Annotated in this window: 55 protein-coding genes (2 of these 55 only partly in view); 17 read left to right on the top strand and 38 right to left on the bottom strand. The window is 66.2% G+C overall.

Annotation, left to right across the window (positions count from 1 at the left end; genetic code table 11):
* From KO490_RS11695 to KO490_RS11635, 13 genes are all read right to left on the bottom strand, one after another.
* On the bottom strand, positions 1-591 hold the 5' portion of the coding sequence (locus tag KO490_RS11695; protein ID WP_216019580.1) for an HAD family phosphatase. Its footprint begins 69 nt before the window's first position; the window shows 591 of its 660 coding nt (coding positions 1-591); it begins with the start codon at positions 589-591; its stop codon lies beyond the left edge, outside the window.
* Between the two features lie 4 nt (positions 592-595).
* Positions 596-2,068 carry a mannitol dehydrogenase family protein gene (locus KO490_RS11690; protein WP_216019579.1) on the bottom strand — a complete coding sequence of 491 codons (1,473 nt, stop codon included), beginning with the start codon at positions 2,066-2,068 and terminating at the stop codon, positions 596-598.
* On the bottom strand, positions 2,065-3,063 hold the full coding sequence (locus tag KO490_RS11685) for an ABC transporter ATP-binding protein (protein WP_216019578.1): 999 nt from the start codon (positions 3,061-3,063) through the stop codon (positions 2,065-2,067). The genes KO490_RS11690 and KO490_RS11685 overlap by 4 nt, the downstream gene beginning before the upstream one ends.
* A 12-nt stretch (positions 3,064-3,075) precedes the next feature.
* On the bottom strand, positions 3,076-3,900 hold the full coding sequence (locus KO490_RS11680; protein ID WP_216019577.1) for a carbohydrate ABC transporter permease: 825 nt from the start codon (positions 3,898-3,900) through the stop codon (positions 3,076-3,078).
* A 10-nt stretch (positions 3,901-3,910) separates the two neighbouring features.
* Entirely contained in the window at positions 3,911-4,780 is an 870-nt protein-coding gene (locus tag KO490_RS11675) for a carbohydrate ABC transporter permease (protein WP_216019576.1), read from the bottom strand.
* 81 nt (positions 4,781-4,861) lie between these two features.
* Positions 4,862-6,178 (bottom strand): sugar ABC transporter substrate-binding protein, encoded by a 1,317-nt coding sequence (locus tag KO490_RS11670; RefSeq protein WP_216019575.1) that lies wholly within the window; start codon positions 6,176-6,178, stop codon positions 4,862-4,864.
* Between the two features lie 143 nt (positions 6,179-6,321).
* Complete coding sequence (locus KO490_RS11665; RefSeq protein ID WP_216019574.1) at positions 6,322-7,323, bottom strand: YeiH family protein; 1,002 nt, start codon at positions 7,321-7,323, stop codon at positions 6,322-6,324.
* A gap of 97 nt (positions 7,324-7,420) precedes the next feature.
* The gene (gene dctP / locus KO490_RS11660) at positions 7,421-8,479 is read right to left on the bottom strand and encodes a TRAP transporter substrate-binding protein DctP (RefSeq protein ID WP_216019573.1); all 1,059 of its coding nucleotides are present in this window, start codon (positions 8,477-8,479) and stop codon (positions 7,421-7,423) included.
* 29 nt (positions 8,480-8,508) lie between these two features.
* Positions 8,509-9,798: a TRAP transporter large permease gene (locus KO490_RS11655; protein WP_216019572.1), complete on the bottom strand. Its 1,290-nt coding sequence runs from the start codon at positions 9,796-9,798 to the stop codon at positions 8,509-8,511.
* Positions 9,798-10,394, bottom strand: coding sequence for a TRAP transporter small permease (locus KO490_RS11650; protein ID WP_216019571.1), 597 nt, complete (start codon positions 10,392-10,394; stop codon positions 9,798-9,800). The genes KO490_RS11655 and KO490_RS11650 overlap by 1 nt, the downstream gene beginning before the upstream one ends.
* Positions 10,395-10,456: 62 nt before the next feature.
* Positions 10,457-10,960: a flavin reductase family protein gene (locus tag KO490_RS11645; protein ID WP_216019570.1), complete on the bottom strand. Its 504-nt coding sequence runs from the start codon at positions 10,958-10,960 to the stop codon at positions 10,457-10,459.
* On the bottom strand, positions 10,957-11,847 hold the full coding sequence (locus tag KO490_RS11640; RefSeq protein WP_216019569.1) for an aldo/keto reductase family oxidoreductase: 891 nt from the start codon (positions 11,845-11,847) through the stop codon (positions 10,957-10,959). The genes KO490_RS11645 and KO490_RS11640 overlap by 4 nt, the downstream gene beginning before the upstream one ends.
* Positions 11,848-11,849: 2 nt before the next feature.
* Entirely contained in the window at positions 11,850-13,004 is a 1,155-nt protein-coding gene (locus tag KO490_RS11635) for an LLM class flavin-dependent oxidoreductase (protein ID WP_216019568.1), read from the bottom strand.
* A 144-nt stretch (positions 13,005-13,148) separates the two neighbouring features.
* Here KO490_RS11635 and KO490_RS11630 point away from each other — a divergent pair, with 144 nt between their 5' ends.
* The 6 genes from KO490_RS11630 to KO490_RS11605 all read left to right on the top strand — a co-directional run bounded on the left by KO490_RS11630 (position 13,149) and on the right by KO490_RS11605 (position 18,787).
* The gene (locus tag KO490_RS11630) at positions 13,149-13,820 is read left to right on the top strand and encodes a GntR family transcriptional regulator (protein ID WP_371822309.1); all 672 of its coding nucleotides are present in this window, start codon (positions 13,149-13,151) and stop codon (positions 13,818-13,820) included.
* A gap of 10 nt (positions 13,821-13,830) precedes the next feature.
* Positions 13,831-14,967: a Gfo/Idh/MocA family protein gene (locus KO490_RS11625; protein ID WP_216019566.1), complete on the top strand. Its 1,137-nt coding sequence runs from the start codon at positions 13,831-13,833 to the stop codon at positions 14,965-14,967.
* Positions 14,968-15,064: 97 nt separating this feature from the next.
* Positions 15,065-15,463 (top strand): hypothetical protein, encoded by a 399-nt coding sequence (locus KO490_RS11620; protein WP_216019565.1) that lies wholly within the window; start codon positions 15,065-15,067, stop codon positions 15,461-15,463.
* 318 nt (positions 15,464-15,781) lie between these two features.
* Positions 15,782-16,765, top strand: a complete 984-nt coding sequence (locus KO490_RS11615; RefSeq protein ID WP_216019564.1) for an ABC transporter substrate-binding protein — start codon at positions 15,782-15,784, stop codon at positions 16,763-16,765.
* A gap of 80 nt (positions 16,766-16,845) precedes the next feature.
* Positions 16,846-17,730 carry a proline/glycine betaine ABC transporter permease gene (locus KO490_RS11610; RefSeq protein ID WP_216019563.1) on the top strand — a complete coding sequence of 295 codons (885 nt, stop codon included), beginning with the start codon at positions 16,846-16,848 and terminating at the stop codon, positions 17,728-17,730.
* On the top strand, positions 17,723-18,787 hold the full coding sequence (locus KO490_RS11605; protein ID WP_216019562.1) for a glycine betaine/L-proline ABC transporter ATP-binding protein: 1,065 nt from the start codon (positions 17,723-17,725) through the stop codon (positions 18,785-18,787). Before KO490_RS11610 ends, KO490_RS11605 begins: the two co-directional genes overlap by 8 nt.
* A gap of 57 nt (positions 18,788-18,844) precedes the next feature.
* Here the strand turns inward: KO490_RS11605 and KO490_RS11600 are convergent, their stop codons facing one another.
* The 8 genes from KO490_RS11600 to KO490_RS11565 form a co-directional block, all read right to left on the bottom strand.
* On the bottom strand, positions 18,845-19,315 hold the full coding sequence (locus tag KO490_RS11600; RefSeq protein WP_216019561.1) for a RidA family protein: 471 nt from the start codon (positions 19,313-19,315) through the stop codon (positions 18,845-18,847).
* Positions 19,312-20,496, bottom strand: coding sequence for an amidase (locus KO490_RS11595; protein ID WP_216019560.1), 1,185 nt, complete (start codon positions 20,494-20,496; stop codon positions 19,312-19,314). The genes KO490_RS11600 and KO490_RS11595 overlap by 4 nt, the downstream gene beginning before the upstream one ends.
* A gap of 3 nt (positions 20,497-20,499) precedes the next feature.
* Positions 20,500-21,480, bottom strand: a complete 981-nt coding sequence (locus KO490_RS11590) for an ABC transporter ATP-binding protein (RefSeq protein ID WP_216019559.1) — start codon at positions 21,478-21,480, stop codon at positions 20,500-20,502.
* A complete protein-coding gene (locus KO490_RS11585) occupies positions 21,477-22,508 on the bottom strand; it encodes an ABC transporter ATP-binding protein (protein ID WP_216019558.1) in 1,032 nt (343 codons plus the stop codon). The genes KO490_RS11590 and KO490_RS11585 overlap by 4 nt, the downstream gene beginning before the upstream one ends.
* On the bottom strand, positions 22,495-23,385 hold the full coding sequence (locus tag KO490_RS11580) for an ABC transporter permease (RefSeq protein ID WP_216019557.1): 891 nt from the start codon (positions 23,383-23,385) through the stop codon (positions 22,495-22,497). The genes KO490_RS11585 and KO490_RS11580 overlap by 14 nt, the downstream gene beginning before the upstream one ends.
* A gap of 3 nt (positions 23,386-23,388) precedes the next feature.
* On the bottom strand, positions 23,389-24,342 hold the full coding sequence (locus KO490_RS11575) for an ABC transporter permease (protein ID WP_216019556.1): 954 nt from the start codon (positions 24,340-24,342) through the stop codon (positions 23,389-23,391).
* Between the two features lie 54 nt (positions 24,343-24,396).
* Positions 24,397-26,001: an ABC transporter substrate-binding protein gene (locus KO490_RS11570; RefSeq protein ID WP_252727142.1), complete on the bottom strand. Its 1,605-nt coding sequence runs from the start codon at positions 25,999-26,001 to the stop codon at positions 24,397-24,399.
* A gap of 166 nt (positions 26,002-26,167) precedes the next feature.
* On the bottom strand, positions 26,168-26,812 hold the full coding sequence (locus tag KO490_RS11565) for an aspartate/glutamate racemase family protein (protein WP_216019555.1): 645 nt from the start codon (positions 26,810-26,812) through the stop codon (positions 26,168-26,170).
* A 357-nt stretch (positions 26,813-27,169) separates the two neighbouring features.
* Here KO490_RS11565 and KO490_RS11560 point away from each other — a divergent pair, with 357 nt between their 5' ends.
* The 5 genes from KO490_RS11560 to KO490_RS11540 all read left to right on the top strand — a co-directional run bounded on the left by KO490_RS11560 (position 27,170) and on the right by KO490_RS11540 (position 33,222).
* Complete coding sequence (locus KO490_RS11560; protein ID WP_216019554.1) at positions 27,170-27,823, top strand: peroxiredoxin; 654 nt, start codon at positions 27,170-27,172, stop codon at positions 27,821-27,823.
* Positions 27,824-27,895: 72 nt separating this feature from the next.
* A complete protein-coding gene (gene cysI / locus KO490_RS11555; RefSeq protein ID WP_216019553.1) occupies positions 27,896-29,611 on the top strand; it encodes an assimilatory sulfite reductase (NADPH) hemoprotein subunit in 1,716 nt (571 codons plus the stop codon).
* Positions 29,612-29,640: 29 nt separating this feature from the next.
* Positions 29,641-30,366 (top strand): phosphoadenylyl-sulfate reductase, encoded by a 726-nt coding sequence (locus KO490_RS11550; RefSeq protein WP_216019552.1) that lies wholly within the window; start codon positions 29,641-29,643, stop codon positions 30,364-30,366.
* Positions 30,367-30,413: 47 nt separating this feature from the next.
* Positions 30,414-32,225 carry an assimilatory sulfite reductase (NADPH) flavoprotein subunit gene (locus KO490_RS11545; protein WP_303462975.1) on the top strand — a complete coding sequence of 604 codons (1,812 nt, stop codon included), beginning with the start codon at positions 30,414-30,416 and terminating at the stop codon, positions 32,223-32,225.
* Between the two features lie 94 nt (positions 32,226-32,319).
* Positions 32,320-33,222, top strand: a complete 903-nt coding sequence (locus KO490_RS11540; protein WP_216019551.1) for a LysR family transcriptional regulator — start codon at positions 32,320-32,322, stop codon at positions 33,220-33,222.
* A 39-nt stretch (positions 33,223-33,261) separates the two neighbouring features.
* Here the strand turns inward: KO490_RS11540 and KO490_RS11535 are convergent, their stop codons facing one another.
* The 5 genes from KO490_RS11535 to KO490_RS11515 are packed head-to-tail and all read right to left on the bottom strand — an operon-like array spanning position 33,262 to position 38,241.
* Positions 33,262-33,762 carry a TRAP transporter small permease gene (locus KO490_RS11535; protein WP_252727141.1) on the bottom strand — a complete coding sequence of 167 codons (501 nt, stop codon included), beginning with the start codon at positions 33,760-33,762 and terminating at the stop codon, positions 33,262-33,264.
* 4 nt (positions 33,763-33,766) lie between these two features.
* On the bottom strand, positions 33,767-34,798 hold the full coding sequence (locus tag KO490_RS11530) for a TRAP transporter substrate-binding protein (protein WP_216019550.1): 1,032 nt from the start codon (positions 34,796-34,798) through the stop codon (positions 33,767-33,769).
* Between the two features lie 31 nt (positions 34,799-34,829).
* Positions 34,830-36,125: a TRAP transporter large permease gene (locus KO490_RS11525; RefSeq protein WP_216019549.1), complete on the bottom strand. Its 1,296-nt coding sequence runs from the start codon at positions 36,123-36,125 to the stop codon at positions 34,830-34,832.
* Complete coding sequence (locus KO490_RS11520; RefSeq protein ID WP_216019548.1) at positions 36,122-37,024, bottom strand: hydroxymethylglutaryl-CoA lyase; 903 nt, start codon at positions 37,022-37,024, stop codon at positions 36,122-36,124. Before KO490_RS11520 ends, KO490_RS11525 begins: the two co-directional genes overlap by 4 nt.
* Complete coding sequence (locus KO490_RS11515) at positions 37,024-38,241, bottom strand: CaiB/BaiF CoA-transferase family protein (RefSeq protein ID WP_216019547.1); 1,218 nt, start codon at positions 38,239-38,241, stop codon at positions 37,024-37,026. The genes KO490_RS11520 and KO490_RS11515 overlap by 1 nt, the downstream gene beginning before the upstream one ends.
* Before the next feature lie 128 nt (positions 38,242-38,369).
* On the opposite strand from KO490_RS11515, the gene KO490_RS11510 reads away from it, so the two are divergent.
* Positions 38,370-39,035 (top strand): GntR family transcriptional regulator, encoded by a 666-nt coding sequence (locus KO490_RS11510; RefSeq protein ID WP_216019546.1) that lies wholly within the window; start codon positions 38,370-38,372, stop codon positions 39,033-39,035.
* Between the two features lie 9 nt (positions 39,036-39,044).
* Here KO490_RS11510 and KO490_RS11505 read toward each other — a convergent pair whose 3' ends face one another.
* On the bottom strand, positions 39,045-40,001 hold the full coding sequence (locus tag KO490_RS11505; RefSeq protein WP_216019545.1) for a 2-hydroxyacid dehydrogenase: 957 nt from the start codon (positions 39,999-40,001) through the stop codon (positions 39,045-39,047).
* Between the two features lie 222 nt (positions 40,002-40,223).
* On the opposite strand from KO490_RS11505, the gene KO490_RS11500 reads away from it, so the two are divergent.
* The 4 genes from KO490_RS11500 (at position 40,224) to KO490_RS11485 (ending at position 43,655) form a co-directional block, all read left to right on the top strand.
* Positions 40,224-41,327, top strand: coding sequence for a zinc-binding dehydrogenase (locus tag KO490_RS11500; RefSeq protein ID WP_252727140.1), 1,104 nt, complete (start codon positions 40,224-40,226; stop codon positions 41,325-41,327).
* Positions 41,328-41,489: 162 nt separating this feature from the next.
* Positions 41,490-42,290: a DUF4394 domain-containing protein gene (locus tag KO490_RS11495; protein WP_216019544.1), complete on the top strand. Its 801-nt coding sequence runs from the start codon at positions 41,490-41,492 to the stop codon at positions 42,288-42,290.
* Positions 42,291-42,501: 211 nt separating this feature from the next.
* Positions 42,502-42,951 (top strand): sigma-70 family RNA polymerase sigma factor, encoded by a 450-nt coding sequence (locus KO490_RS11490; protein ID WP_216019625.1) that lies wholly within the window; start codon positions 42,502-42,504, stop codon positions 42,949-42,951.
* The gene (locus tag KO490_RS11485) at positions 42,948-43,655 is read left to right on the top strand and encodes an anti-sigma factor domain-containing protein (protein ID WP_216019543.1); all 708 of its coding nucleotides are present in this window, start codon (positions 42,948-42,950) and stop codon (positions 43,653-43,655) included. The genes KO490_RS11490 and KO490_RS11485 overlap by 4 nt, the downstream gene beginning before the upstream one ends.
* Positions 43,656-43,662: 7 nt before the next feature.
* On the opposite strand, the gene KO490_RS11480 is transcribed toward KO490_RS11485, so the two are convergent.
* From KO490_RS11480 to gmk, 11 genes are all read right to left on the bottom strand, one after another.
* Positions 43,663-44,070, bottom strand: a complete 408-nt coding sequence (locus tag KO490_RS11480; RefSeq protein ID WP_216019542.1) for a DUF2141 domain-containing protein — start codon at positions 44,068-44,070, stop codon at positions 43,663-43,665.
* A gap of 144 nt (positions 44,071-44,214) precedes the next feature.
* Entirely contained in the window at positions 44,215-46,389 is a 2,175-nt protein-coding gene (gene katG / locus KO490_RS11475) for a catalase/peroxidase HPI (RefSeq protein ID WP_216019541.1), read from the bottom strand.
* A 267-nt stretch (positions 46,390-46,656) separates the two neighbouring features.
* Positions 46,657-46,980, bottom strand: a complete 324-nt coding sequence (locus tag KO490_RS11470; RefSeq protein ID WP_216019540.1) for a 2Fe-2S iron-sulfur cluster-binding protein — start codon at positions 46,978-46,980, stop codon at positions 46,657-46,659.
* Between the two features lie 85 nt (positions 46,981-47,065).
* Complete coding sequence (locus KO490_RS11465; protein WP_252727154.1) at positions 47,066-48,424, bottom strand: DegQ family serine endoprotease; 1,359 nt, start codon at positions 48,422-48,424, stop codon at positions 47,066-47,068.
* A gap of 380 nt (positions 48,425-48,804) precedes the next feature.
* Positions 48,805-50,016, bottom strand: coding sequence for a protease modulator HflC (gene hflC, locus KO490_RS11460; RefSeq protein ID WP_216019538.1), 1,212 nt, complete (start codon positions 50,014-50,016; stop codon positions 48,805-48,807).
* Entirely contained in the window at positions 50,016-51,239 is a 1,224-nt protein-coding gene (hflK, locus tag KO490_RS11455; RefSeq protein ID WP_216019537.1) for an FtsH protease activity modulator HflK, read from the bottom strand. Before hflK ends, hflC begins: the two co-directional genes overlap by 1 nt.
* 94 nt (positions 51,240-51,333) lie before the next feature.
* Positions 51,334-52,713 (bottom strand): glutathione-disulfide reductase, encoded by a 1,380-nt coding sequence (gene gorA, locus KO490_RS11450; protein ID WP_216019536.1) that lies wholly within the window; start codon positions 52,711-52,713, stop codon positions 51,334-51,336.
* A gap of 1 nt (position 52,714) precedes the next feature.
* The gene (gene rpiA, locus KO490_RS11445) at positions 52,715-53,470 is read right to left on the bottom strand and encodes a ribose-5-phosphate isomerase RpiA (RefSeq protein ID WP_216019535.1); all 756 of its coding nucleotides are present in this window, start codon (positions 53,468-53,470) and stop codon (positions 52,715-52,717) included.
* A 61-nt stretch (positions 53,471-53,531) separates the two neighbouring features.
* Entirely contained in the window at positions 53,532-54,644 is a 1,113-nt protein-coding gene (locus KO490_RS11440; protein WP_252727139.1) for a cell wall metabolism sensor histidine kinase WalK, read from the bottom strand.
* A complete protein-coding gene (locus tag KO490_RS11435) occupies positions 54,641-55,159 on the bottom strand; it encodes a gamma carbonic anhydrase family protein (RefSeq protein ID WP_216019534.1) in 519 nt (172 codons plus the stop codon). Before KO490_RS11435 ends, KO490_RS11440 begins: the two co-directional genes overlap by 4 nt.
* Positions 55,156-55,788 (bottom strand): guanylate kinase, encoded by a 633-nt coding sequence (gene gmk, locus KO490_RS11430; protein WP_216019623.1) that lies wholly within the window; start codon positions 55,786-55,788, stop codon positions 55,156-55,158. Before gmk ends, KO490_RS11435 begins: the two co-directional genes overlap by 4 nt.
* A gap of 250 nt (positions 55,789-56,038) precedes the next feature.
* Here gmk and KO490_RS11425 point away from each other — a divergent pair, with 250 nt between their 5' ends.
* Positions 56,039-56,394, top strand: partial view of a PAS domain-containing protein gene (locus KO490_RS11425; RefSeq protein ID WP_216019533.1) — the start only. The gene runs 367 nt beyond the window's last position; only the first 356 of its 723 coding nucleotides appear in the window; its start codon is at positions 56,039-56,041; its stop codon lies off the right edge, out of view.

The raw sequence follows: 56,394 nt of genomic DNA, 5'->3' as shown, positions 1-56,394 counted from the left end.
CGCAAGACGCGTGGCAAGACGCGCGGGCGCGGCATGGCTGCCACCAAGGAAGCCGATGACGCGCATCCCGGCCGCATGGGCCGCCCGGACACCCGCCGGACTGTCTTCGAGGACGGTGCAATCGCCCGGCGCGACGCCCAGCCGCTGCGCGGCCATCAGGAACAGGTCGGGCGCGGGCTTGCCGTTGCGCACCTGCACCGCGGAATAGACGTGATCGCCGAAAAGCGGCTTCAGCCCCGTCACGCTCAGCGACAGGCGCAACCTGTCGGGCGCGCTGGACGAGGCGACCGCGATCGGCAGGTTCAGCCCCCCGATCGCATCGGCAATGCCCGGCACCGGCTGCAGGTCGCGCCGGAACCGGCAGGCAAGATCGTCCTGGAACCGTGCAACATGCGGCGTCAGATCGACGCCGTGCTCCTCGAACGCGGCATCCAGGATCTTCTGGAAGCTCTGCCCGAGGAAGCTGTCGTAGATGCGCGACGCGTCGATGGGCAGGCCGAGCCGTTCCATCATCGTCACGATCTCCTCGACCGCAAGGGGCTCGCTGTCCACAAGCACCCCGTCGCAGTCGAAGATCACGGCATCGGTCACGAGATCACCCTTCGATATAGGTCCGCAGCGTCGCCTCGGCCCCCTGTTCCCACAGCATCCCCAGCCATTTCGCGAAGGGCTCGATCAGGCGCGGATCGGTGCCGGTATCGCCGTAGATATCGGCCATGGCCAGCCATTGCGCAGGATCGTGACGGGCCTCCTGGGCTACGCGGGTCAGGCGGTCCCAGGACGGATCGTTGGGCGCGATGACCGCACCGCCATCCGTGGTTCCCGCGCAGTAGCGGCACCACAGCGCGCATTCCAGCGCCAGGCCGTCCACCGGCAGATCCCGGGCCAGCCGGTCGCGGATCGTCGGGATGATGAATTTCGGCTGACGGTTCGACCCGTCGAGGCACAGCCTGCGCACCGTGTCGGCGATCTTGGGGTTCGCGCAGCGTTCCTTGACCTTGGCGAAATAGGCCGACAGATCGGTTTCGGGCACCGGCGGCACGACCGGGATCACCTCGGAGGTCTCGACCTTTTCCAGGAAGTCGGACACCAGCGGCTCCTGCATCGCCTCGTGGACATACTGGATGTCCAGAAGCCCCGCCGCATAGGCCAGGATCGCATGGCCGCCGTTCAGGATGCGGATCTTCATCATCTCGTAGGGGGTGACGTCGGGCACGAACTGCACGCCCACCTTCTCCAGCGCGGGGCGACCGGCGGGGAAGTTGTCCTCGAGCACCCACTGGATGAAATCCTCGGCGAAGACGGGGGTTTCGTCCGCGATGCCGAATTCGCTGCGGATCATCGCCCGTTCGCGGTCGCTGGTCGCGGGGGTGATGCGGTCCACCATGCCGTTCGGGAAGGCCACGTTGGCGGCGATCCATTCGGCCAGTTCGGGGTCCGACAGGCGCGCGGTCTCGATCACGGCCTCGCGGGTGACGACGCCGTTATGGGGAATGTTGTCGCAGCACATCACGGTGAAGGGCTGACGCCCGTCGCGGCGGCGTGCGGCAAGGCCCGCCACCAGCATCCCGAAGACCGTGCGCGGCACATCGGGGTTGTTGCCGTCATGCACGATGGCCGGGTGGGTCACATCGAAATGCCCGGTATTGGCATCGATGAAGTAACCGCCCTCGGTGATGGTCAGGCTGGCGATGCGGATGGCCGGATCGGCCAGCTTGGCGATGATGGCCTGCGCGTCGGCGGCCGGCAGGTGGTCGGTCATCGCGCCGATGACGCGCGCCTCGGCGGTGTCGGCCGTCTGTTCGACGACGGTGAACAGGCAATCCTGTGCCAGAAGCACTTCGCGCATGCGGGCATCGGTGGGCATGACGCCCGCACCGACGATGGCGAAGTCATGCCCCTCGCCCGTGTTCATCAGCTGGTCCAGATAGACCGCCTGATGCGCACGGTGAAAGTTCCCCAGGCCGAAATGCAGGATGCCACCTGTCAGTTCGCTGCGGTCGTATTGCGGCACTGCCGCGTTGATCTGCGACAAGTTCGCGTCGCAAAGTCGGATCGGGTCGTTCATATTGCCAGCCCTTCGGCGTCGAAGCGGTAGATGCGGCCTTCCTCGGGGGTCAGCCAGACTCGGTCGCCGTGCCGCGCGGCGAATTCGCCCTCGGCACGTGCGATGATATGGGTCCCGTCATCCAGATCGACATGGAGGAAGGTATCGGAACCCAGATGCTCGGCCACGCCGACGGTGCCCGCGAAGGCCCCTTCGGTCAGCGACATGCGGAAATGTTCGGGACGCACGCCGATGGCATGGGCGCCATGGCCGGCCGCGGCCTTGCCTTCCAGGAAGTTCATGTTCGGGCTGCCGATGAAGCCCGCGACGAACCGGTTGGCGGGGCTGCGATACAGCTCCAGCGGGCTGCCGACCTGCTCGACCCGGCCCGCGCGCAGCACGACGATCTTGTCGGCCATGGTCATGGCCTCGACCTGGTCGTGCGTCACGTAGATCATCGTGGTCGCCAGCTTCTTGTGCAGCTCGCTGATCTCGACCCGCATGCCGACGCGCAGCGCCGCATCCAGGTTCGACAGCGGTTCGTCGAAAAGGAAGGCCGAAGGTTCGCGGACGATGGCACGGCCGATGGCCACGCGCTGACGCTGGCCACCCGACAGCTGACCCGGCTTGCGGTCCAGATAGTCGGTGAGGTTCAGGATCTTCGCCGCATGTTCGACGCGCCGGTTCTGTTCATCCTGGTCCATCCGCGACATCTTCAGCGGGAAGGTGATGTTCTTGCGCACCGACATGTGCGGATAGAGCGCGTAGCTCTGGAACACCATGGCAAGGCCGCGACGCGCCGGGGCGTGTTCGGTGACGTCCTGCCCGTCGATCATGATCTGACCGCCGCTGACATCCTCGAGCCCCGCGATCAGGCGCAGAAGCGTGGACTTGCCGCAGCCCGAGGGGCCGACGAAGACGACGAACTCGCCGTCCTGGATGTCCAGGTCCACGCCCGGGATGACTTCGATATCGCCGAATGCCTTGCGGACATTGCGAAGGGTAATGCTGCCCATCAGGTTTCCCCCTTATTTCACCGCGCCGAAGGTCAGGCCGCGGACAAGTTGTTTCTGGCTGAACCAGCCCATGATCAGGATCGGCGCGATGGCCATGGTCGAGGCGGCGGAAAGCTTGGCCCAGAACAGACCCTGAGGACTGGAGAAGGATGCGATGAAGGCCGAAAGCGGCGCAGCATTCGTGGTGGTCAGCTGAATGGTCCAGAACGCCTCGTTCCAGGCCAGGATCACGTTCAGCAGCAGGGTGGACGCGATGCCCGGAATGGCCATCGGCGTCAGGACGTGCACGATCTCGTCGCGCAGGTTCGCCCCGTCCATCCGCGCGGCCTCCAGGATCTCGCCCGGGATCTCGCGGAAGTAGGTGTAGAGCATCCAGATCACGATCGGCAGGTTCATCAGCATCAGGATGATGACCAGGCCGGTGCGGGTATCCATCAGCCCCGTGCGCAGGAAGATCAGGTAGATCGGGACCAGCACGGCGACCGCGGGCATCATCTTGGTGGACAGCATCCACATCAGGATGTCCTTGGTCCGCTTGGTGGGCGAGAACGCCATGGCCCAGGCGGCCGGGATGGCCACGATCAGCGCGAGGATGGTCGAGCCGATCGCCAGGATGACCGAGTTGATGAAGGGCCGGATATAGTCGTTCTGCGTCTGCACCTCGCGATAGCTTTCCAGCGTCAGCGACGGGATCAGGTCGAAGCCGGCGATGGCCTCCTGCTCGGTCTTGAAGCTGGTGATCACGGTATACAGGATCGGGAAGAAGATGATCAGGGCGACCACCCATGCAGCGACGGTATAGGCGATCCGGGTGCGTGTCTTGACTGCGCGTGCCATGGGATGCTCCTCAGTCCAGGTTGCGGCCGACGGCGCGCATCAGGAAGATCGCGACGAAATTGGCAAGGATGACGGCGATGATGCCCCCGGCGGCTGCGCCACCGATGTCGAAGTTCAGACGGGCCGCGCGATAGATCAGGTAGGTCAGGTTCGTCGAGGCATTGCCCGGACCGCCATTCGTCGTCACCAGGATCTCGGCATAGATGCCCAGAAGGAAGATCGTCTGGATCAGGATGACCACCGTCATGGCACGCGACAGGTGCGGCAGCGTCAGGTGGATGAAGCGCGACACGGGGCCTGCGCCGTCCATCTCGGCCGCTTCCATCTGTTCGCCGTCCAGCGACTGCAGCGCGGTCAGCAGGATCAGCGTCGCGAAGGGCAGCCACTGCCAGGCCACGATGATGATGATCGAGGTCAGCGGATATTGCGCGAACCAGTCGATCGGCGCCTGCCCGAAGAACTTGGCAAGATCCGCGAAGACGCCGTAGCTGGGATGCATGATCATGTTCTTCCAGATCAACGCGGCCACGGGCGGCATCACGAAGAAGGGCGAGATGATCAGGATGCGGACGATCCCCTGCCCGAAGATCGGCTTGTCGATCAGCATCGCGATGGCCGTTCCCAGCACCACGGTGATCGTCAGCACGCCCAGCACGAGGACCAGGGTGTTCCTGACCGCGTCGAAGAAGGCGGGATCGGTATAGAAGTAGCTGTAGTTGAACCAGCCGGCCCAGCTGGTGCCGGCGGGGTTCAGCAGGTTGTAGTTGAGGAAAGAGTAATACAGCGTCATCGCCAGCGGCACGAGCATCCAGATCAGAAGCAGGATGATGGCCGGGGCGCGCATCAGCCGCGCAAGGCTCTGGGTCTGGCGGGTAGCCATGGCGAGGGTCCTTCGGGTTCAGGCGAATGGTCGTATCGCGCCGCCCCCGGAGGAGAGGGGGCGGCGCGGCGTCGCGCAAGCTTACTTGATATAGCCTGCGCGCGTCATTTCGCGGGTCACGTTGGACTGCGCCGCGTTCAGTGCGTCATCCGCCGACATCTGGCCTGCCAGCGCCGCCGAGAAGGTCTGCCCGACCGCCGTGCCGATGCCCTGGAATTCGGGGATCGCGACGAACTGGCCACCGGTATAGGGGATGTCCTGGACCGAGGATTTCTGCGTGTTTGCAGCATTCATCGATTTCAGGGTCATCTCGGCGAAGGGTGCCGCTTCCTGGTACTCGGCGTTCTCATAGAGCGAGGTGCGCGTGCCCGGAGGTGCCGCGCGCCAGCCCTGTGCCTCGGCGATCGAGGCGGTATAGTCCTTGCTGGTCGCCCAGGCGACGAACTTCTGCGCGGCCTCGGGCTGCTGGCTGGATGCCGGGATCGCCAGCGACCATGCCCAGAGCCAGTTGCCGTGGTTGTCCACGCCTTCCTTGTTCGGGAACTGCGCGAAGCCCACGCTGTCGGCAACGGTCGAATCGTCGGGGTCGGTCACGAAGCCCGCGGCGACGGTGGCATCGATCCACATGCCGCACTTGCCCTGCTGGAACAGCGACAGGTTCTCGTTGAAGCCGTTCGAAGACGCGCCCGGAGGACCGTAATTGTTCATCAGGTCCAGATAGTCGGTCAGCGCGGCCTTCCATTCCTCGCTGTCGAACTGGGGCTGCCAGTCGGTGTCGAACCAGCGCGCGCCATAGCTGTTGGCCATGGCCGTCAGCATGGCCATGTTCTCGCCCCAGCCCGGCTTGCCGCGCAGGCAGATGCCATAGATCTCGGCGTCTTTGTCGGTCATCGCCTCGGCGGCGGCCCGGATGTCGGCCCAGGTCGGGCTCTCGGGCATCTCGACGCCGGCGGCTTCCACCAGGTCGGTGCGATACATCACCATCGCGCTTTCGCCATAGAACGGCGCGGCATAGAGCGTGCCGTCGACCGACAGCGCCTCGCGCACGGCGGGCAGCAGGTCGTCAACGTCGTATTCCTCGGGCATCTCCAGCGGGGCAAGCCAGTTCTGCTTCGCCCAGATCGGAACCTCGTAGGTGCCGATGGTCAGCACGTCATACTGCCCGCCATTGGTGGCGATGTCGGTCGTGACGCGCTCGCGCAGGATGTTCTCCTCCAGCGTGACCCATTCCAGTTCGATATCCGGGTTCGCCTCGGTGAAGGGCGCGGTCATCTGCTGCATGCGGATCATGTCGCCGTTGTTCACGGTCGCGATGGTCAGCGTCTCGGCCATAACGGGTGCGGCAAGCGCAGTCATGGCGCTGGCGCCCATCAGGACGCGCAAGGTCTTTCCGGTCATTTGAGTCCTCCCTGTGTCGGCATTGCTTTTGCTAAACCGATGGGCAAATGCTCACATACTCGGGATCGCTTGTCAAGAAATGCGAAGGGCCCCGCACGCGAAAGCGGCGGAGCCCTTGTTAAGGCGGCAGATTTTTCTGTCGCTTACGCGATCCCCAGGGCCAGCGCCGACAGGATCAGGACCGCAAGCCCCGCCGTCTGCAGAACCAGAAGCATGATGGCCGAGGCCCCCACATCGGCCAGTCGCGCAAGCGAGGTCTTCATGCCGACCGCGGCCACGGCCGCCACCAGCAGCGCCCGCGACAGCGACGATGCGACATCCGTGACCGGCGCCGGCACCACATGCGCGGAATTCAGCGCGGCAAGAACAAGAAAGCCCAGCACGAAGGCCGGCAGCAGCGGCGGACGCCTGCCCGTGGATTGCGGGTTCGCCCGACGCAGGGCCAGCGCCGCGATCAGCACGACCGGTGCCAGCATGGTGACGCGGATCAGCTTGACGACCGTGGCGATGTCGCCGGTCTCGTCCGATACGGAATATCCGGCCCCGACCACCTGCGCCACGTCATGGATGGTGGCGCCCAGGAACAGACCCGTCAGTTCCTCGTTCAGACCGATGGCGCCCGCCAGGATCGGATAGACGATCATCGCCAGCGTCGACAGCGCGGTGACGGTGATCACGGTGAATGACAGGTCGCGTTCGGCAGTGTCGCGCGGCGGTAGGACGGACGCGATGGCCATGGCCGCCGACGCGCCGCAGATCGCGACCGATCCGCCCGTCAGCAGCCCGAAGGCGCGGTCGCGGCCAAGGCGGGGCACCAGCGCGACCGAGATCAGGATCACCGCCGCGATCGAGACCGCGATCAGCGCGACGAAGCCCCACCCGATATCGCGCACCATGTCGAGCGACACGCGCAGGCCCAGCAGCGCCACGCCCGTGCGCAGCAGCGCCCTGGCCGCAAAATCGATGCCCAGCTTCGTGCGGGTATCCTCGGTCAGGAAATGGAAGGGCATGCCCAGCAGGATCGCCATCAGCATGACCGGGGCGCCGTAATGGTCCGACAGGAATTGCGCGGCCATCGCCAGGATGACGGCCAGCCCGAGGCCGGGCACGAGCGGACGGGCTCGCGCGGTGAAATCTGCGATCATCTGTGCTGTCCCTCGTGAAGGCAGGGCCCCTGCCCCGCGGGCCGGACCTCCTTGTCGGTGAAAGGGGGCCGCGCGGGCCCCCTTCCGGTCGCGATCCTTACTGGATGTCGCGGGCGCGTTCCTCGGTCAGCTCCTGCTCGGCCTCCTCGACCGCGGCGCGGAAGCTGGCCAGGATCTCCTCGCCGCCATCCACGTTGCCGGTGAACCACTCGTAGACGGGCTGCGCGGCCTCCTTGAAGGCGGCCTTCTGCTCGGGCGTCGGCACATAGACCTCGCCGCCCGAGGCCGCGAAGGCCTCGTAGGCCGCAATGGACTTGCGCTTGGGAGATTCGAACGTCGCCTGCTGCAGATGCGAGAAGCCGTCCACGACGATGGTCCGCATCTCCTCGGGCATCTCCTGGAACTTCTGGTTCGACATCCACCACATGGCGCCCATATAGGCGTGACCGTCCAGCGTCAGGTATTTCAGGCCCGCCTCGGGGAACTTCATCGACATGATGTCGGTGATCCCGTTCGCGGTCCCTTCGACCACGTTGGTCTGCAACGAGGTGAACAGCTCGGGCCACGGGATCGGCGTGGGCGACGCGCCGAGCGCACGCACCAGTTCCTGCGGCAGGTCCGACACCACCGTGCGCATCTTCAGGCCCGCGATATCCTCGGGGGTCTCTATCGTGCGTTCGGTATTGGCGAAGTTGCGCCATCCGCCGGTGTTGCCGATCGTCATCAGGCGCAGCGTGTCGCCCGAATCCTCCAGCGCCATGTCGCGCAGCTGGCGCGGGAAATCGCCCGTCAGCACGCGTTCGGCCACGCGGTCATCGGCCATGATGTAGGGCAGATCCAGCACCTGCACATAGGGGAACAGCCCCGATGCACCGTCCGAGGTCGAGATGTAGACGTCGATCGAGCCGTCGGCCACGCCCTGCAGGCATTCGGCCCCGTTCGAGCAGAGCTGGGTGCCCATGTAGATCTCGACCTCGATCGCGCCGTTCGAGGCGGCCTCGACATAGGACTTGAAGACCTGCAGGCCGTCGTAATCCTCGTCGGATTCGTTCGAGTTGGCGACGGCGCGGATCGTATAGTCGGCGGCCATGGCGGGCATTGCGAATGCCGTCATGGCCAGCGTGGCGGCAAGGGTCAGCTTCTTGGTTCCAGGCATGAGTTTCCTCCCTGTCAGGCTCTGGTCGTTCAGTTTGCGAATCCCGTCAGACGCGGGATCGTCATCGAGATTGCCGGGAAATATGTGATCAGGAAAATGACCAGAATTTCAACGGCAAGGAACGGCAGGATCGCACGAGAGATCGTGGTCACCCTCTCGCCCGACACGGCCGAGGCGACGAACAGCACCAGCCCCATTGGCGGTGTCGCCAGCCCCACGGTCAGGTTGACGCACATGATGATGGCGAAATGCACGCTGTCCACCCCCATGCCGGTGAAGACCGGGCCCAGGATCGGCGCCAGGATGATGATCGCCGGCCCGGCATCGAGGAACATGCCCACGATGAACAGCAGCAGGTTGATCAGGAACAGTAGCATCAGCGGATTGTCGGTCAGCGTCAGGATGAACTCGGCCATCATCTGCGGCGTATGGGACAGCGACACGACCGTCTTGAACGACATCGCCGCCCCCACCAGCAGCAGCACCACCGCCGAGGTCAGGCCCGCACGGCCCAGCACGTCGGGCAGTTCCTTCACGCCCATGGTCCGCAGCACGAAGATGCTGATGAACATCGCATAGACGGCGGCAACGGCTGCGGCCTCGGTCGGGGTGAAGACGCCCAGAAGGATGCCGCCCAGAATGATCACCGGCGTCATCAGCGGGAAGAAGGCCTTGAGGCTCGCCTGCCCGCGTTCGCCCCAGCTGTAGCGCTTGGATGCGACGGGGAAATCGTACTTGTCGGCCATCAGCTTGACGACCAGCATCAGGCCCAGGCCCACCAGGGCCCCCGGCACGATGCCTGCCAGGAACAGCGCCGCCACGCTTTCGCCCATGACATAGGCATAGATGATCATGATGCCCGAAGGCGGAATGATCGGACCGATGACCGAGCTTGCGGCCGTGATCGCCGCGGCAAAGCGGCGGGTATAGCCCTGCTTCTCCATCGCGGGGATCAGCATCGACCCGAGCGCCGATGTATCGGCCACCGCCGACCCCGACAGGCCCGCGAACAGCATCGAGGACAGGATGTTCACATGCGCAAGCCCGCCGCGGAAATGCCCCATCAGCGCCTGGGCGAATTCGACCAGCCGCGTGGTGATCCCGCCGCGGTTCATCAGCTCGCCCGCCAGCATGAAGAAGGGGATCGCCATCAGCGGAAAGCTGTCCATCCCGTTATAGAGGTTGCGATAGAGCAGCGTCAGATCACGTTCCTGCCCGTTCATCCACAGCAGAAGACCGGGCGCGGCAAGCATGCCGAAGAAGACCGGCAGGCCGATCAGCAGGAACAGAAGGAAAAGCGGAAGAAACCAGACAAGCATCAATCGACCCCCTGGATGCCGGTCTCGGCGTCGGAATCTGGAAGAAGCGAAACGTCATGCCCCATCAGGGCGGCGATGTTGCGCAGGATAAGCTCGACCGCGACCGAGATCAGCAGCACCAGCCCCACGGGCAGCGATGCCATCATCCAGGACCGCGGAATGCGATACCATTCGCTGAAATCGAGGCTGAGCGGCAGATAGAGCGAGGCGGAGGCGAAGCGACCGCCGAGGCCCGTCATCTCTTTCCAGCCGATCTGAAGTGCCACGACCAGCACGACCAGCGACACCAGCAGCAGGCACAGGTTCAGCACCCGCGCCAGCACGGCGGGCAGCATGGTGGGCAGGATGTCGATGGCCACGAAGCCCCCGCGACGCATCGCGGTGGGCGCCATCAGCCCGGTCATCCACAGCATGCAGAAACGCGCGGCCTCGTCCGGCCATGCAAGGGCGCTGCCCAGCACGTATCGGCAGAAGACCTGCAGGATGGTGACGGCCACCATCACCGCGACCGCGGTGATGCCCACGGCGCGGCCGGCCTTCAGCACGCGCTCGTTGATCCACGACAAGGGCCGGATCACGCCATCGATGCGGATCATGTAAGATCCCCCTCCCATTTTACTTCACAAGGCCCGACCGCTCCTCAACGGCTGGGCGCGGGTCAATCGTCGATGACCCTTGCGACCTTGCCCCCGAAGAAGGCCAGCGGCGCGCCGCTGCGGATCGTCGCCCGCAGGACCTCGCCCAGGACGATCGTGTGATCGCCCGCCTCGTGCAACGCATAGCGACGGCAGTCGAAACGCGCCAGACAGTCGTCCAGCACGGGCACGCCATCGTCATTGGCCTCCAGGACCGCATCGATCATGGCGCGGCGGTCCTTGGCGATCGCCATGGCCAGATCGATCTGGTCGGCGGCCAGGACGTGGATCGCGAAATGCTCGGCGCCCGCGAAATCGTCGTGGCGCGCGCTGGATTTCGCGGGCGACCACATGACCAGCGGCGGCTCCATCGAGATCGAGCTGAAGCTGTTGGCGGTGATCGCGGCGCAGCCCTCGGCGCCGCAGGCCGTGACGACGGTCACGCCCGTCGCAAAACGCCCGAAGGCGTCGCGAAGGTCGCGACCGTTATCGCCAGTCGGAACGAAGCTGCGATGCGTTTGGGTCATGCCACCTCGCGACCCAGTGCGGCCTCGTAGAGGCGGAACCACTCCACGCGGCTCAGATCGACCTTCAGCGCGTCCGAGATGCGCAGAATGCGGTTCAGCGAATTGGTGCCCATCACCGGCAGGATGCGCGCCGGGTGGCGCAGCAGGAAGGCCACGGCCACCGCTGCACGATCCACGCCGTGATCGGCCGCGATCGCGTCCATCACCTGCGCGACGGGGCCGTCGCCGGTCATCAGGCTGCCGCCGCCCAGGGGCGACCATGCCATGACCGCATCGTCGCGGCGCTGGTGGAAGGCCAGATCGCCATCGGTGAAGGGCGAGATCGCCGCAAGCGAGATCTCGATCTGGTTCGTGGCCAGCTTCGTCTCCATCGCGGATTGCAGCAGCTCGACATCCCAGGGGCGGAAGTTCGACACGCCCACGGCACGGACCTTGCCCGATGCGACCAGCGCGTCCAGCGCGGCGCCGGTCTCGCGGTGGTCCATCAGCGGATCGGGGCGGTGGATCAGCAGCAGGTCGACCCGGTCGGTCGCCATGTCGCGCAGCGAGGTCTCGACCGCGCGGTCGATATAGGCCTTCGAGGTGTCGTAATGCTTGCAGGCTGCGTCCGAGTTGCGACCGATCGGCGCGACGATGTCGCATTTCGTCACGATCTCGATCTTGTCGCGCAGGGACGGATCCTCGCGCAGCGCCGCGCCCAGGATCGCCTCGGCGCCGTAATTGCCATAGATGTCGGCCTGGTCCATCGTCGTGATGCCCTGCGCAAGGCAGGCCTCGATCTTGGCCCGGACATGCCTGGTCGAGGTATCGGCATCGTCGCCGATCCGCCACATGCCATAGACCAGTCGCGACAGTTCCAGGTCGTCGTTCAGCTTCGCGCGTTTCATGTTCAGCGCCTTTCACCCGCGCCGAGCGGGGTATTGGGTGTGGTGTCGGGCACGCGGCCCCACACGCGGTTCAGTTGGCAGGTGTTCATCTGCGGCAGCACGCGGCTGCCGAAATGCTCTGCCTCGTCGATATGCGGATATCCCGACAGGATGAAGGCACGGATGCCCATCCTGCGCAATTCCTCCAGCTTTGTCAGCACCTGGTCGGTCGATCCGACGATGGCCGCACCGCAGCCCGAACGCGCCCGGCCCACGCCGGTCCACAGGTTCGGTTCGATATAGCCTTCCAGATCGGCCAGTTCCCGGTTGCGGGCCTGGCGGCTGACGCCGAGCGAGCCCGCGTCCAGCGCGCGTTCGCGGATCAGGCGTCCCTGGTCGTCATCCAGCTTGCTGACCAGTTCGCGCGCGTATTCCTTGGCCTCGGCCTCGGTGTCGCGGACGATCACATGGGCGCGGAAGCCGTAATCCAGCGTGCGGCCGTGCTTTTCCGCCGCGGCATGGGCGGCCTTCATGCGGTCCGCGATATCCTCGGTCTTCTCGGGCCACATCAGGTAGACGTCGCAATGCTGGCCGCACAGGTCCAGCGCATCGGGGCTGTAGCCGCCGAAATACAGCATCGGGCCGTTCGTCTGATAGGGGCGCGCCGGATCGGTGTTCACGTCCGAGAAGTCGTAGACCTCGCCCTTGTAGGTGATGGTGTCCTGGGTCCATGCCTGCTTCAGGATCTCGACCACCTCGCGAGAGCGCTGATAGCGGAAGGGGCTCGGCTCCTTCTGGCCCGGGAAATCGCTGCTGATGATGTTCACCGTCAGGCGACCCTGCAGCATGTGGTCCAGCGTCGCGATGGTGCGGGCCAGCATGATGGGCTGCATCTCGCCGCAGCGGACGGCCGCCAGCATGTTGATGGCGTTCGTGATGGGCGCGCAGCCCGCAACGAAGCTCAGCGTGTCCTGCCCCACCTGGTAGGATGACGGGCACAGGATGTTGCCGAAGCCCTGGGCCTCGGCGGTCTTCACGATGTCCGAGCAATGCGCCCAGGACGACCGCAGGTCGTTCTCGGGCACGCCCAGATGCCGGTAATCGTCCGAGCAGAGCGCCGAGAACCACGCGACCTCGACCGCTTCCAGATCGGCGGATGTGACAGGTACGACGGACATGAACTCCCTCCCGAGTCGCCTTCGAATTCCTCTTTTGTTACCCATGTCCTTGATGTAGATCAATGGTGCATCAATTCGATGGACCAGATTTTGACCGACGCCCCGGAAACCCGCCAGCAGCGCAGCGACGCCTTGCCGATCTACATGCAGATCAGCGAGTTGATGATTCGCGACCTTGCTGCCGGGCGCCTGCTGGACGGGCAGAAACTGCCGCCGGAACGCGAACTTGCCCGCGCCCACGGCACCACGGTCCGGACGCTGCGCAAGGCGCTGACGGTGCTGGAACAGCAGGGCCTGATCGAGCGTCGGCACGGGTCGGGCAATTACGTCCGGGCGGGCGAAAGGGTCGAATCGGTCTATTCGATGTTCCGGCTGGAACATGCGCGGGGCGGCGGCGGGCTGCCCATGGCGCAGGTCCTGTCGGTCGACTGGATGCCCAAGGATGCGGATCAGCCCGAATGGGGCGCATCCGATCACGGCACCCGGTTCAGGCGGCTGCGCTTTCTGGACCGGACCATGATCGCGGTCGAGGAGATCTGGCTGGACGGGGCCGTGGGCCGCATCCAGCGAGAGGCGGTGCAGGATTCCCTGTACCTGACCTACAAGAAGTCGCTGAAGCTGTGGATCACGCGGGCAGAGGACCGCGTGGGAATCGGACGGGTGCCGGACTGGACCCCGCCCGAATTCACGCTGACCCCCGGCACCGTCACCGCCTATGTCGAGCGGTTGTCCTGGGGTCAGACGACCACCGCGGTCGAGTTTTCACGCACCTGGTACGACACCGAAAGGGCGCTGTATGTCCAGCGCCTCATCTGAGGAGGAGAAGATGACAACCGATACGCTTTTCAAGCCGGTTGTACGCACCGTGACCTACGGGATCATCGGATGCGGCATGATGGGACAGGAGCATCTGCGCAACATCGCGCTGCTGCAGGGAACCCGCGTGGGCACGATCTACGAGCCCGACCCCCTGATGCGCGCCGAGGCCGCGCGCATCGCCCCCGAGGCCCGCATGGTGGATTCGCTGGACGAACTGCTGGCGGATGACGATCTGGACTGCCTGCTGATCGCCAGCCCGAACTATCGCCATGTCGAGCAGCTGCAGGCGATCGCCGCCCGCAAGGCCCTGCCCGTCCTGGTCGAGAAGCCGCTGTTCACCGATCCCGAACATGCGCAGGCCGTGGCCGATTTCGCCCGCACCTATCCGGCGCCGGTCTGGGTGGCGATGGAATATCGCTACATGCCCCCCGTCGCGCGCATGCTGGAACAGGCCGAGACCGCGACCGGCGGCATCCGCATGCTGACCATCCGCGAACATCGTTTCCCCTTCCTGCGCAAGGTCGGCGACTGGAACCGGTTCAACCGCTATACCGGCGGCACCTTCGTCGAGAAATGCTGCCACTTCTTCGACCTGATGCGGCTTGCGCTGAAATCCGACCCGGTGCGCGTGATGGCCATGGGCGGCCAGGCGCAGAACCACCAGGACGAGGCCTACGAGGGCCGGGTTCCCGACATCTTCGACCACGGCTATGTCATCGTCGAATTCGCCAGTGGCATGCGCGCCATGCTGGAACTGTGCATGTTCGCCGAAGGCGCCCGCTGGCAGGAGGAGATCAGCGCCGTCGGTCATCGCGGCAAGATCGAGGCCCTGGTCCCCGGACCCGGCCGCTTCTGGCCCGAGCATCTGGGCGCCCCGCCCGTCGCGCAGGTCATCGTGTCCCCGCGCGAACCCAAGGGCCCCGAAGTGACCGAGATCCCCGTCGATCCGACGCTGCTCGAAGCCGGCGATCACAACGGCTCGACCTTCTATCAGCATCAGCGCTTCCTCGAGATGGTGCGCGGCGAACGTGACGCGCCCGAAGTCGGGATCGAGGATGGTCGTTGGGCGGTGCTGATGGGCATGGCGGCGCAGCGCTCGATGATCGAGGGTCGCGCGGTGGATCTGTCGGAATTCGGCGCCTGACCCAAACCGGCGGACAGCTGCCCGTCGCGTACTGGTGATGCGACGGGCGGCGGCTCTCGCGTTATGTCTGCATTCGAAGACCACGAAGGATGGCGACATGACACCGCTGAGAATACTTACCACCGCAGCCCTGCTGACGGCATCGGCCGTCCCCGCCCTGGCCGAGCGCGGCTATGGCAACGATCAAGGCCGCGACCATGATCGCGGTCGTGCCGAACAGCGCGGCCATGACACGGACCGCCGTCATTCCGACGCCTGCCCGCCGGGACTTGCGAAGAAGTCGCCCTCCTGCGTGCCGCCCGGGCAGGCCAAGAAGGAATGGCGCCGGGGCGAGAACCTGCGCATCCAGGATTACCGCCGCATCGACGATCCCCGCCGCTACCGGCTCGAGGCGCGGCCGGGCTGGGAATATTACCGCGACGGCGATCGCGCCTATCGCGTGGATCGGGACACGCGGCGCATCCTCGCGGTGCTGAACCTGATCGAGGCATTCTGAACCACACCCCGCTTCACCGCCCCGACATGGCGCGCCGCACCCGCGGCGCGCCTTTTGTTCATCCGATTCTCGCACATGGGTCGCTTATTGGCTGCCCGGTCGCCCGCAATCACGGCGACGAGATGCTTAGGTGATCAAAATTTGTGAAACAGGGCAACCATTTAGGCGGTTCCGGCGTTCGCCATGTGACAAAACCTGACCGCTTCTCTATCATTCATTCACACTTGCGTATCCGAAGTCGCATTCAAGCGGCCGCGTTCGGGGCGTGTGCGCGCCCCGGACTACTGACAAGTCACACTGGGAGTGCACATGAATCCGATGAAACCCACCCTGGCCGTTCTTGGCCTGATGATGACTGCTCCGGCAGCCTTTGCCCAAGACTGCGGTGATATCACCATCGCCGAGATGAACTGGGCCTCGGCCGGCCTCGCCGCATGGGTGGACAAGATCATCCTCGAGGAAGGTTACGACTGCGACGTGGCCATGGTCACCGGCGATACGGTCCCGACCTTCACTTCGATGAACGAAAAAGGCGAACCCGACATCGCGCCCGAATTGTGGGTGAACGCGGTCAAGGTTCCGCTGGATGCCGCCGTCGAGGAAGGCCGCATCACCGTCGCATCGCAAATCCTGTCGGATGGCGGGGTCGAGGGCTTCTGGATCCCCACCGCCATCGCCGAGGCGAACGACATCACCACGATCGAGGACGCGCTGGCGCATCCCGAACTGTTCCCCGGCGCCGAGGACAGCAGCAAGGGCGCCTTCTTCAACTGCCCTTCCGGCTGGGCATGCCAGATCATCACCGAGAACCAGTTCATCGCGCTCGGCGCCGAGGAAAAGGGCTTCGAGCTGATCGACAGCGGCTCGGCCGCAGGCCTGGACGGCTCGATCGCGCGGGCCTTCAACCGCGAGGAAGGCTGGCTCGGCTACTACTGGGCGCCGACGGCGATCCTGGGTCAGTACGACATGACCAAGCTGGACCTTGGCGTCGAGCATGACAAGGAATCCTGGGACAACTGCACGGTCGTGAACAATTGCCCCGACCCGCAGCTGAACGAATGGCCCAGCTCGGACGTGTTCACCGCGGTGACGACCGAGTTCGCCGAGAACAACCCCGTCACGATGGAATACCTGGGCAAGCGCGCCTGGACCAACGAGACGGTGAACGAACTGCTGGCATGGATGGGTGACAACCAGGCCACCAACGAGGACGGCGCCTACTACTTCCTCGAGAACTATGCCGATATCTGGAAGGCCTGGCTTTCGGAAGACGTGGCCGCACAGGTCGAAGACGCCCTGTGATCGGATGTGCGAAGGGCGGGCGCGTCATGGCGCGCCCGCCCGTCACGGCCTTTCCCTCCCCCTGAGGAAGAAGAAGAAAAATGGACCTCATCGAATTTCCTGCCATGGGCCGGAGCGACCTGCGCGAGCTGCGCATCGCCATCGACGGCGCCTTCCGCGAATTCACGCGCGCCTATGGCGAGACCCTCGAAAACATCTTCCATCCCATCCAGATCCTGCTGGTCTTCATCGAGAACCTGCTGATCGACAGCCCGTGGATCCTGGTCCTCGCCGCGCTGGCCGGGCTGGTCTGGGCACTGGGCCGCAGCCTCAAGATCGTCGCGGGCACCGTGCTTGCGCTGCTGGCCATCGGTTATTTCGGCATGTGGGAAGACACGATGCGCACCATCGCGATGGTCGCCGTCTGCACCCTGATCGCCGTCGTGATCGGCATCCCCACGGGCATCCTGATGGCGCGGTCCGATCGCTCGAACGCGACGATCACGCCCATCCTCGACATGATGCAGACGATGCCCAGCTTCGTCTATCTGATCCCGGTCGTCATGATCTTCGGCCTGGGCAAGGTGCCCGGCGTGATCGCGGTCGTCATCTATGCCGTGCCCCCCATCATCCGCCTCACCAATCTCGGCATCCGCCAGGTTCCGGCCGACGTGCTGGAAGCGGCCGAGGCCTTTGGTTCCAGCGCGCGCCAGAAGCTGATGGACGTGCAGTTGCCGCTGGCGCTGCCGACCATCATGGCGGGCGTCAACCAGACCATCATGATGAGCCTTGCAATGGTCGTCGTCGCCTCGATGATCGGCGTGCGCGGCCTGGGCCAGCCGGTCCTGCAGGCGATCAACAACCAATATTTCACCCTGGGCGTGATGAACGGTCTGGCCATCGTCGCTATCGCCATCATCTTCGACCGTGCGACGCAGGCCTATGGCAAGCGGCTGCAGAAGCACCTGGAGGCCGTTCATGGCTGAGGCGATTCACGACATCGAGATCCGCAACCTCTACAAGATCTTCGGTCCGAACGCCGCGGCCTATGTCGACAGCGTGAAGAACGGGATGACCAAGGAAGAGCTGAAGGCCAAGCACAACCACGTGCTGGGGCTGGACGACATCAACCTGACCATCCCCGCGGGCAAGATCCAGGTCGTGATGGGCCTGTCGGGTTCGGGGAAATCCACCCTGATCCGGCACATCAACCGCCTGATCGATCCCACCGCGGGCGAGCTGCTGTTCGAGGGCAAGGACGTTGTCAAGATGTCCGAGTCCGAGCTGCGCGAGTTCCGCCGCCAGAAGACCGGCATGGTGTTCCAGAAATTCGCGCTGTTCCCGCACCGGACCGTGCTGGAGAATACCACCTACGGCCTGTCGATCCGGGGCGTGTCGCGCCGCGAGGCGGATGAACGCGCCCGTCGCTGGATCAGCCGCGTGGGCCTTGACGGGTTCGAGGAAAGCTATCCCAACCAGCTGTCGGGCGGGATGCAGCAGCGCGTGGGCCTGGCCCGCGCCCTGACCAACGACGCCGAGATCCTGTTGATGGACGAGGCGTTCTCGGCGCTGGACCCGCTGATCCGGACCGACATGCAATCGGTGCTTCTGGACCTGCAGTCGGAACTGAAGAAGACCATCGTCTTCATCACCCACGACCTGGACGAGGCGCTGCGCCTGGGCGAACGCATCGCCATCCTGCGCGACGGCAGGATCATCCAGCAGGGCACCGGCGAACAGATCGTCCTGCGCCCCAAGGACGACTATATCGCCAGCTTCGTGCGCGACGTGCGCCGTGGGCATGTCATCACGGTGCGCACGATCATGCGCAAGGGCGCGCAGGCGGAATCGCCGGTGACCCTGCCCGCCACGACCCTGCTCGAGGAAGCGGCCCGCGCCATGACCAATGCCGAGGTGTCGCGCGCCAATATCGTCAATCGCGACGGGCAGCATATCGGCATGATCACCCTGTCGAAATGCGTGGCCGAGATGATCGCGCCCGACGATACCGAAGAAGTCGACCCGGAAACCGAGGTCGCCTGAAAATGTCGAAGGGCGCGGGATCACCGCGCCCTTCTTCGTTCCGCCTGTTCGAGATCGTCAGTCCTTCAGCTCGACGATGGCCTCCACCTCGACCAGGGCATTGGCCGGCAGCGACGACACGTTGACCGCCGTCCGGGCATGCTGGCCCGCATCCCCCCACAGATCGATGAACAGCTGCGATGCCCCGTTCACGATGAACGGCCCGTCGCCATAGCCTGCGGGCGCCGAGACGAAGCCCCCCACGCGCACCACCTGCGACACGCGCGACAGCGAACCCGCGACCTCCTTGATCGACCACAGCAGGTTCAGCGCGCACATGCGCGCCGCCGTCTGCCCCTCGGCGATGTCCGAGCCCCAGCCGACAGGTCCGAAGTACAGCGGCTCACCTTCCCATTCGCAGATCTGCCCCGACAGATAGAGCAGCTTGCCGCTGATCTTGCCGGGCAGGAACAGGGCCCGTGCAGGTGCGGTCGTGGGCAGCGCCAGGCCCATCTCGTGCAGTTTCGCTTCGATCGGACAATCGGTCATGCATCAACCCTCCCCTCGGTTTCGTGCATCCGGCAGGCCAACGCGACCAGCGAACGGTCGGATCCGCGCGGACCGATCAGCGACAACCCGAAGGGTGCGCCCTCGATCCGGCCCGCGGGAAAGACCACCTGCGGCAGTCCCGCCATGCCGGCAAGGCACAGCACGCGCTGCGCCTCATGGCGGTAAGTGTCGAATACCTGTTCAGGGGCGTCCAGCCGGAAGGGGATGTCATGCGTGGCGGGTGCGATCATGACGCCGTCCTGCCCCAGGATGCCCGCCAGATGAGCAGCGAAGGCGGCACGCCCCGCGCGGGCGGTGGCCATCTGCGCCGCGGTCATCGCCTCGGCCCCGGCGGCGCGTCCGTCGATGCCGCGGACCAGCGGCATTCCCGATGACCGGATATAGGGCAGGATCGCCTCCTTGCAGTCGGCCATCATCGCCCCAAGGAAGGTCTCGTAGGCCGCCTGCACGCCATCAGGATAGGCCGCGATCGCCTGTGGATCGAAGTGTCCCGCGAACGCGTCAAGGATCGCGCGGGCCGGGGGTGACAGCTCGTCCGCCATGTCGGTCGGGAACAGATGGCGGGGCGCCCTTATCGGGGCGGTGTCGGCATCCGTCAGCGCATTGACCGCGCGCATCAGCGTCGCACCGTCGCGGGCGAAGACGCCGCAGGTGTCGAAGCTGGGCGCAAGATCCATCGCCCCCGCCAGCGACACGCGGCCATGGGTCGGACGCAGCCCCCAGATGCCGCAGAAGCTGGCCGGGGCGCGAACCGATCCGCCGGTATCCGAACCGATGGCGATATCGGCAAGCCCCGCCGCGACGGCTACCGCCGACCCGGACGAGGAACCGCCCGGGATCCTGTCGGGTGCGGCAGGGTTCACCGGCGTGCCGAAATGGGCATTCATCCCGTACATGGACCAGGCCAGCTCATCCGTATGGGTCTTGCCGACGAAACGCGCGCCCGCATCCAGCAACCGCTGGACCGATGGCGCCGTGGCATCCGCCATCGGGCTGGCCGCCAGCCGCGTGGGGCAGCCGCATCCTGTCCGGTATCCGGCAAGGTCGAAGATGTCCTTGACCGCAAGGGTCAGCCCGGCCAGCGGACCGTCGGGCGCATTCGGCACCGCGACGGGGGGATAGGGCATGAAGGCGCGGTATGGGTCGTTCTGCAACAGCATTCCTTACTCCGCCGCTATGGTTTCGCCGGCGCGCAGGCAGGCGACGCGCCGCCGCGGTCCGGGCGTCCTGACGGGCGGCAGCTCGGCCCGGCAGGCGGGCAGCGCCAGCGGACAGCGCGGCGCGAACGAACAGGCATCGGGACGCGTCTCCAACGATGGCGGCGCGCCGGGGATCGCATCCAGCCGCGTGCCCTTGGCCACGTCGTGAAGGTTCGCGGCCAGCAGCCCCTGGGTATAGGGATGCTGGGGGTCGGCGATGACCTCGCGGGTCGTGCCTTCTTCGATGATCTGGCCCGCATACATGACCGCGATCCGTTCGGATATCTCGACCGCGACGCCGATGTCATGGGTCACGAAGATCACGGCCATCCCGAATTCGCGCTGCAATTCGCGCAGCAGCAGCAGGATCTGGATCTGCACGGTCGCATCCAGCGCGGTGGTGGGCTCGTCCGCCAGCAGCAGCCGGGGGCGGCAGGCCAGTGCCAGCGCGATCATCACGCGCTGACGCATCCCGCCCGACAATTCGTGGGGATAGTTCTTCAGCCGCCGTTCGGGCGACGGGATGCGCACCCGGGTCAGCATGTCCAGCGCGGTGGCCATGGCCTCGGACTTGGACACGCCCTTGTGGCGCATCACCGCTTCGGCGATCTGATCGCCCACGGTATAGACCGGGTCCAGCGCCAGCGCGGGTTCCTGGAACACCATGGACACGTCGCCCCCGCGATAGGACCGCAGCCGCTTGCCCGACAGGGTCATGATGTCGGTCCCGTCGAAGGAGATGCTGCCGTCCAGCCCCGTCCGCTTTTCGGGCAGCAGGCGCAGCAGGGTCTTCAGCGTGACGCTCTTGCCCGAACCGCTCTCGCCCAGAAGGGCCAGGGTTTCGCCGGGCATCAGCTTCAGCGACAGGTCGTTGATCGCGTGGACGGTGCGCTTGCCCTTGAAGCGGACGTTCAGGTTGTCGATCTGCAGGATCGGATCGCTCATGCGGGGGCCTCCTCGACGGCCTTCGGGTGCCCCGAGGCGGGGTCGTGCAGGTGACAGGCCACCCAATGCGGCGATCCCTGCGCCATCCGGCCCAGGACCGGATGCTTGCGCTTGCAGACCTCCGAGGCCATCGGGCAGCGGGTGTGGAAACGACAGCCCGAAGGCGGGTCGATCGGGTTCGGCGGATCGCCCGACAGGGGCGGCTTGGTCGTGCGGTTGTCGGGATCCATCGACGGCATCGCCGAGAACAGCGACCGCGTATAGGGATGGGCCGGCGTTTCCCAGATGTTGTCCACGGGCGCGACCTCGACCACTTCGCCCAGATACATCACGAGGATCCGGTCCGAGATGTAGCGCACGACGTTCAGGTCGTGGCTGATGAAGATGTAGGTCAGCCCGAATTCCTCGCGCAGATCGGCCAGCAGGTTCAGGACCTGCGCCTCGACCGACTTGTCCAGCGCGCTGACGGCCTCGTCCAGGACGACGACCTTGGGCGACATGGCCAGCGCGCGGGCGATGTTGACCCGCTGGCGCTGACCGCCCGACAATTCGTGGGGATAGCGTCCGCCGAAGCGGTCGGGGTCCAGCCCCACACGCGCCATCAGGCGATGCGCCCGCCCCTGCGGATCGTCCAGCCCCTGCACGCGCGCCCCGAAGGCCACGCTGTCGGCGATGGTCATGCGCGGGTTCAGGGACGCATAGCTGTCCTGAAACACCATCTGGATGTCGCGGCGCAGGGCCTTCAGCGACAGGTCCGGGCCCAGGCGCTGCCCGTCCAGCACGATGTCGCCATCGTCCATCTGGGTCAGGCCGATCAGCAGCTTGGCGGTCGTGGACTTGCCGCAGCCGGATTCGCCGACGATGCCCAGGGTCTCGCCCGCGGCGACCTCGAAGCTGACGCCGTCGACGGCCTGCACCACGGCCTGCTGACGCCCCAGGATGCCGCCACGGATCGGAAAGTGCTTCTTGAGTTCCCGCACGCTCAGCAGCGGGGCCTTGGTTCGGGTCGGCATGTCAGTCGCGGACATTCATTGCACTCCTCAGGCCGTCGCTCAGCAGGTTGAGGCAGAGCGAGGTGGCGAAGATCATCACACCGGGCAGCGCCGCCAGCCACGGATCGACATAGATTGCGGCCCGCAGCGTGTTCAGCATCAGGCCCCATTCGGGTTCGGGCGGACGCACGCCGATGCCCAGGAAGGACAGCCCCGCCGCCAGGATCATGCAGACCGAGGTCAGCGAGGTCGCATAGACGAAGATCGGCGACAGCACGTTGCCGATGACATGGACGCGGATCACCGTCAGCGCCCCTGCCCCCGAAGCCCGCGCTGCGTCGATGTAATCGAGGCTGCGCACCCCCGAGGTCACGGCCTCGGCAACGCGGGTCACGGGCGGGATGAAGACGATGGTCAGCGACACGAGGCTGTTCGTGATCCCCGCCCCAAGCGCCCCGGAAATGGCGATTGCCAGCAGGACCGAGGGGAAGGCGAAGAACACGTCCACCACCCGCATGATGATGGTGTTGGTCATCCCGCCGACATAGCCCGCGGCAATGCCCAGTGCGCTGCCGATGAAGAAGGCGAAGACCACCGGCATCAGGCCGATGAACAGCGTCAGCCTGCCGCCATAGATCAGACGGGCCAGCATGTCGCGGCCCTGTTCGTCGGTCCCTAGGATGTGCCCCTCGGTGCCGATGGGTTTCAGGCGGGCGATCATCGACCCGCGATAGGGGTCGGCAAGGCCCAGCCAGGGGGCGAAGACCGCCGACAGGATCAGCAGCGCGATCACGATCAGGCAGGCCATCGCCACCTTGTCGCCTGCCAGCCTGCGAATGACGCCCGACCAGTAGCCCTGCGGCTTGGGCGCCGCTTCGGCTTGCGGATGCAGTTCCGCTTCGACCTGCGCCATGGCTCAGCTCCTCTTGATGCGGGGGTCGATGGCGGCCTGCGCCACGTCGACGATCAGGTTCATGGCCACGAAGAACATCGCGAGGATGAGGATCGTGCCCTGCAGCAGCGGAAGGTCGCGCTGGAAGATCGCGTTCGACAGAAGGAAGCCCGATCCGGGCCAGTTGAAGACGGTCTCGATCAGGATCGACCCGCCCAGCAGATAGCCCAGCTGAAGCCCCATGACCGACAGCGCGGTGGCCGCGGCGTTGCGCGCGACATGGCGCAGCACGTCGCCCCTGCTCATGCCCTTGGCATAGAGCGCCTGGACGAAATCCATCGACAGGATGTCGCCCGCCAGTGCGCGCACGGTGCGGGCGACGATGCCGATGGGCACCACGGCCAGCGTCACGGCGGGCAGGATCAGGTGGCGGATATGCGTCCAGTCCCAGTGCCAGTCCTGCGACCCGCCCGGCCCCGCGCCCATCGACGGCAGCCAGCCCAGGTTGACCGAGAAGATGATGACCAGGACGATCCCCAGCCAGTAGTTCGGGACCGACACCCCGGCGATCGAGATGGCCGTGACCGCGCGATCCATGATCGTGTCGCGGAAGTAGCCGGCCAGGAAGCCCAGGAAGGTGCCGATGGGAAATGCGATGATCGCGGCCGAGAAGGCCAGCAGGAGCGAATTGCCGACCGCGCCGAAGACCTCGCCCGCGACGGGGCGGCCGGTGGCGATGGAACGGCCCATGTCACCCTGCAGCAGATTGGCGATCCAGATGAGGTATTGCACGGGGACGGGCTTGTCCAAACCGTAGGCTGCGCGCATCGCGGCCTGTTGTTCTGCGGTGGCATCCACCGGCATGATCGCGGTCAACGGATCGCCCGGAGCGATCTGGACCAGCATGAAACACACCACCGAGACGCCGAAGGCGACCGGCAGCACGAGGATGAGGCGTCTTAGGAAATAGCTGAGCACTTGTGCGTTCCTGGCTGAGGGCGGCACCCCGCAAGGGGCGCCGCCGGTTTCAGCTCACTCCTCGATCGTGATCGACGAGAAGTCCTGGTACCAGTTCTGGGCCTGGACGAAGCCCTTGACCTTGGGTGCCATGGCGCGCGGCGCGACATCGTGGGTCACCATCAGGAACAGCGCGTCGTTCACGTATTTCTCGTGAGTGCGCTGCAGCACCTTCACCTGCTCCTCGGGGTCGAAGGTCGTCTTGATCTCCTCGAACAGGGCCTGCATCTCGTCGTCGCAGTAATGGCCCCAGTTGGTGCCGTTCGGTGCGATCAGGTTGCAGTCCAGGTGACGGATCAGACCGGTGAACGGATCCTGGATGAAATAGGTGAAGTTGATCGACTGCGACCCTTCGACCGAAGGATCCTCGGCGCCGGCGCGCCACAGGTTGATCATCTGGTTCCATTCCACGACCATGAACTCGACATCGATCCATGCCTCGGCCAGCGATTGCTGGATGTATTCGTTCATCGGCAGCGGCAGCATCTGACCCGACCCCGAAGGAGAGATTAGCGCCTTGACCGACAGGCGGTTGTCGGGGCCGTAACCCGCCTCGGTCATCAGGGCCTGCGCGGCCTCCAGATCGTAGGTCGGCTTGAAGTCAGGCTCGCCGAACCATGCCGAGCCCGGCGGCAGGAAGCCCTCGGCCGGGATCATCAGCCCGCCCAGAAGCGCGCCCATGCCTTCACGGTCGATGGCAAGGTTCGCGGCCTTGCGGACGCGGATGTCGTTCCAGGGGGAACCCTCAAGGCGCGACAGGTGCCAGGTCCAGTTGTGCGGATAGGCGTTCGACGAGATGACGAAGCCGTTCGATTCCATCGCCGGGATGGTGTCGGGCGCGGGGGCCTCGATCCAGTCCACCTGGCCCGACAGCAGCGCCGCAGAGCGCGCGTTCGGTTCGGGCAGCGGGATCAGGACGATCTTGTCCAGTTCCGGCACGCGCTCGGCATCCCAGTAATCGGGGTTCGGGACCAGCTCGGCGCGCTCGCGCGGCACGAAGGCCTCCAGCTTCCACGGACCCGTGCCCGAGGGGCTGGCCGCGACCTTTTCCCAGTCCTTGTCCATCGCCTCCCAGTTGGCGCGGGACGAGATCATGATCCAGGCCAGCTGATAGGGCAGCGTGGCATCGGGTTCCTTGGTCACGATCTCCAGCGTGTGATCGTCCACGGCGGTATAGCTGGCGATGGCCGGGATGCGCGACTTGCCCTGCGCGGATTGGCGCGGGTCGTATTGTTCGGAATTCTCGTCCAGCAGCTTGTCGATGTTCCAGACGACGTCCTCGGCGGTGAAGTCGCTGCCGTCGTGGAACTTGACGCCCTCGCGCAGCTTCAGGGTCCACTTGGTCGTGTCCTCGGGATCGACCGACCATTCCGTCGCAAGGCCCGGCACCAGCTCCGAGGGCTTGTCCGCGCTGGACAGGTCCCAGTTGATCAGCGCGTCATAGACGGTATAGCCCATGAAGCGCATCCCCTCGCCGCCCTGGTCGGTCTGACCGGTGGTCAGCGGGATGTCTGCGGCAGTCATGCCGATGCGGAGCGTACCCTCGGCCATCGCGCCGTGGGCGCCCATGAAGGCCACCGACAGCGCCAGTGCGGAAAGCGTCTTACGGAAGTTCAGCAACGTGGATCTCCTTGTTTCGGACCTTCCCGGCCCGGCATGGGTTCCACGGCATGTTTCCCGGCAGCGCCGCCCGGCGCATCCTCAAGCGCCACGAAACAGGGCAGGTTTTCCGGAATGCGCGATCTGCAAGCAAACTGTATACAGTTTGCCCCGCATTGCCGCAGGCTCAGTGCGGCCGGGCGTCGATTTGTGCCTGCATATCAATGGCCGCGGCGGTGACCGGGTCGATCAGGGGCACCCCTTCGCCGATCATCCGGCCAAGCCCCGCCAGCGGCCCGCCCCCGATGCAGACGGCCTGTGCACCCGCGTCCATCGCCATGCGCACCGCGCGGGCCAGCGTCGCGACCAGCCGGTCCGGATCGGACATCAGCGCCAGCGGATCGGCGTCGCCCGCCACGAAGGTTCCCACGAAGCGGTCACCATGGCCCAGGGCCGCCGCGCGCGCGTCGATGGCCGCGGCCAGATCGGGCGTCGTGGTGGCGACCCCGAAACGTCCGTGGCGGGCAGCCGCGACAAAGCTTGCCTTCGCAAGACCCGTCACCGGCACCGTCAGCCGCGATGCCAGCGCATCCGCCCCCGGATCGCCGTATGCCGACACGATCACCCCGTCGATCCCCGTCAGGCGCGCGCCGATCTCCTCGACCTCGGCCGCGGCGGCCTTCAGGTGGTGGGCGGTCACGATCATCCGCGGCGACCGGGTGGCGGTATGCCCCTTGATCAGCAGGCCCGGCACGGCGGTTCGTGCCAGCGCGACCATGCGCAGCGTCGTGTCAGGGTTCGAGTTCGGATTGATCAGCGCGACCTTCGGCATCTTCGCGTTCCTCTGTTGCGTGATCCTTCCAAGACCCCGCGGGCGCAGGCATGGCAAGCCCGCAGACGGCCCCCGCGCATGCGGCAATGCGGCATCGCCATCGATTCCGGCAGCCACCGGAAGTTTCTCCCCCCTGCCCGCCGGATGGGCAGCATGCGAAAAACAACATCCCCCCAAGCGACGCTTCGCGCGAACGTGCGTTCTGCGGGTGGAACGCGAAGGCCAAGCCTTTCCTTTTCTTCCCGCGCCCCCGTTGCGCAGGCGCAGCACGATCCGATCTATAGCGCAGCAAGAAGATTTCCGTCGTGCATGGCGCACGGCAGACAGACAGCAGACAGGTCAAGAAGGAACCGCAACATGGCACTTCGTCTGAACGACACCATCCCGAACCTTACCGTCGCCACCGACCAGGGAACCTTCGCCCTTCACGACTGGATCGGCGACAGCTGGGCCATCCTGTTCAGCCACCCCAAGGACTTCACCCCCGTCTGCACGACCGAGTTCAGCGCCGTCGCCCGTCTGGCCGACGAATGGGACAAGCGCGGCACCAAGGTGATCGGCGTTTCCGTCGACGGCGTCGAGGACCACAAGAAGTGGAAGGGCGACATCGAGAGCTATGGCGGCGCGAATGCCGGCTTCCCGATCATCGCCGACGAGGGGCTGGAAGTGTCGAAGGCCTTCGACATGCTGCCCGCCGAGGCCTATCTGCCCGATGGCCGCACCCCGGCCGACAGCGCGACCGTGCGTTCGGTCTTCATCATCGGCCCGGACAAGAAGCTGAAGTTGTCCATGACCTATCCGATGACGGTCGGCCGCAACTTCGCGGAAATCGTGCGCGCGCTGGACGGGCTGCAGACCTCGACCAGCCAGGGCGTGGCCACCCCTGCCGATTGGCAGCTGGGTCAGGATGTCATCATCCCGGCATCCGTCAGCGACGAGGACGCGACCGCCAGGTTCGGCCAGTTCGACAAGGTCCTTCCCTATCTGCGCAAGGCCAAGCTGCCTGCGTGATCCCCATGTCCGGGCGGCGCATCCCGCCGCCCGGTCCGCCCTTCCACAGCCCGTGCAAAGAAGCCGATAGCCATGCTGGACAATACCGCGAAGCCGAACCTGATCGTCGAGGGCAAGCTTGCCGATAACGAGCGTCTGAAGCGCGAGAGCGATTTCCTGCGCGGCACGATCACCGAGGATCTGCAGGACCGCATCACCGGCGGCTTCACTGCCGACAACTTCCAGCTGATCCGCTTCCACGGGATGTATCAGCAGGACGACCGCGACATCCGTCCCGAACGCGCCCAGCAGAAGCTGGAGCCGCTGCACAACGTCATGCTGCGCGCGCGCATGCCGGGCGGGATCATCACCCCCGAACAATGGCTGATCGTCGAGAAATTCGCCGCCGATCACACGATCTACGGCTCGGTCCGGCTGACCACGCGTCAGACCTTCCAGTTCCACGGCGTGCTGAAGCCGAACATCAAGAACATGCACCAGACGCTGGCCAGCGCCGGGATCGACAGCATCGCGACCGCGGGCGACGTGAACCGCAACGTGCTGTGCACGACCAACCCGGTCGAGAGCGCGCTGCACCAGGAAGCCTATGAATGGTCCAAGCGCATCTCGGAGCATCTGCTGCCCAAGACCCGCGCCTATGCCGAGATCTGGCTGGACGGCGAGAAGGTGAAGACCACCGAGGAGCCGATCCTCGGGAACACCTACCTGCCGCGCAAGTTCAAGACGACCGTCAGCATTCCGCCCAACAACGAGGTGGACGTCCACGCCAACGACCTGAACTTCGTGGCCATCGCCGAGAACGGCAAGCTGATCGGCTGGAACGTGCTGGTCGGCGGCGGCTTGGCGATGACCCATGGCGACACGGCCACCTATCCGCGCAAGGCCGATGATTTCGGCTTCATCCCGGTCGAACACACGCTGGCCGTGGCCGAACATGTCGTGACCGTGCAGCGCGACTGGGGCAACCGCGTCAACCGCAAGAACGCCAAGACGAAATACACGCTGGACCGCGTCGGCACCGACACCTTCAAGGCCGAGGTCGAGAAGCGCGCGGGCGTCACGTTCGGCCCCTCGCGTCCCTATGAATTCACCACCCGCGGCGACCGCTTCGGCTGGGTCGAGGGCGTGGACGGCAAACATCACCTGACGCTGTACATCCTGTCGGGCCGCATCCTGGATTATCCGGGCCGTCCGCTGAAGACCGGCCTGCGCAAGATCGCCGAGATCCACCAAGGCGATTTCCGCATGACGGCGAACCAGAACCTGGTCATCGCGGGCGTGCCCGCCGATCAGAAGGCCGAGATCGAGCGCATCGCACGCGAACACGGCCTGATCGACGACCTGATGACGCCGCAGCTGAAGAACTCGATGGCCTGCGTCGCGCTGCCGACCTGTCCCCTGGCCATGGCCGAGGCCGAGCGTTTCCTGCCGGAACTGGTCGCCAATGTCGAAGGGCTGCTGGACAAGCACGGCGTCGGTCAGGACCACCTGATCCTGCGCGTCGTCGGCTGCCCGAACGGCTGCGGCCGCGCGATGCTGGCCGAGGCCGGTCTCGTGGGCAAGGGTCCGGGCAAGTACAACCTGTATCTGGGCGGCAACCGCGTCGGCACCCGCATTCCCAAGCTGCATCTCGAGAATGTCAGCGCCGAGGCGATCCTGGCCGAACTGGACACCCTGATCGGACAATGGGCCACCGAACGCGACGGCGACGAGGGCTTCGGCGATTTCGTCATCCGCAAGGGTGTCGTCCCCGAGGTCAAGGTTTCCGTGACCGATTTCCACGCCTGAACCACCAGCCTGAAGCGGAGGCACTGAAGATGATGGCTGAACGTTACATCCCCGATACCGGCGCGCTGCGCCCCGAGGCGCTGGTCGAGGAGGCGAACGAGATCCTTGCGGATCGTTCGCCCGAGGAACGCGTGCAATGGGGGCTGCGGCACCTGCCGGGCACCCATGTCGTCTCGTCCAGCTTCGGCGTTCAGTCTGCGGTCATGCTTCACCTGATGACCAGCTTCCGCCCCGACATCCCGGTCCTGCTTATGGATACGGGCTATCTGTTCCCGGAAACCTATCGCTTCATCGACGAGCTGACCGAGCGTCTGAACCTGAACCTGCACATCTACCGGTCCGAGATGAGCCCCGCCTGGCAGGAAACCCGCTTCGGTGCACTGTGGGAACAGGGCGAGGAAGGCATCCGCAAGTACAACACGATCAACAAGGTCCAGCCGATGCAGCGCGCGCTGGAGGAGCTGGGCGTGAACACCTGGTTCACCGGCCTGCGCCGCAGCCAGTCGGCCAGCCGCGCCGACCGGCCCGTGGTCGAACTGCAGGGCGGCCGCATCAAGCTGCACCCGATCGTGGATTGGAACAACCGCGACGTTCACCGCTATCTACGCAAGCATGATCTGCCCTATCACCCGCTATGGGACGAGGGCTATGTCAGCGTGGGTGACACACATACCACCAGGCGGCTGGAAGACGGCATGACCGAAGAGGAAACGCGCTTCTTCGGCACCACCCGCGAATGCGGCCTTCACATCTGAAATCCGCATCCGACCAGCACCCAGACATACCAAGGCAGACATAACCCGTGCTTACCAACACCCTTCCCCCCGGCCTGAACCCGCTGACCTCCGAACAGTCGACGCAGATGCAGTCGCTGCTGACCACGCTGACGCCGATCCAGCAGGCCTGGATCAGCGGCTTCCTGGCCGCCTCGGCCGGTGCCGCAGGTGCGGGCGCCCTGCCCGCCGCCGCGCCCCAGGCCGAAAAGGCCGTGCTGACGGTGCTCTATGGGTCGCAGACGGGGAATGCCAAGCATGTCGCCCAGGACGTGGCCGCCAAGGCCAAGGCGCGTGGGCTGGACGTCAAGCTGGTGGACATGGCCGATTACAAGCCGAACCAGCTGAAGAACGAACGCCACATGGTCGTCGTCGTCTCGACCTATGGCGAGGGCGAGCCGCCCGAACCCGCGCAGAAGCTGTTCGATTTCGTGGGCTCGAAGAAGGCGCCGAAGCTGGACGGCGCCAAGATCGCCGTGCTGGGCCTGGGCGATACCAGCTACGAGTTCTTCTGCAAGACCGCCGTCGATTTCGAGGAACGCCTGACCGCGTTGGGCGCGACCGTGCTGGTCGAACGCGCCCTGCTGGACGTCGATTACGACGATCAGGCCGCTGCATGGATCGACGGCACCGTCACGGCGTTCGAACCCGACCTGAAGGCCGATGCGCAGCCCAGCAACGTGGTGCCGCTGACGCCGGGCATGGCGGCCCCCGCCCCTGCCGCGTCGCAATGGACCAAGCGCAATCCCTTCACCGCCGAGGTGAACGCCGTCCAGAAGATCACCGGGCGCGACAGCACCAAGGATGTGCGCCACCTGGAAATCTCGCTGGAAGGCTCGGGCATCACCTATCAGGCGGGCGACTCGCTCGGGGTGTATTTCCACAACGACCCGGTCGAGGTCGACGAAACGCTGCAGCTGCTGGGCCTTGACGGCGCGGCAGAGGTCACCGTCGGCGGGCAGCAGAAGACGCTGCGCGACGCCCTGTCCGAGGATCTGGAGCTGACCCAGTCCTATCCCGCCTTCGTCGAGAAATTCGCCGAAGCCACCGGCAATGACGAGCTTCGCAAGCTGGCCGCCGACAAGGCCGCCCTGCGCGAATACATCGCCGAGCGGCAGATCTTCGACATCCTGCGCGAACACAAGGGCGAGGCCACCCCGCAGGGTCTGGTCGACAGCCTGCGCAAGATGCAGCCGCGTCTCTATTCCATCGCCTCCAGCCAGAAAGAGGTCGAGGACGAGGTGCATGTGACCGTCGGCGTCGTCGAATACAATGCGCATGGCCGCAACCATCTGGGCGGATGCTCGGGGCATCTGGGCCGCCGTCTGGCCGATGCGGGCGAACTGCGCGTCTTCGTCGAGGAGAACAACAACTTCCGCCTGCCCGCCGATCCCGAAGCGCCCGTCATCATGATCGGCCCCGGCACCGGCATCGCGCCCTTCCGCGCCTTCCTCCAGGACCGCGAGGCCGACGAGGCCGCGGGCAAGAACTGGCTGTTCTTCGGCAACCCGCATTTCACGCAGGACTTCCTCTATCAGGTGGAACTGCAGGGCTATCTGAAATCGGGCCTGCTGACGAAGCTGGACGTGGCCTTCAGCCGCGACCAGGCCCAGAAGGTCTATGTTCAGGACCGGATCGTCGAACAGGGTGCCGAGCTGTGGGAATGGCTGAACGCGGGTGCGCATCTCTATATCTGCGGGGATGCCGACCGGATGGCCAAGGACGTGCATGACGCGCTGATCCGCGTGCTGGTCGAACATGGCAAGCACAGCGTCGAAAGCGCCGAGGCCTATCTGGTCGAGATGCGCGACAACCGCCGCTATCAGCGCGACGTCTACTGATCGCCGTGCCGCATCCCCCAAGGGGGTGCGGCGCCACGCTTGAACCGGTCGGTGCGCTCTGCCAATCATGGGTGCGGGGACGAGGATACCGGTAATGGACATCGACAGCCTTCGACTTTTCGTGCTGGCGGCCGAAAGGCTGAACATCACCGCCGCGGGCCGCGATCTGCGCATGGCCCCCGCCGTGGCCAGCGCCCGGCTGGCCAAGCTGGAACAGCAGCTTGGCGCCGAGCTTCTGCACCGGACCACCCGCAAGGTTTCCCTGTCCCACGAGGGCGAGGCCTTTCTGCCCTATGCGACCGAGATCCTGGCCCAGATCGAGGCCGGTCGTGCGGTTCTGGGCCATGACGCCGCCCAGCCCACGGGCACGCTGCGCTTTGCCGCTCCCAGCAGCTTCGCACAGCGCCACATCATGCCGCTGCTGCCCGCCTTCCACCAGGCCCATCCCGGCATCACGCTGGACCTGCGCCTGTCCGATACCCGCTTCGACCTGATCGAGGGCAGCTTCGATCTGGCGCTGCGCAGCGCGCCATTGCAGGACAGCAGCCTCAAGGGCCGCAAGCTGGCCGAGGATCCGCGCATCCTCTGCGCCTCGCCCGGCTATGTCGCCGAACACGGGATGCCGCGGCGGCCCGACGATCTGCCCGGCCACCACCTGCTGTCATGGAAGGACATGGCGGCGCGCGACCTGACGAACGGCCGCGATGTCTGGCGGCTGGACCCCAAGGCGATGAAATGCCGCGCGATCTTCGATGACGGTGCCTCGATGCGGATCGCGACGACCGCGGGGGCGGGCATCTCGATCAATTCGGTCTGGAACGTGGCGCAGGAACTGCGCGAGGGCAGCCTGGTGCAGATCCTGCCCGACTGGCGTCTGAACGACCGCTCGGTCCTCTGGCTGGTCTATCCGCGCAGCAACGTGCTGACGCCCAAGACTCGCCTGTTCATGGATTTCCTGATCGGCACTTTGGACACCGACTGGATGGGCAGTTCGTGACCGGGGCGCCGAAGGGGGCCGCGTTGCGCCCCCCTTCGGTCAGGCGAAATCCGCACGCTGCTGCCCTGCGGGACGGGTCAGCATCATCAGGACGAATTGCAGCCCCAGCACGCTGAAGCCGACGGGGATCAGCCCATAGGGTATCCACATCGGTGTGCCGAAGGCGCTGCTGACGCGTTCGCCATAGGCATGGGCATCATGCGCCATCAGCCACCCGCGCCATGCGATCGTGAACGAGAAGACCGCCCCCACAAGCGCCACGACGACGCGCAGCACATGCTGCCGCAGCGGACTGCCGCGTTCGGCAAGGAAACCGATGCCGATCTGTTCGCCCCGGCGCAGGGTGTCCGCCGCCGTCACCAGCGCCAGGTACACCATCAGGAAGGCGTTGACCTCCATGCTCCAACTGGTTGCCCGCGCGAAGAAATGGCGCATCAGCGCGTCATAGCCGATGGTCACCATCATGAAGGCCAGCACCAGCGCGCCGCCGGCCTGCAGGATCCAGGTCAGCCATCCCATGGCCCTGTCGACAGCGCGCATCGGATCAGGCCCCCTCGCCCATGGCCAGGGCGATGGCCCGTTCGCCGACCTCGGCCCCGACCTCGTCCAGCCAGACCTGGCGCACATCCGCGTTGATCTTGTCGAATTCGGCGATCTCGGCCTCGGACGGTTCGATGACCTCGATGCCCGCTTCGCGGAAGGCGGGCCAGTACTGGTCGCGGAAGTAATCCTCGTTCGCCGCGCGGGCGCTTTCCTGGTCGAACCACTCGACGCCTTCCATGAAGGCGGCGCGCACATCCTCGGGCATGGCATCCCAACGGCGGGTCGTGGTGAAGATGCCGATCGCGAAGCCCGTCACCGGCATGCGATAGGCATAGCGCACCTGTTCCTGGATCGCCCGCCCGTTGATGGTCGAGATGTTGGCCACCGCCGCATCGACGGTCCCGCGCTCCAGCGCGATATAGAGCTCGGATGACGGAATGCGCACCGGCGCCGCGCCGAAATGTTCCAGCGCCGCCGACGCCTCGAACGAGACGAGCCGGATCTTCTTGCCCTGGATCTGGGTCAGATCGGTGATCGGCGCGCTCTCGACGCTCCAGACATATTCCGGCTCCATGATGCCACCGCCAAGCGACAGGCAGCGCAGTCCCTGCTTTTCCAGCTCGGCCGCGATCAGGTCGAACAGGGGCGATCCGCGGCGCAGGCGGTCGGGGTTCTCGTAAAGCGGGCCGACCACGCCCGGCAGGCCCAGCACCCCCAGGATCGGCAGCGACCGCGTGACATAGGAGCTGGTGTGGAACATGAAATCGATGGTGCCCGCCCGAAGCGCCGGCAGCTGTTCATCGGCCGAAACAAGGCGTCCGCTGTCGTGGTAATCCAGTGCGACGACGCCCTCCCCGGCCTCGTTCACGCGGTCCACCAGCCCCTGCGACCCATAGGCCAGGTCGGCATAGGATGGCGGTAGATAGCTGACCCCGGTCAGCGTCTCGGATGCGAATGCCCTGCGCGGCAGCCCCGCGACGGACAGACCGCCAAGCACGGCACCCGCGCTCAGGAATTGTCTTCTCGTGGTCATGTCTTCTCCTCCCTCTTGTTTTCTTGTGGTCTCAGGGCATCAGCCCCGGCAGCCACAGCGCCAGCTCCGGCACCAGGACGAACATCGTCAGCACCAGGAATTGCAGGATCACGAAGGGCAGCACGCTGCGGATGATGTCCTCGATCGCAAGGACAGGCGCGACCGCCTTGAGCGTATAGAGGTTCAGCCCCACCGGCGGCGTGATGACCGCCATTTCCAGGTTCATCACCAGGATGATTCCGAACCACAGGGGATCATAGCCCAGCGCGCCGATCAGCGGCAGCAGGATCGGCGTCGTCACGACGATCAGCGAGACCGCATCGACCAGCATGCCCAGGAACAGAAGCGCGATCATCACCAGCATCAGGATCGCGAAGGCCGGCAGCTGCGTCTGCGTCAGCGCCTGCGAAACCGTATCGGGCAGCCGGATCAGGTTGAGATAGTCCCCGAAGATCCGTGCGCAGCCCATGATCAGCAGGATCGCCCCCGAGATCCGCGCACTGGAGGCAAGGATCTGCCAGAAGCGCGCCCATGTCAGGCTGCGAAAGACCAGCGCGGCCAGGGCCAGGGCGCCCAGCGCGCCGAATGCGCCCGCCTCGGACGGGGTGGCAACACCGGTATAGATGACGCCCAGCACCAGCCCCACCAGAACGGCGGCATGCCACAGCCCGCCCAGCGACCGGATGCGCGCGCCCCAATCGGTGGGGCCCTTTTCCGGCGGTGCCTCGGAGGGGTTCAGCGTCGCCCGGATCCAGATATATCCCGCAAGAACCGTCGCCAGCATCACGCCCGGAACCACGCCGCCGATGAACAGGTCGGCAACGGACACGCCCGACACCGCGCCATAGATGATCAGCGGAACGCTTGGCGGGATCAGCATCGCGAGGGCGCCGGAACTGACGACGCTGCCCGCGGCCAGCCGGTGCGAATATCCGCGCGCCAGCATCTGCGGTACCGCGATCGACCCGATGGCCGCGACGCCCGCGATCGACACGCCCGACACGGCCCCGAACACGGTCGAGGCCCCAACCGTCGCGATGGCCAGCCCGCCCCGCAAACGGTTGAACCACAGCGCCGCCGCCCGATACAGGTTCGCGCCCACGGGCGTCGCGGACAGGAAATTCCCCATCAGCACGAACAGCGGCAGGGCAAGCAGCTCGAAGCTGTTCAGCTGCGCGAAAAGCGATGTCGGCCCGAAGAACAGCGCCATCGCCCCCCGCGCCATATAAAGGCCCATCATGCCCGCCGCCCCCAGCGCCAGGAAGATCGGCGCGCCGATGGCGATCAGCGACAGCAGGACGACCAGGACGATCAGGGGCTCTATCATGCGCCGACCTCCTGCTGCCCGAACCAGCCCGCGCGGGCCAGTTGGCCGCTGATCCGCCCCGGCAGGCGTTCCTCGAGCCATTCGACCAGCGCGGTCAGGCGGTCATGCGACAGCCCCGTCGGCATTCCCTGCCGCGACAGAAGATAGTTCACATCCTCGGTCGCGATGTTCCCGGTCGCCCGGGGTGCGAACGGGCAGCCCCCCAACCCCCCGATCGAGGTATCGGCAACCTCGGCCCCAAGCCCGATCGCGGCGATCAAGTTGGCGGTTCCGGTGCCGCGCGTATCGTGCAGATGGACGCCCCAGCCCGTGTCGCCAAGGACGGGGGCCATCGCCCGGTGCACACGGTGAATGTCGTTCGGCCCCGCCACGCCGATGGTATCGGCCAGCACGACCTGCCCTGCGCCCGCGCGGATCACCGACTGCGCCATCGCCGCGACCCGATCCTCGGGCATCTCGCCCTCGAACGGGCAGCCATAGGCGGTGGCGATGACGGCGGTGATGTCGCGCCCCGCCTCTCGGGCGACGGCGGCGGCGCGTGCGAATTCGGCCAAGCTGTCCTCGGCGGACATGCCCTGGTTGCGCCGGCAGAACGTGTCCGATGCCACGATGGCAAAACGCAGCTCGGTCGCGCGCGTGGCCACGGCCCGCTCGGCGCCCTTCAGGTTCAGGACAAGGGCCGCGATGCGGATGTCGGGCAGCGGTGGCAGACCCGCCAGCACCTCCTCGGCGCCCGCCATCTGGGGCACGCGGGCCGGGTGGACCATGCTCACGGCCTCGATGTGACGGATACCGGCCGCCGCCAGCCGGGTGATCATCTCGATCCGCTCCTCGACCGAGAAGACGCGGTCGAGGTTCTGCAGACCGTCGCGCGGTCCGACTTCGCACAGACTCACCATCAGATCACCCCCTCGGCGCGCAGGTCCCGAAGCTGCGACGCATCGAGGCCCAGTTCGCCATAGATGCGGTCGTTGCCCGACCCGATCTGCTGGGGACCCAGCCATGCCACATCGCCGGGCGTGTCCGACAGGACCGGAAAGACGCCCGGTATGGTGATGGTGCCGAAATCCTCGTCCTCGAACTCGCGCACCATGCCGCGTTCGCGGAAATGCGGATCCTCGACCACCTCGGCGATCGAATTGATGGGACCGTAGACCACGCCGAAGCGTTCGAGCCGCTCGGTCAGGTCGGCCATGGTCAACGCGCCCGACCATTCGGCGATCAGCGCATCCAGTTCCTCCTGGTTGTCGCCGCGGGCGATATGGGTCGCGTATTTCGGATCGGTCGCCAGGTCGGGACGGTCCATCGCCTGCGCCAGCCTGCGGAACATCGCATCGACATTCGCCGCGATGACGACATAGCCCGCATCGGCGGTGGGATAGATGTTCGAGGGCGCGATCTTGGCCAGCCCCGACCCCGAAGGTTCGCGCACATGGCCGGTCTTGGAATATTCGGTCACGCAGCTTTCCAGCATCGCAAAGCAGCTTTCGGTGATGGCCGCATCGACCACCTGCCCCCGCCCGCCATTCCGATCCCGGCGGAACAGCGCCATCATCATCCCCTCGAATGCGAAAAGCGCGGTCAGCGTATCGCCCAGTGAAATCCCGTGCCGCGGCGGCGGCGTGTCGGGATAGCCGTTGATGTATCGCAGCCCCGACATGGCCTCGCCCACCGAGGCGAAACCCGGCCGCGAGGAATAGGGGCCGGTCTGCCCGAAGCCCGAGACCCGCACGATGACAAGGCCCGGATTGATCGCGTGCAGATCCTCGGGCGACATGCCCCATTTTTCCAGCGTGCCGGGCTTGAAATTCTCGATCAGCACATCGGCGGTCCCGATCAGCTTGCGTATCAGATCCTGCCCGCGCGGATCGCGAAGGTTCGCCGAGACCGAATGCTTGTTGCGCGCCATGATCGGCCACCACAGCGTCTTGCCCTGATACTGGTTGCGCCCCCAGTTGCGGATCGGATCGCCGCTGCCGGGGGCCTCGACCTTGATCACCTCGGCCCCGAAATCGGCGCAGCGCGTGCCCACGAAGGGTCCCGCAAGCAGCTGCCCCATCTCGATCACGCGCAGCCCCTGAAGGGGCCCGAAACCTTGCGGCTCGGGTTTGCTCATGGCTGGTCCTTTCCTCCCTCGCGGCCAGAAAGCCGCCTCCTTGGATACATTCTGGAACATCCTGAACGAATCTTGCAAGAAAATCGTGGATCGGGATACAATCAGAAAAATTTCTGTATTGCAGAGCCATGGAACACCAGAAGCCCGAAAGCCATGCGGACCGCGCCTATCGCCAGCTGCGCGAGGCGATCCTGAACGGGCGGCTGCCCACGAACCGCAAGGTGACCGAGATCGGGCTGGCACAGATGCTCGGCTTGTCCAGGACCCCCGTCCGCGCGGCCATCGGACGGCTTCTGATCGACGGGCTGCTGCAGCGGCGGACCGGCAGCGGCCTGTGGTGCGTGCTGCCCACGCCCGACGAGATGCGCGAGATCTTCGACATCCGCGCGCGGCTCGAGGCCTATGCCGCCGCGCGTGCGGCAGAGCGCGCCAGTCCCGAACAGCGCGAAGCCCTGAGACAATCCGCGCAGCGCATGTCCCGCCATGTCGCCGTCCTGGCCAATGGCAGCGATCCCGGCATCACCCGCCGGATCGAGGAGGAGAACGCGATCTTCCACAAGCTGATCCTCGAGGCCGCCTGTGCGCCGCGCCTCGAGAGGCTGCTGCAAAGCACTGTGGACGTGGCCTTCGTCAGCCTGACGCTGCAACGATACGGCCTGGGTCAGCGCATGCGGTCGGCAGGGCACCATCACGACATCGCCGAGGCCATCGCGCTCGGGCTGCCCGACTGGGCCGCCCGGACGATGGAGGCGCATATCCTGTCCGCCGCCGCGACCTTTCTGCGCGAGGAATGACCGCCGCGCTCAGCGCGGTCCCAGATCGACGGGCGAGATCAGCGGCGCCCCCGCGAAGAAGGCCACGACATTGTCCGCAGCCAGCCCGGCCATCGCGTCGCGCGTCTCGACCGTGCCGGATGCATGGTGCGGATAGTTCAGGACATTGGGCAGGCCCGTCAGGCGCGTGTCAGGCGCGGGCTCGTTCTCGTAGACGTCCAGCGCGGCCGCGCCCAGGCGCCCATCGGTCAGCGTGGCGATCAGCGCAGCCTCGTCCACCACCGTTCCACGCGCGACGTTCACGAACAGACCCTCGGGGCCCAACGCCTCCAGCACCCGCTCCGAGATCAGGCCACGCGTCCCTTCGCCCCCTGCGACGATGGCGACCAGGTGATCGCTGTCGCGGGCAAGCTGCACCAGGTCGGGCACCTGCGGCCAGGGCAGATCCCTGGGGCTGCGGTTCCAATAGGCCACCTGCATCCCGAATGCCTGCGCACGGGTCGCGATGGATTGCCCGATCGTGCCCATGCCGACGATCCCCAGTTGCGTTCCGGCCACCTTGCGCTGCAGCGGAAACGCTCCGTCACGCGCCCATGCCCCCGACCGGACATGCGCCTCGGCCGGGACGAGGGCGCGTCGGGCGGCAAGGATCAGCATCATGGCCGTATCGGCCACATCGTCATGCAGCGCCCGAGAGGTATTCGTCAGCGCGATCCCGCGTTCGGCCAGGGCGTCGGCGTCGAAGGCGTCGTATCCGGCCGATGAACAGGAGACCAGTCGCAGATCCGGCATGGCATCCAGCATGCCACGGGTCAGGGGCACATGGCCGCTGGTCACGACGGCCCGGCATCCCGGCCCGTGGCAACGCAGGAAATCCTCACGGTCCCCGGCCTCGTCCCAGCGCAGCAGGGTGCAATGGTCCTCCAGCCGGGCCATCGCCTGCGGGCGCAGCGTCGTCATCACCATCAGTTCGGGTTTCTCGGTCATCTTTGCCTCTGTCGGTCATGCGCGTTGTGCAATTTGGCAAAGGCTGTCCGGTGATCGCCCCGGGTGCAAGGACAAACACCCGTGATCGAATGGCGATTGCGGTCGCGCGCCGGGTGGCGGATGTTCCGCCCGGACCAGGGCACCTGCCCGCATGGCAGGAACCACGGGCGGCGGGCCGCATTGTTCGCAGGTCCGCATTCACGACAAGCCGGAAGGAACGGAATGGAACGCGAGAACATCGAACTGCGCTCGACCATCAGCGACGATGGCAAGCTGCGGGTGAACCTGGAACCCGTGCCGCTGGCCGAACCCGGCAAGGGGCAGCTGCTGGTCCGGATCGAGGCCGCGCCGATCAACCCCTCGGATCTGGGTCTGCTGTTCGGCCCCGCCGATATCGGCACCCTGACATCCCAGGATGGCGTATTGCTGGCCGAGGTGCCGCAGCAGGCGCTGAAGGCCGTGGAGTCGCGGCTGGGCGAATCCATGCCTGTCGGCAACGAGGGCGCTGGCAAGGTCGTGGCCGCGGGTTCCGACCTGCAGGACCTGATCGGCAAGCGCGTCGCCATGATCGGCGGTGCGATGTATGCGCGCTATCGCCTGATCGAGCGCGAAAGCTGCATCGTGCTGCCCGACGATGCCGGCCCCGAGGATGGCGCGTCGCTGTTCGTGAACCCGCTGACCGCGCTGGGCTTCGTCGAGACGATGCGCGCGCAGGGCCACACGGCCATCGTCCATGCCCCCGCAGCCTCGAACCTGGGGCAGATGCTGGTGCGCATCTGCAAGGATGACGGCGTGGGCCTGGTGAACATCGTCCGATCCGAGGAACAGGTGAAGCTGCTGCGCGATCTGGGCGCGACCCATGTCGTGAACAGCAGCCTCGACAGCTTCCAGCAGGATCTCGAAGCCGCGATCGAGGAAACCGGCGCCACCATGTCCTTCGACGCCATCGGCGGAGGAGAGATGACGAGCATCATCCTCAACGCCATGGAGGCCGTCGCCAAGCGCAAGATGGACAGCTACAACCGCTATGGCTCGACCACGATGAAGCAGGCCTATATCTATGGCGCGCTGGACCTGTCGCCCACGATCCTGCGCCGCGGCTTCGGCTTCAGCTGGAACATCGGCGGCTGGCTGCTGTTCCCCTTCCTGCAATCCGCCGATGCCGAGGTGGTCAAGCGCATGCGCGCCCGCGTCGCGGACGAGATGAAGACGACCTTCGCCAGCCACTACACCTCGCGGATCACGCTGGAAGAGGCGCTGGACCCCGAGATCGCCCGCGCCTACGAGCGCAAGTCCACCGGCGAGAAATACCTGATCACGCCTTGACGGATCGACCGGGCGGAGATGGCTCCGCCCGGTCCCGCCCGACGATTTCCGGCGGGTTGCGAAAAAAATTCTGTCGGTCTGCATCCAAACGCCCCCCGCCCCGAGTCCTAGGGGTATGGAGGCTGCGGATGCACCGCGGTCGATCCCGACAGGAGCTGACCGATGACCTACAAGATTGCAGGACTGACCGCCGCCGCGCTGATGACGACCACCGCCGCCATGGCGGACGACCACGGGGCGCATATGGCCGTGGGCCTTTCGGGCGACAAGATGCTGCACATGATCGACGCCTCCTCGGCCACGGTCACCGCCTCGATCGAGGTCGAGGGCGTGGACCGGCTGCTGGGCATCGACCTGCGCCCCGCGACGGGCCAGCTGATCGGCGTCTCGGACAGCTTCGAGATCGTCGAGATCGACCCCGAGACCGGCACCGCGACCGTCATCTCGACCATGGATACCGAATTGCCGATCGAGGGCGACGCCGCCGTGATCGTCGATTTAAACCCGATGGCCGACAAGCTGCGCTTCATGTCGGGCAGCACGAACCACCGCGTCGACATCGAGACCGGTGCCGTGACGGTCGATGGCAGCCTGGCCTTCGAGGATCAGGACATGCATGCGGGCGAGGCCCCTGCCATCGTCGCGGCCGCCTATATCAACAGCTTCGGCAAGCCCGAGGCGACGGCGATGTACGATATCGACAGCACAATCGTCGCGCTGATCCAGCAGACCTCGCCCAATGACGGCACGCTGGCCGCGGTGGGCAAGCTGGGCATCGAGGGCGCCGATACCTATGCGTTCGACATCGCGACCGATGCCGAAGGCACGAACACCGCATGGTTGGCCGCAGACGGCCAGCTGCACACCGTTTCGCTGGAAGATGGCAGCGTCACCGAAAGCTGGGACATCCAGGGTTCGGACGGCGCCATGCTCCGCGACATCACTTTCATGACCGCGAAGTAAGTTTAACAAGTGAACGGCCGGCGCAGGGCGCGGTCCCGCGCAGGCACCCCGCCATGATCGCGTTTGACAAGATGCGGCATGGCGGACTAGCCCTTGATGAGGGGGAACGACGCGGGATGTCCGTTCCGAAGGGACGGGTGTCGACGTGATCGATCATGCGGCTTTGCTGAAGGCATGCGCGGCCGGCGACAGGCAGGCGTTGCGCCGGTTGATGGATGCCGAGGGCGGACGGATGCTGGGAATTGCCAGACGGATGCTGCGTCGCCCGGACCTGGCCGAGGATGCGGTCCAGGACGCGCTGGTCCTGATATGGCGGCGGTCGCACCAGTTCGACGACATGCGCGGCAGCGCGCGGGGCTGGATCTTCACGATCCTGCGCAACCGATGCCTGACGATGCTGCGCCACGAAGACCGCGGCGAGGATGGCGGGACGGATCCCGACGACCACGCCGTGGATGCAGCCTTCGACGATCTGCCCCGCACGCTGGACCTGCGACGATGCCTCGAAGGTCTGGAACCCGATACGCGGCGGGCCATCCTGTCCTCCTATGTCCTGGGCCACAGTCACGGAGAGATCGCGGGCCGGATGAACGCGCCGCTCGGATCGGTGAAGTCATGGCTGCGTCGCGGCCTCGTCAAGCTGAGGGAGTGTCTGTCATGACCGGGCAAGTGCCGGACATCCTGATCGACGAGGTGGTGCTGGGCCTTGCATCCGACGCCGATACGGCGCGGGTCGAGGAATTGGCCCTGCGCGATGCCGATGTGGCGCGGCGCCTGGAACAGGCTCGGCTGCGCTTCATGGCGCTGGACGACACCGCGCCCGTGCTGCCGATCCCCCTGGGTTTCTGGGACCGCCTGCGCGACAGGCTGGAGGACGCGACGCCTGCGCAGGCGGCCCGGGCGGCCCGGGTCGTGGATCTGGCGCGGGCACGTCTGCGCCGTTGGCAGGGGGCCGCCTTCGGGGGGATGGCCGCTGCCGCGTTGATGGCCGCCATGCTGGGCTGGACCCTGCTGCAATCGCCCGAACCCGCCGTGGTGGCGGTGCTTCTGGACGCCGATGGCGAGGCCGTCGCCCTGATCGAGGGGCAGCCCGACAACACCACCCGCGTCACGTTGCTGGAACGGCCCGACCTGCCCGCCGGGCGCGTGATGCAGGTCTGGACCAAGCCCGATGCCGACGGCCTGCCGGTATCCCTGGGGCTGCTGGTGTCGGGGCGTTCGGACACGCTGACGGTGCCGGGGCTGCCCGCGCCGGGGGCAAGCCAGCTCTACGAGATCACGGCCGAGCCGGATGGCGGATCGCCCACGAACCTGCCGACCGGACCGATCCTGGGCAAGGGCCTGGCCAAGGAACCCGTCATCTGAACGGACCCTATCGGATCATGCGGATCGACATGCTGCGGGGGCGGTCGTCCAGCTGGAACGCGGCCTCGTCGAAGCGGGGCGCGCGCATCATCGGGCGGATATTGCCCGACACGCCCCAGGCCTCGACCGGCAGACCCAATGCGTTCACGTCCATGCGCCCGTTGTCGTTGCGATCGTGCAGGATCGCCACCGCATAGCGACCGGGTGGCAATCCGTCGAAGCGGCAATGCCCCTGCCCCGCCGCGACGCGCTGGCTGGCGATCTGCCCGCTGCCGGGAAACCCCTGCGAATGATCGTGCAGCGCGCAGAAGACGCTTCCCTCGGCCGAGGGAAGGTCGGTGAAGGCGATGTCGATCCGCCCGGCGTGACCCGTGGCGGGCAGGATCGTCGCCAAGACGCAAAGACAACGCAGCATGCGGGGATTCCCGTCCGGATTGCCTGCAGCCAAGCATGGCCCGGTGCAACGGGCAAGCCCACGGTCGCGTGATGCGCCATGCTCCGCGCAACGAAAAAGGGGCGCACCCTGCGGTGCGCCCCCTGTTTTCGCGGTCGCTGCGGATCAGGCGGCCAGATCGAAGCGATCGGCGTTCATCACCTTGGTCCATGCGGCGACGAAATCCTCGGCGAACTTGCGGGCATTGTCGTCCTGGGCATACAGCTCGACATAGCTGCGCAGGATCGAATTCGACCCGAAGACCACGTCCAGGCGCGACGCCGTCCACTTGACCGCGTCGGTCTGACGGTCGCGGATCTCGTAGGTGCCGTCCTCGGCCTTGGTCCAGCGATAGTCCATATCCGTCAGGTTGACGAAGAAGTCCTGCGTCAGCGCGCCTTCGCGGTCGGTCAGAACGCCCAGCTTGGTGCCGCCGTGGTTGGTGCCCAGAACGCGCATGCCGCCCAGCAGCACGACCATCTCGGGGGCGCTGAGGCCCATCAGCTGCGCGCGGTCCAGCAGAAGCTCCTCGGGGTTGACCGAGAAATCGCGCTTCAGCCAGTTGCGGAAGCCGTCATGGATCGGCTCCAACGCGTCGAAGGACGGCGCATCGGTCATCTCGGCGGTGGCATCGCCACGACCCGGTGCGAAGGGCACCGCAATGTCCATGCCCGCGGCCTTCAGGCCACGCTCGATCCCGACATTGCCGGCCAGCACGATGACATCGGCCAGCGATGCGCCGGTCTCGGCGGCGATGGGCTCCAGCACCGACAGGACCTTCTGCAGGCGGGCAGGCTCGTTGCCCTCCCAGTCCTTCTGCGGGGCCAGGCGGATGCGGGCGCCGTTGGCCCCGCCGCGCATGTCCGAACCGCGATAGGTGCGGGCGCTGTCCCAGGCGGTGTTCACCAGTTCGGCCGTGGTCAGGTCGGTCGCGGCGATCTTCGCCTTGACGGCCTCGACGTCGTAACCGGTGTTGCCTGCCGGGACCGGGTCCTGCCAGATCAGATCCTCGGACGGAACGTCCGGGCCGAAATAGCGGACCTTCGGACCCATGTCGCGGTGGGTCAGCTTGAACCATGCACGGGCGAAGCAATCGTCGAAATAGGCCGGGTCGGCCATGAACTTCTCGCAGATCGCGCGATAGGCGGGATCGACCTTCATCGCCATGTCGGCATCGGTCATGATGGGCATGCAGCGGATCGAGGGATCCTCGACATCGACCGGCATGTCCTCTTCCTTGATGTCGACGGGTTCCCACTGCCATGCGCCGGCGGGCGACTTGCGCAGTTCCCATTCATGGCCGAACAGCATGTCGAAATAGCCCATGTCCCACTTGGTGGGCTCGGACGTCCATGCACCCTCGATGCCGCTGACCATCTGGTCGCGACCGATGCCACGGCCCTTGGTGTTCATCCAGCCGATGCCCTGGAATTCGGGATCGGCGGCTTCGGGCTCGGGCGACAGATCCTCGGCCTGGGCGTTGCCGTGGCACTTGCCGATGGTGTGACCGCCTGCGGCGAGGGCTGCGGTCTCCTCGTCGTTCATGGCCATGCGGGCAAAGGTCTCGCGGACCTGGGCGGCGGTCGCCATGGGATCGGGCTTGCCGTTCACGCCTTCGGGGTTGACGTAGATCAGGCCCATCTGGACGGCTGCCAGCGGGTTGTCCATCGTCTCGGGCTTGCTGACATCCTCGTAGCGGTTGTCGGATTCGGCCAGCCACTCGCGCTCGGCGCCCCAGTAGACGTCCTTCTCGGGGTGCCAGATATCCTCGCGACCGAAGGCGAAACCGAAGGTCTTCAGACCGGCGACCTCGTAGGCGATGGTGCCCGACAGGATCATCAGGTCGGCCCAGCTGATCTTGTTGCCGTATTTTTTCTTGATCGGCCACAGCAGGCGGCGGCCCTTGTCGGTGTTGACGTTGTCCGGCCAGCTGTTCAGCGGCGCGAAGCGCTGGTTGCCGGTCCCGCCACCGCCGCGACCGTCGGCCAGGCGATAGGAGCCTGCGGCGTGCCACGCGACGCGCGCGAACATCCCGACATAGCTGCCCCAGTCGGCCGGCCACCAGGCCTGGCTCTCGACCATCAGCTGGCGGACATCGGCCTTGAGGGCCTCGACGTCCAGCGTCTTCAGCGCTTCGCGGTAGTTGAAATCGCCGCCATAGGGCTTCGTCTTCGCATCATGCTGATGCAGGATGTCGAAGTTCAGCGCGCTCGGCCACCAATCGGTGTTCTGGCTGGAAGTCGAGGTATGGCTGCCATGCATCACCGGGCATTTGCCGGTGTTCATCGGGTTGCCGTCCATGTCAGTCTCCGTCTCTCTGATGCTCTGGTCCGACGGCCCTTGGGGCCGCCCGTGCCGTCGGGACCGCTGCGAGCCCCTTCGAATCGTCATGCGCCTGTTCTAACCGATCACGGGCATCAGGTGAATTTGTATCGGCTGATGGTCATCCAAAGTTCATCTTATGACGCGGCGCAGGAACCATCATGCCATGATCCTTGTCGCGGGACAGAAGGAAAGCTTGTCGCGCAAGGAAAAGGGCCGCGACTGGCGCGGCCCCCTGGAAAGGTTTCAGATCTGGCGCTCGGGCATCTCGACGACCAGGCCGTCCAGTTCCTCGGTGACCTTGATCTGGCAGGTCAGCCGCGACCGCGTCGGGTCGGGTTCATAGGCGAAGTCCAGCATGTCCTCCTCCATCGGGTCGCGCGGCGGCAGGCGGTCCAGCCATTCCGTCGCGACATAGACATGGCAGGTCGAACAGGCGCAGGCGCCCCCGCAATCGGCATCGATTCCCGGCACGCCGTTGTCGCGCGCGCCCTCCATCACGGTCATGCCCGGGCGGACATCCACCTCGTGACGGGTTCCGGTATGTTCGACATAGGTAATCTTGGCCATCAGCTGGTTCCCTTGTTGCCCGGCCCAGTTAAGCAAGGTCGCCCGATTTGGAAAGGGGCAGCCCCGAAGGGCCGCCCCTGTCCCTTCACTCGTCCTCGGCGATGGGCAGCGCCACGAACAGCGGCGCACCTTCGCGGCGGATCAGCATCAGCACCGAACGGCGACCGGCCTCGCGGGCCTCGTCCACGCGGGCGCGCAGATCGGCGATGGTGCCGACGGGCTGCTGGTTCACCTCGGTGATGACATCGCCTGCGGCCAGGCCCTTCTCGGCCGCGCTGGACGAACCGTCGACGCCGGTGATCACCAGGCCTTCGGTCCCGCGCGGTGCGCCCAGCTCCTGCGCCATCTCGGCGGTCAGGGGCGTGACGGACAGACCCAGCAGCTCGGTCTCGCCCTCGGGCTCGTCGGGCTGGTCCTCGCCCTGCGCGGTCTCGCGGCGGCCGATGGTGACGTCCAGCTTCTCCTCGTCGCCATCGCGGCGGATGGTGACCTCGATCGCCTCGCCCACCGGCGCGTCGGCCACGCGGCGCACCAGATCGCGGGTATCCTCGATCGCCTCGCCATCGAAGGCGATGATGACGTCGCCGGCCTTCAGGCCCGCCTCTTGTGCGGGGCCTTCGGGCACGTCGGTGATCATCGCGCCGCCCGGACCGTCCATGTCCAGCGCCTCGGCCATCTCCTCGGAGACGTCCTGGATCATCACGCCCAGCCAGCCGCGACGGGTTTCACCGAAATCGCGAAGCTGATCGACGACCTCGGAGACGACGTTCGACGCCATCGAGAAGCCGATCCCGATCGAGCCGCCATTGGGCGACAGGATCGCGGTGTTCACGCCCACGACCTCGCCCGCAAGGTTGAACAGCGGCCCGCCCGAGTTGCCGCGGTTGATGGCGGCGTCGGTCTGCAGGTAATCGTCATAGGTGCCCGACAATTCGCGATTGCGCGCGGACACGATCCCGGTCGAGGCCGAGAAGCCCTGCCCCAGCGGGTTGCCCAGGGCCAGCACCCAGTCGCCCACGCGGGCGGCATCGCTGTCGCCGAAGCGGACGAAGGGAATGGCCTCGGGGCTTTCGACCTTCAGCAGCGCGATATCGGTCGATGGATCGGTTCCCACCACTTCGGCTGGCAGACGTTCGCCCGAATAGAACTCGATCTCGATCTCGTCGGCGCCGTCGATCACGTGGTTGTTCGTGACGATGAACCCGTCGGCCGAGATGACGAAGCCCGATCCCAGGGCGTTGGAACGCTGCGGCATCTGGCGCTGCGACTGGCCGTTCGGACCGGGGGTGCCCGGAAAGCCGAACTCGCGGAACAGGTCGGAGAACGGGCTGCCTTCGGGAAAGACCGGGCCGCCCTGCGTGGGCTGAGAGACGACGGCGGTGGTGGTGATGTTCACCACCGCGGGCGAGACCTGCTCGGCAAGGTCGGCAAAGCTGCCGGGCATCACGTGCTGGGGCGCCGCTTCGGCCCCGTCGACGCCAAGGGGCTTGTTCGCGTCCGCCGCGTCCTGTGCCTCCTGGCTGATCTGGGGGGCCTGATCCTCGTTGGCGGGTTCGACCACCTGCTGGGCGCCGGCATGGCCAAGGCCAAGGGCGATCGCCATGGCCGATGCGGTCAGAAGGTGCCGAGGAAGAAGCTGTTTCATGCTGTATGTCCTCTTGTATCGAAGGCAGGTCCGACATGCGCCGCGCGCCCGGACTGCCAAGGCTATCAGAACGTTATCCGCCGGGACGTTGCAAATAAACCACGCTCTCGGGATGTGAACTGATCGTGATTGCGGCCGCGAAAAAGGGCGGGGCCTGTCGGTCCCGCCCTTCGGCTGCATCAGTTGGCGGGGGCCTGTTCCTCGCCCTCGTCCTCGGCGGCGCCTTCGACCGGCGCCTCGTCCGTGGGGGCCTCCGCCTCGTCGGCGGACGCGCCTTCCAGCGGGGCGTCCGGGGCCACGATCTCGGATTCCTGCTGCGGCGGGGGCGACAGGCTCTCGGGGACCGGGGTCAGCTTGACGCCCGCATTCTCGCCCAGGCGGTTGCCTTCGCGATCGGTCACCTCGGGGGTGACCAGCTCCTCTTCCTCGACCTCGGGGACGGGCTTCGGGACGTTCAGCCGTGCCGCCGAATTGCCTGCCGGAACCGGGCTCTGCGCGGGCTGCGCATTCTCCGATCCGTCGCCGGACAGATAGCTGAAGAACTCGCTGTCGGGCTGCATCACCATCGAGCTGTTGCTGCCCTTCAGCGCGCGTTCATACGAAGTCAGCGAACGGGTGAAGGCGAAGAACTCGGGGTCGCGACCATAGGCATCGGCATAGATCGCGTTGCGCTGCGCATCGGCCTCGCCTCGGACGATCTCGGCGCGGCGGCTGGCCTCGGATGTCAGCTCGACCACGGTCCGGTCGGCCGCGGCGCGGACCCGCTGCGCGGCCTCGCGGCCACGGGCGATCTCGTCTGCGGCCTCGCGTTCGCGCTCGGCCCGCATCCGCGCATAGGTCGCGGTCAGGTTCTGCTCGGGCAGGTCGGTCCGGGTCAGACGGACGTCGATGAATTCGACCCCCAGCCCTTCCGAGTTGTTGCGCGCCTCGTCCCGGATCAGGTTCATCAGCGCGGTCCGCTCGTCCGACAGCACGGTGGTCGAGGGAACGGTGCCCAGCACCTCGCGGATGGCGTTCCGGACGATCGGCTCCAACCGCTGCTGCGCGGTATCGACACCGCCCGAACCCACGGCCTGGCGGAAGCGGACCGGATCGGTGATGCGCCAGCGCGCGAAGGCATCGACCACAAGGCGGCGATCATCGGCGGGCGTCACCTCGAGCGGGCTGGTCGGCAGGCCCAGGATGCGGCCGTCGTATTTCACCACGTTGTCGAGGAACGGAACCTTGAAGTTCAGGCCCGGCGCCTCCTGGACATCGACGACACGGCCAAGGCGCAGGACCAGCGCCTTTTCGCGTTCATCCACGATGAACAATGCCCCGCCGGCCAGGACGCCAGCGACGATCAATGCGGGCAGCGCAAGCGCTGCAAGGGTCTGCGTGCGGCGTGCCATCAGTTCGACCCTCCGGTGTTCTGGTCATTTTCCGCCTGATCGTCCGAGCTGTTGCCGGTCCCGCGCAGCTGGTCCAGCGGCAGATAGGGCACGACGCCCGATCCGCCTTCGCTCAGGCCTTCCCCGATGATGATCTTGTTCACGTTGCCCAGAACCTCCTCCATCGTCTCGAGATACATCCGGCGGCGCGTGACTTCGGGTGCGTTCACGTATTCCTCGTAGATCGAGTTGAAGCGCGCGGCCTCACCCGAGGCGTTGTTGACGGCCTCGGCGCGATAGCCTTCGGCCTGTTCCAGCGACTGCGCCGCGTCACCGCGGGCCTGCGCCAGAACGCGGTTGGCATAGGCGTCGGCCTCCTTCTCAAGGCGGTCGCGTTCCTGCTGTGCGGCCTGCACGGCGCGGAAGCTGTCGATCACCTCTTCGGGCGGGTCGGCACGGTCGAGGTTGACGCGGACCACGTTGATCCCCGACTGGTAGGCATCCAGCGTCTGCTGCACGGCCTCCTGCAGGTCCTGCGCGATGGCACCGCGGTCGCGGTTCAGGATCGGCGCAAGCTCGCTGCGGGCGATGATGTCGCGCATCGCGGATTCCGCAACGGCACGGATCGTGTCCGACGGATCGGCCAGGTTGAACAGGTACATCTGCGGATCGCGGATGTTCCAGACGACCTGGTACTCCATGTCCACGATGTTCTGATCGCGGGTCAGCATCAGGCCGCTGTCCAGCTCTCCGCCACGTCCGGTCCCGATCTCGGTCACGCGTTCGTTCGTGACCGACACGACCTCGGCTGTGACGAAGGGCCAGGGCGCGAAGTTCAGACCCTCGGTGCCCACGGCCACGGCGCGACCGAACAGGAACTCGACCGACTGTTCGTTGGTCTGCACCCGGTAGAAGCTGGAAAACGCCCAGAGCGCGACCGCGGCAAGCGCCACGATCGACACGGTGGATCGGTTCAGCCCGAAATTCGGACCCGAAGGCTTGCGCCCGCCCGGCCCGCCATTGCTGCCGTTCCCGCCATTTCCGCGACCGCCCATCAGGACGCGCAGGCGTTCCTGGCCCTTCTTCATCAGATCCTCGATCTCGGGGCGCTGCGGGTCGTTGCCCTGACCGGGACGACGTCCGCCCTGCGGCTGTTCTCCCCAAGGACGACCGGCGGGGCGCTTGTCGTCATCCCCGTCCTTCCGGCCGCCATTGCCTCCGCCCCAGGGGCCCTGATTTGCCATCCGTCGAACCTTCTTTCGTTGGAATTTCCGTTACTTGAAAACTGGGGCCGCGCCGTGAAAAGTCAAGGCGCGGACCTGCGGCACCTGCGCGCGGTCAGGCGTGAACGCCCTCGTGACGACGCGTCGCGCTGCGCATCGTGACCAGTTCCTCGGCCGCGGTCGGGTGGACCGCGATGGTTGCGTCGAACTGCGCCTTGGTCGCGCCCATTCCGATGGGAATCGCGGCCAGCTGGATCATCTCTCCGGCTTCGGGGCCGAAGATGTGACAGCCCAGCACGCGGTCGTCGCGCGGATCGACCAGCAGCTTCATCATCACCTTGGCATCGCTGCCCGCGAACATCGACCGCATCGGGCGGAATGTCGTGGCGAAGACATCGACCGGACCGCGGGCCTTGGCCTCTTCCTCGGTCAGGCCGACAGTCGCGAATTCATGCGGCCGCAGATAGACGGCGCTGGCGACGATGGAATGATCGACCTTGCGCGGATTGGCCCCGAAGACGGTATCGGCAAAGCTGTGGCCTTCGCGGATCGCGACCGGGGTCAGGTTAACGCGGTCGGTCACATCGCCCACCGCGAAGATCGAGGGAACGCTGGTCTGGGACCATTCGTCGACCTCGATCGCGCCGTTGGGCTTCAGCAGAACCTCGGTATTCTCCAACCCCAGCCCGGCGGTATAGGGGTTGCGGCCCGTGGCCATCAGCACATGGTCGAAGCTGTCGGTGCTGCCGTCGTCGAAATCGACCTCGATGCCGTCGCCCGACTTGCGCAGTTCCGTGGGCGTGATGCCCAGGCGCAGATCAACGCCCACCTGCGACAGCTGCAGCGTTGCCAGATCGCGCCCCTCGCGGTCGAAGCCGCGCAGCACCGCATCCCCGCGATAGGCCTGCACCGTCTCGACGCCCATCCCCGCCAGGATGGTCGCGAATTCGCAGGCGATGAAGCCGCCGCCGACCAGCAGGATGCGCTTGGGCAGCTTCTCCATCAGGAACAGGTCGTCGCTGACCATGGCCAGCTCCTCGCCCGGGATGCCGATGGCCGCCGGACGCCCGCCCGCCGCGATCAGGATGTGGCGCGCGGTCTTGCGCGTACCGTCGGCCAGTTCGACGGCGTGGTGATCGACCAGGGTGGCACGCTGGTCGTGCACCTCGACCCCCGCGCGGTCCAGACCCGCACGATAGATCAGCTCCAGCCGGTTCAGCTCGGCATGAAGCTGTTCGCGGAACACTTCCCAGTCGAACGTGCCGGCATCGGCGCCCGTCCAGCCATAGCCGCGCATCTCGTCGATGGCGAGGCCCGCGCCCGATGCGAAGATCATCAGCTTCTTGGGCACGCAGCCCCGGATGACGCAGGTGCCGCCCATGCGGCTCTCCTCGGCCAGACCCACTTTCGCGCCATGGTCGCCGGCCGCGATCCGGGCGGCACGCACGCCGCCGGAACCGCCCCCGATCACGAAGAGGTCGTAGTCGAAGTTCATCTCATTCTCCTTCATGGGCAAGCATGTCGGCATCGATATCGGCATCGCGCGCCAATTCGACAACATCGCCATCGGCCTTTCCGATGATCGCAAGGTCGCACATGCCCAGGAACAGGCCATGTTCCACCACGCCCGGAATGCCCGCCAGCGCATGGGCCAGGGACACCGGATCGGGGATGGCACCCAGGTGCAGGTCCAGGATCAGGTTGCCCTCGTCGGTGATCAGGGGGTCGCTGCCCTTCATCCGGGTCAGCACGTCGTGCCCGCCAAGGTCCAGCTTGTCCAGCGCGCGACGGATCAGGGTGCGGCTGCTTTCGAAGCCGAAGCCCAGGACCTCGACCGGCAGGGGAAACTTGCCCAGGCGTTCGACCACTTTGCCGGGATCGGCGATGACGACCATGCGGTCGCTGGCGGCGGCGACGATCTTCTCGCGCAGATGCGCGGCCCCGCCGCCCTTGATCAGGTGCAGGTCGGGATCGACCTCGTCGGCCCCGTCGATGGTCATGTCCAGCCAGCCGATATCGTCCAGGCTCTCGACCCGCAGGCCGCGCGACAGCGCCTGTTCGGCCGTCGCCCTGGATGTGGCGGCGCAGCGCAGCTTCAGCCCCTCGGCCTCGACCCGGCGGGCCAGCATCTCGACCATCACGGCGGCGGTGGATCCGGTGCCCAGACCCAGCTTCATCCCATCCTCGACCAGACGCACCGAGGCGTTGGCGGCGGCAAGCTTGGCCGGATCGAAGCCGGTTGCGTCAGACATGGTAATCCCTCTCCCGTCACAGGTGCCGCGCCGTTATAGGCGATCGACGCCCCGAGGGCCACTAGGCGCGAGAGCTGGTTTCGGGAAGGATCACGACAAACCGGCTGCCTTCGCCCCGGCGGCTGTCGATCTTCAGGCGTCCGCGGTGACGGTTGACGATATGCTTGACGATGGCCAGGCCCAGGCCCGTGCCGCCCTGTGCCCGCGCGCGATGCGTGTCCACCCGGTAGAAGCGTTCGGTCAGGCGCGGCAGGTGCTGTTCCTCGATCCCGTCGCCGCGATCCTCGACGGTGACGGCCCAGGCGGGGCCGCGCAGCATCGGTTCATGCGCGATGCGTTCCATCCGCAGCCCCAGGAACCCGCCCGCACCGCCGTATTTCAGCGCATTCTCGATCAGGTTCTGAAAGACCTGCGTCAGCTGATCGGCATCGCCCGGCAGGGTCACGACCTCGTCAAGTCCCTGCGCATGGATATCGACGCCCGCAGCCTCGGCGCGGGGGGTCATGGTGGCCACCACGCCGCGCAGCAGGGCACCCAGTTCGACCTTGGTCGAAGGGCGCTGGCGTTCCTCGGCCTGCACGCGGCTCAGCGACAGCAGGTCGTGGATCAGGCGGTTCATGCGGGCGGCCTCGCCCTCCATGATGTCGAGGAAACGGTCGCGGGCGCGGGCATCGTCGCGCGCGGGCCCGCGCAGGGTCTCGATGAAGCCGGTCATCGCGGTCAGGGGGGTCTTCAGCTCGTGGCTGACATTGGCCACGAAATCGCGGCGCATCTGCTCGGCCTCTTCGGCCACCGACCGGTCGTGCAGCGCGACCATCGCGCCCCGCCCGAAGATCGAGGGCAACGGCGACACCGTCACCTCGGCCAGGATGTCGCGCCCGTCGGCCGCGAATTGCGCGCGCAGGGTCGCACCGCCCTCGGGCGGGTGGAACAGCGCCGGATCGGTGGCGGGCGCATCATGCGCATCGGGATGCAGCACCCAGTCCACGGCGGCAACGATGGCCGGATGGCGCAGCACCGTGACGAAGGGGCGCTGGATCAGATCGCCGCCCAGCATCGCCTCGGCGGCGGGATTGGCCGCGATGACGCGGGTGCGGTGATCGACGGCCAGCATGGGCATCGGCACCCCGTCGAGAAAGCCCTGGACGCGGCGCGCGGTGCCCGGCGGCATCATGCGGGCTTCAGCCCTGCCCGGAACCGCGCGGCATTGGCGCGGTAGCGACGGGCGGATTCGATCAGCTTCCCGCGGGCCTCGTCATCCAGCTGGCGCACGACCTTGCCCGGTGTGCCCATGACCAGCGCGCCTGCCGGGATCTCGCGCCCCTCGGGGATCAGCGCACCGGCACCGATCAACGCACCTTCGCCGATAACGGCACCGTTCAGGATCGTGGCACCCATCCCGATCAGCGCGCCCGCACCGATGGTGCAGCCATGCAGCATGGCGCGGTGACCGACGGTGCAATCTGGGCCGATGGTCAGCGGGTGGCCCATATCGGTATGAAGGCAGCACAGGTCCTGCACGTTGCTGCCGTGCCCGATGCGGATCTCCTCATTGTCGCCGCGCAGGACGGCCCCGAACCAGACCGAGGCCCCCTCCTCCAGCACCACGCGCCCCATCAACGAGGCATCGGGGGCCACCCATGCATCCGCATCGATCTGCGGCGCGATGCCGTCCAGTTCCCAGTTCATGCGCTCTCCTCGGCCATCAGATCCTTGACGAAGGCACCCAGCCCCGCCTGCCGCGTGCGGCGCAGGCGTTCGGCGGTCAGGATCGCGCGCAGGTCGGCCTCGGTCCGGTCCAGGTCGTCATTGACCAGGACGTAATCGTATTCGGCCCAATGGCTGATCTCGCTGCGGCTCTTCTCCATGCGGCCCGCGATCACCTCGTCGCTGTCCTGCCCGCGCGTGCGCAGCCGGCGTTCCAGTTCGGGCAGCGAGGGGGGCAGCACGAAGATCGACACCACATGCCCCCCAAGCGCCGATGCGCGGATCTGCTGACCGCCCTGCCAATCGACGTCGAACAGCGTGTCGCGACCGGCCATCATCGCGGCCTCGACCGGGCCGCGCGGACTGCCATAGAGATTGCCGAACACCTCGGCATGTTCCAGCATCTGACCGGTCTCGACCAGGGACAGGAACTCCTCGCGTGCGGTGAAGTGGTAATGCACGCCGTCCTCCTCGCCCGGGCGGGGGGCGCGGGTCGTGGCCGAGACCGAGAAGCTGAGACTGGGGTCCCAGGTCATCAGCCTGCGGGCCAGCGTCGATTTCCCCGCCCCGGACGGGGATGACAGGATGACCATCAGGCCTGTGCGATCCATCATGCAGGGCGATCCTTCCTGGTAGTGCCTTGTTTCGGGCAAGTGGATGCCCCGATGACACCTCCCGGTCAAGCCGTCGCGGAAGACGGGCGCGATGGGATCGGTAACACTTTCAACTTTCGGCGTAGTTGTTTAACCATTTGATCATCAATTGACTCGCGCAAGACCTGTTTGTGGCGTATTCATCGCCCGGGGTTTCGCAGTCGATGCGGCTTGGCTTATGTTCTGAATATTGCGTGAGAGGTACAATTTGACCGAGCGGGAAGACAGGTCAGACGCCAGTCCGGACAGCTTCACCTTGTCCGTACCGGATCGCGTCGTCCGGCTGGCCGATTACGAACCCTGCCGACCGGATCGCGTTCTTGCCGAATTGCGCGACTACTGGGAGGGCATCCGAAACGGTCGTGCCGTTCCTGCGCGCAGCGATGTCGATCCGCGCGGCATCTCGCGGGCGTTGGATCATGCCTTCATCCTGGAACGGATCGCCCCGGGTGCAGGCCGCCTGCGCCTTGCGGGCCGCCACCTGATCGACCTCATGGGAATGGAGGTGCGCGGCATGCCGATCTGCGCCTTCGTCAATACCAGTTCCCGCGGGCGCTTCTCGGA

The organism is Paracoccus sp. C2R09 (genome assembly GCF_018860625.1).
Lineage (GTDB): Bacteria > Pseudomonadota > Alphaproteobacteria > Rhodobacterales > Rhodobacteraceae > Paracoccus.
Note: the sequence above shows the minus strand (reverse complement) of the source record. Positions and strands in the feature narration are given on the sequence as shown.

Excerpts from the sequence above, each read along its gene's own strand:
- KO490_RS11690 (WP_216019579.1), bottom strand. The coding sequence starts at position 2,068 with ATGAACGACCCGATCCGACTTTGCGACGCGAACTTGTCGCAGATCAAC.
- KO490_RS11685 (WP_216019578.1), bottom strand. The coding sequence starts at position 3,063 with ATGGGCAGCATTACCCTTCGCAATGTCCGCAAGGCATTCGGCGATATC.
- KO490_RS11680 (WP_216019577.1), bottom strand. The coding sequence starts at position 3,900 with ATGGCACGCGCAGTCAAGACACGCACCCGGATCGCCTATACCGTCGCT.
- KO490_RS11675 (WP_216019576.1), bottom strand. The coding sequence starts at position 4,780 with ATGGCTACCCGCCAGACCCAGAGCCTTGCGCGGCTGATGCGCGCCCCG.
- KO490_RS11670 (WP_216019575.1), bottom strand. The coding sequence starts at position 6,178 with ATGACCGGAAAGACCTTGCGCGTCCTGATGGGCGCCAGCGCCATGACT.
- KO490_RS11665 (WP_216019574.1), bottom strand. The coding sequence starts at position 7,323 with ATGATCGCAGATTTCACCGCGCGAGCCCGTCCGCTCGTGCCCGGCCTC.
- dctP (WP_216019573.1), bottom strand. The coding sequence starts at position 8,479 with ATGCCTGGAACCAAGAAGCTGACCCTTGCCGCCACGCTGGCCATGACG.
- KO490_RS11655 (WP_216019572.1), bottom strand. The coding sequence starts at position 9,798 with ATGCTTGTCTGGTTTCTTCCGCTTTTCCTTCTGTTCCTGCTGATCGGC.
- KO490_RS11650 (WP_216019571.1), bottom strand. The coding sequence starts at position 10,394 with ATGATCCGCATCGATGGCGTGATCCGGCCCTTGTCGTGGATCAACGAG.
- KO490_RS11645 (WP_216019570.1), bottom strand. The coding sequence starts at position 10,960 with ATGACCCAAACGCATCGCAGCTTCGTTCCGACTGGCGATAACGGTCGC.
- KO490_RS11640 (WP_216019569.1), bottom strand. The coding sequence starts at position 11,847 with ATGAAACGCGCGAAGCTGAACGACGACCTGGAACTGTCGCGACTGGTC.
- KO490_RS11635 (WP_216019568.1), bottom strand. The coding sequence starts at position 13,004 with ATGTCCGTCGTACCTGTCACATCCGCCGATCTGGAAGCGGTCGAGGTC.
- KO490_RS11630 (WP_371822309.1), top strand. The coding sequence starts at position 13,149 with ATGCAGATCAGCGAGTTGATGATTCGCGACCTTGCTGCCGGGCGCCTG.
- KO490_RS11625 (WP_216019566.1), top strand. The coding sequence starts at position 13,831 with ATGACAACCGATACGCTTTTCAAGCCGGTTGTACGCACCGTGACCTAC.
- KO490_RS11620 (WP_216019565.1), top strand. The coding sequence starts at position 15,065 with ATGACACCGCTGAGAATACTTACCACCGCAGCCCTGCTGACGGCATCG.
- KO490_RS11615 (WP_216019564.1), top strand. The coding sequence starts at position 15,782 with ATGAAACCCACCCTGGCCGTTCTTGGCCTGATGATGACTGCTCCGGCA.
- KO490_RS11610 (WP_216019563.1), top strand. The coding sequence starts at position 16,846 with ATGGACCTCATCGAATTTCCTGCCATGGGCCGGAGCGACCTGCGCGAG.
- KO490_RS11605 (WP_216019562.1), top strand. The coding sequence starts at position 17,723 with ATGGCTGAGGCGATTCACGACATCGAGATCCGCAACCTCTACAAGATC.
- KO490_RS11600 (WP_216019561.1), bottom strand. The coding sequence starts at position 19,315 with ATGACCGATTGTCCGATCGAAGCGAAACTGCACGAGATGGGCCTGGCG.
- KO490_RS11595 (WP_216019560.1), bottom strand. The coding sequence starts at position 20,496 with ATGCTGTTGCAGAACGACCCATACCGCGCCTTCATGCCCTATCCCCCC.
- KO490_RS11590 (WP_216019559.1), bottom strand. The coding sequence starts at position 21,480 with ATGAGCGATCCGATCCTGCAGATCGACAACCTGAACGTCCGCTTCAAG.
- KO490_RS11585 (WP_216019558.1), bottom strand. The coding sequence starts at position 22,508 with ATGTCCGCGACTGACATGCCGACCCGAACCAAGGCCCCGCTGCTGAGC.
- KO490_RS11580 (WP_216019557.1), bottom strand. The coding sequence starts at position 23,385 with ATGGCGCAGGTCGAAGCGGAACTGCATCCGCAAGCCGAAGCGGCGCCC.
- KO490_RS11565 (WP_216019555.1), bottom strand. The coding sequence starts at position 26,812 with ATGCCGAAGGTCGCGCTGATCAATCCGAACTCGAACCCTGACACGACG.
- KO490_RS11560 (WP_216019554.1), top strand. The coding sequence starts at position 27,170 with ATGGCACTTCGTCTGAACGACACCATCCCGAACCTTACCGTCGCCACC.
- cysI (WP_216019553.1), top strand. The coding sequence starts at position 27,896 with ATGCTGGACAATACCGCGAAGCCGAACCTGATCGTCGAGGGCAAGCTT.
- KO490_RS11550 (WP_216019552.1), top strand. The coding sequence starts at position 29,641 with ATGATGGCTGAACGTTACATCCCCGATACCGGCGCGCTGCGCCCCGAG.
- KO490_RS11540 (WP_216019551.1), top strand. The coding sequence starts at position 32,320 with ATGGACATCGACAGCCTTCGACTTTTCGTGCTGGCGGCCGAAAGGCTG.
- KO490_RS11535 (WP_252727141.1), bottom strand. The coding sequence starts at position 33,762 with ATGCGCGCTGTCGACAGGGCCATGGGATGGCTGACCTGGATCCTGCAG.
- KO490_RS11530 (WP_216019550.1), bottom strand. The coding sequence starts at position 34,798 with ATGACCACGAGAAGACAATTCCTGAGCGCGGGTGCCGTGCTTGGCGGT.
- KO490_RS11525 (WP_216019549.1), bottom strand. The coding sequence starts at position 36,125 with ATGATAGAGCCCCTGATCGTCCTGGTCGTCCTGCTGTCGCTGATCGCC.
- KO490_RS11520 (WP_216019548.1), bottom strand. The coding sequence starts at position 37,024 with ATGGTGAGTCTGTGCGAAGTCGGACCGCGCGACGGTCTGCAGAACCTC.
- KO490_RS11515 (WP_216019547.1), bottom strand. The coding sequence starts at position 38,241 with ATGAGCAAACCCGAGCCGCAAGGTTTCGGGCCCCTTCAGGGGCTGCGC.
- KO490_RS11510 (WP_216019546.1), top strand. The coding sequence starts at position 38,370 with ATGGAACACCAGAAGCCCGAAAGCCATGCGGACCGCGCCTATCGCCAG.
- KO490_RS11505 (WP_216019545.1), bottom strand. The coding sequence starts at position 40,001 with ATGACCGAGAAACCCGAACTGATGGTGATGACGACGCTGCGCCCGCAG.
- KO490_RS11500 (WP_252727140.1), top strand. The coding sequence starts at position 40,224 with ATGGAACGCGAGAACATCGAACTGCGCTCGACCATCAGCGACGATGGC.
- KO490_RS11495 (WP_216019544.1), top strand. The coding sequence starts at position 41,490 with ATGACCTACAAGATTGCAGGACTGACCGCCGCCGCGCTGATGACGACC.
- KO490_RS11490 (WP_216019625.1), top strand. The coding sequence starts at position 42,502 with ATGGATGCCGAGGGCGGACGGATGCTGGGAATTGCCAGACGGATGCTG.
- KO490_RS11485 (WP_216019543.1), top strand. The coding sequence starts at position 42,948 with ATGACCGGGCAAGTGCCGGACATCCTGATCGACGAGGTGGTGCTGGGC.
- KO490_RS11480 (WP_216019542.1), bottom strand. The coding sequence starts at position 44,070 with ATGCTGCGTTGTCTTTGCGTCTTGGCGACGATCCTGCCCGCCACGGGT.
- katG (WP_216019541.1), bottom strand. The coding sequence starts at position 46,389 with ATGGACGGCAACCCGATGAACACCGGCAAATGCCCGGTGATGCATGGC.
- KO490_RS11470 (WP_216019540.1), bottom strand. The coding sequence starts at position 46,980 with ATGGCCAAGATTACCTATGTCGAACATACCGGAACCCGTCACGAGGTG.
- KO490_RS11465 (WP_252727154.1), bottom strand. The coding sequence starts at position 48,424 with ATGCCCGGCAGCTTTGCCGACCTTGCCGAGCAGGTCTCGCCCGCGGTG.
- hflC (WP_216019538.1), bottom strand. The coding sequence starts at position 50,016 with ATGGCACGCCGCACGCAGACCCTTGCAGCGCTTGCGCTGCCCGCATTG.
- hflK (WP_216019537.1), bottom strand. The coding sequence starts at position 51,239 with ATGGCAAATCAGGGCCCCTGGGGCGGAGGCAATGGCGGCCGGAAGGAC.
- gorA (WP_216019536.1), bottom strand. The coding sequence starts at position 52,713 with ATGAACTTCGACTACGACCTCTTCGTGATCGGGGGCGGTTCCGGCGGC.
- rpiA (WP_216019535.1), bottom strand. The coding sequence starts at position 53,470 with ATGTCTGACGCAACCGGCTTCGATCCGGCCAAGCTTGCCGCCGCCAAC.
- KO490_RS11440 (WP_252727139.1), bottom strand. The coding sequence starts at position 54,644 with ATGATGCCGCCGGGCACCGCGCGCCGCGTCCAGGGCTTTCTCGACGGG.
- KO490_RS11435 (WP_216019534.1), bottom strand. The coding sequence starts at position 55,159 with ATGAACTGGGAACTGGACGGCATCGCGCCGCAGATCGATGCGGATGCA.
- gmk (WP_216019623.1), bottom strand. The coding sequence starts at position 55,788 with ATGGATCGCACAGGCCTGATGGTCATCCTGTCATCCCCGTCCGGGGCG.